At 72.1% G+C, this 55,541-nt stretch carries 58 protein-coding genes, 1 rRNA gene and 1 riboswitch (1 of these 60 running past the window's edge); of the genes, 39 read left to right on the forward strand and 20 right to left on the reverse strand.

From position 1 onward, the window contains the following. The 11 genes from rrf to IG86_RS0114170 all read left to right on the forward strand — a co-directional run bounded on the left by rrf (position 1) and on the right by IG86_RS0114170 (position 10,234). Positions 1-116, forward strand: a 5S ribosomal RNA gene (gene rrf / locus IG86_RS0114120). 127 nt (positions 117-243) lie between these two features. Beyond that, positions 244-834 (forward strand): cardiolipin synthase ClsA, encoded by a 591-nt coding sequence (gene clsA / locus IG86_RS0114125; RefSeq protein ID WP_030658263.1) that lies wholly within the window; start codon positions 244-246, stop codon positions 832-834. 100 nt (positions 835-934) lie between these two features. Further along, positions 935-3,430 carry a mannose-1-phosphate guanyltransferase gene (locus tag IG86_RS0114130; RefSeq protein ID WP_030820421.1) on the forward strand — a complete coding sequence of 832 codons (2,496 nt, stop codon included), beginning with the start codon at positions 935-937 and terminating at the stop codon, positions 3,428-3,430. A 112-nt stretch (positions 3,431-3,542) separates the two neighbouring features. Then, positions 3,543-4,451, forward strand: coding sequence for a DUF881 domain-containing protein (locus IG86_RS0114135; RefSeq protein ID WP_078848630.1), 909 nt, complete (start codon positions 3,543-3,545; stop codon positions 4,449-4,451). Beyond that, a complete protein-coding gene (locus tag IG86_RS0114140) occupies positions 4,448-4,780 on the forward strand; it encodes a small basic family protein (protein WP_007262894.1) in 333 nt (110 codons plus the stop codon). Before IG86_RS0114135 ends, IG86_RS0114140 begins: the two co-directional genes overlap by 4 nt. Positions 4,781-4,785: 5 nt before the next feature. Then, positions 4,786-5,595, forward strand: coding sequence for a DUF881 domain-containing protein (locus IG86_RS0114145; protein WP_037848002.1), 810 nt, complete (start codon positions 4,786-4,788; stop codon positions 5,593-5,595). 88 nt (positions 5,596-5,683) lie between these two features. Then, entirely contained in the window at positions 5,684-6,622 is a 939-nt protein-coding gene (locus IG86_RS41175; protein WP_199814504.1) for an FHA domain-containing protein, read from the forward strand. A 43-nt stretch (positions 6,623-6,665) separates the two neighbouring features. Continuing rightward, on the forward strand, positions 6,666-7,430 hold the full coding sequence (gene ftsR, locus IG86_RS0114155) for a transcriptional regulator FtsR (protein ID WP_030820425.1): 765 nt from the start codon (positions 6,666-6,668) through the stop codon (positions 7,428-7,430). Positions 7,431-7,493: 63 nt separating this feature from the next. Continuing rightward, on the forward strand, positions 7,494-7,967 hold the full coding sequence (locus IG86_RS0114160) for a bifunctional nuclease family protein (protein ID WP_007262890.1): 474 nt from the start codon (positions 7,494-7,496) through the stop codon (positions 7,965-7,967). A 181-nt stretch (positions 7,968-8,148) separates the two neighbouring features. Continuing rightward, entirely contained in the window at positions 8,149-8,787 is a 639-nt protein-coding gene (locus IG86_RS0114165; RefSeq protein ID WP_030820427.1) for a MerR family transcriptional regulator, read from the forward strand. Between the two features lie 43 nt (positions 8,788-8,830). After that, positions 8,831-10,234 (forward strand): DNA polymerase IV, encoded by a 1,404-nt coding sequence (locus IG86_RS0114170; protein WP_030897065.1) that lies wholly within the window; start codon positions 8,831-8,833, stop codon positions 10,232-10,234. A 40-nt stretch (positions 10,235-10,274) separates the two neighbouring features. Here the strand turns inward: IG86_RS0114170 and IG86_RS0114175 are convergent, their stop codons facing one another. Continuing rightward, complete coding sequence (locus IG86_RS0114175; RefSeq protein ID WP_030658278.1) at positions 10,275-10,640, reverse strand: PRC-barrel domain-containing protein; 366 nt, start codon at positions 10,638-10,640, stop codon at positions 10,275-10,277. A 112-nt stretch (positions 10,641-10,752) separates the two neighbouring features. Continuing rightward, a riboswitch (glycine riboswitch) is annotated at positions 10,753-10,851 on the forward strand. 197 nt (positions 10,852-11,048) lie between these two features. Here IG86_RS0114175 and gcvP point away from each other — a divergent pair. Beyond that, on the forward strand, positions 11,049-13,934 hold the full coding sequence (gene gcvP / locus IG86_RS0114180) for an aminomethyl-transferring glycine dehydrogenase (RefSeq protein WP_030820431.1): 2,886 nt from the start codon (positions 11,049-11,051) through the stop codon (positions 13,932-13,934). A 95-nt stretch (positions 13,935-14,029) separates the two neighbouring features. Here the strand turns inward: gcvP and IG86_RS0114185 are convergent, their stop codons facing one another. Both IG86_RS0114185 and IG86_RS0114190 read right to left on the reverse strand, forming a co-directional pair. Beyond that, a complete protein-coding gene (locus IG86_RS0114185; protein ID WP_030009772.1) occupies positions 14,030-14,218 on the reverse strand; it encodes a DUF5999 family protein in 189 nt (62 codons plus the stop codon). A 261-nt stretch (positions 14,219-14,479) separates the two neighbouring features. Continuing rightward, the gene (locus IG86_RS0114190) at positions 14,480-15,100 is read right to left on the reverse strand and encodes a hypothetical protein (protein ID WP_030897067.1); all 621 of its coding nucleotides are present in this window, start codon (positions 15,098-15,100) and stop codon (positions 14,480-14,482) included. Positions 15,101-15,593: 493 nt separating this feature from the next. Between IG86_RS0114190 and IG86_RS0114195 the strand changes: the two genes are divergently transcribed. The 3 genes from IG86_RS0114195 (at position 15,594) to IG86_RS0114205 (ending at position 18,862) form a co-directional block, all read left to right on the forward strand. Further along, positions 15,594-17,126, forward strand: a complete 1,533-nt coding sequence (locus tag IG86_RS0114195; RefSeq protein ID WP_030820434.1) for a glutamate-cysteine ligase family protein — start codon at positions 15,594-15,596, stop codon at positions 17,124-17,126. Positions 17,127-17,220: 94 nt separating this feature from the next. Continuing rightward, a complete protein-coding gene (locus tag IG86_RS0114200; RefSeq protein ID WP_078905900.1) occupies positions 17,221-18,060 on the forward strand; it encodes a CPBP family intramembrane glutamic endopeptidase in 840 nt (279 codons plus the stop codon). 85 nt (positions 18,061-18,145) lie between these two features. Continuing rightward, positions 18,146-18,862 (forward strand): hypothetical protein, encoded by a 717-nt coding sequence (locus tag IG86_RS0114205; protein ID WP_030820438.1) that lies wholly within the window; start codon positions 18,146-18,148, stop codon positions 18,860-18,862. Between the two features lie 89 nt (positions 18,863-18,951). Here the strand turns inward: IG86_RS0114205 and IG86_RS0114210 are convergent, their stop codons facing one another. Beyond that, on the reverse strand, positions 18,952-19,773 hold the full coding sequence (locus IG86_RS0114210) for a PhzF family phenazine biosynthesis protein (RefSeq protein ID WP_030820440.1): 822 nt from the start codon (positions 19,771-19,773) through the stop codon (positions 18,952-18,954). A 183-nt stretch (positions 19,774-19,956) separates the two neighbouring features. On the opposite strand from IG86_RS0114210, the gene IG86_RS0114215 reads away from it, so the two are divergent. Further along, a complete protein-coding gene (locus IG86_RS0114215; protein WP_030820442.1) occupies positions 19,957-20,580 on the forward strand; it encodes a PadR family transcriptional regulator in 624 nt (207 codons plus the stop codon). A gap of 37 nt (positions 20,581-20,617) precedes the next feature. Here IG86_RS0114215 and IG86_RS0114220 read toward each other — a convergent pair whose 3' ends face one another. Then, complete coding sequence (locus tag IG86_RS0114220) at positions 20,618-21,046, reverse strand: type II toxin-antitoxin system Rv0910 family toxin (protein WP_030897071.1); 429 nt, start codon at positions 21,044-21,046, stop codon at positions 20,618-20,620. Positions 21,047-21,228: 182 nt separating this feature from the next. Between IG86_RS0114220 and IG86_RS0114225 the strand changes: the two genes are divergently transcribed. Both IG86_RS0114225 and IG86_RS0114230 read left to right on the forward strand, forming a co-directional pair. Continuing rightward, on the forward strand, positions 21,229-22,185 hold the full coding sequence (locus IG86_RS0114225) for an EamA family transporter (protein WP_045937012.1): 957 nt from the start codon (positions 21,229-21,231) through the stop codon (positions 22,183-22,185). A gap of 159 nt (positions 22,186-22,344) precedes the next feature. Then, positions 22,345-23,340, forward strand: coding sequence for a DMT family transporter (locus IG86_RS0114230; RefSeq protein ID WP_051785173.1), 996 nt, complete (start codon positions 22,345-22,347; stop codon positions 23,338-23,340). Here IG86_RS0114230 and IG86_RS0114235 read toward each other — a convergent pair. Then, a complete protein-coding gene (locus IG86_RS0114235) occupies positions 23,322-24,020 on the reverse strand; it encodes a pyridoxamine 5'-phosphate oxidase family protein (RefSeq protein ID WP_030820451.1) in 699 nt (232 codons plus the stop codon). The genes IG86_RS0114230 and IG86_RS0114235 overlap by 19 nt on opposite strands. Before the next feature lie 37 nt (positions 24,021-24,057). On the opposite strand from IG86_RS0114235, the gene IG86_RS0114240 reads away from it, so the two are divergent. Next, positions 24,058-25,392 (forward strand): aminotransferase class I/II-fold pyridoxal phosphate-dependent enzyme, encoded by a 1,335-nt coding sequence (locus IG86_RS0114240; RefSeq protein WP_030820453.1) that lies wholly within the window; start codon positions 24,058-24,060, stop codon positions 25,390-25,392. Positions 25,393-25,519: 127 nt separating this feature from the next. Here the strand turns inward: IG86_RS0114240 and IG86_RS0114245 are convergent, their stop codons facing one another. Further along, positions 25,520-25,798 carry a hypothetical protein gene (locus IG86_RS0114245; protein ID WP_030897075.1) on the reverse strand — a complete coding sequence of 93 codons (279 nt, stop codon included), beginning with the start codon at positions 25,796-25,798 and terminating at the stop codon, positions 25,520-25,522. Positions 25,799-25,870: 72 nt separating this feature from the next. Continuing rightward, positions 25,871-26,878, reverse strand: a complete 1,008-nt coding sequence (locus IG86_RS0114250; protein WP_030820457.1) for a DMT family transporter — start codon at positions 26,876-26,878, stop codon at positions 25,871-25,873. A gap of 74 nt (positions 26,879-26,952) precedes the next feature. Here IG86_RS0114250 and IG86_RS0114255 point away from each other — a divergent pair, with 74 nt between their 5' ends. After that, positions 26,953-27,861 carry a LysR family transcriptional regulator gene (locus IG86_RS0114255; RefSeq protein ID WP_030897078.1) on the forward strand — a complete coding sequence of 303 codons (909 nt, stop codon included), beginning with the start codon at positions 26,953-26,955 and terminating at the stop codon, positions 27,859-27,861. Between the two features lie 52 nt (positions 27,862-27,913). Here the strand turns inward: IG86_RS0114255 and IG86_RS0114260 are convergent, their stop codons facing one another. Further along, on the reverse strand, positions 27,914-28,372 hold the full coding sequence (locus IG86_RS0114260; RefSeq protein ID WP_030658305.1) for a pyridoxamine 5'-phosphate oxidase family protein: 459 nt from the start codon (positions 28,370-28,372) through the stop codon (positions 27,914-27,916). A 76-nt stretch (positions 28,373-28,448) separates the two neighbouring features. Between IG86_RS0114260 and IG86_RS0114265 the strand changes: the two genes are divergently transcribed. Both IG86_RS0114265 and IG86_RS0114270 read left to right on the forward strand, forming a co-directional pair. Then, the gene (locus IG86_RS0114265) at positions 28,449-29,063 is read left to right on the forward strand and encodes a cysteine hydrolase family protein (RefSeq protein ID WP_045937010.1); all 615 of its coding nucleotides are present in this window, start codon (positions 28,449-28,451) and stop codon (positions 29,061-29,063) included. 308 nt (positions 29,064-29,371) lie between these two features. Then, the gene (locus IG86_RS0114270) at positions 29,372-29,800 is read left to right on the forward strand and encodes a subtilase-type protease inhibitor (protein WP_030820464.1); all 429 of its coding nucleotides are present in this window, start codon (positions 29,372-29,374) and stop codon (positions 29,798-29,800) included. Positions 29,801-29,853: 53 nt separating this feature from the next. Here IG86_RS0114270 and IG86_RS0114275 read toward each other — a convergent pair whose 3' ends face one another. Then, positions 29,854-31,284 carry a DUF2252 domain-containing protein gene (locus IG86_RS0114275; protein WP_030820466.1) on the reverse strand — a complete coding sequence of 477 codons (1,431 nt, stop codon included), beginning with the start codon at positions 31,282-31,284 and terminating at the stop codon, positions 29,854-29,856. Between the two features lie 198 nt (positions 31,285-31,482). Further along, positions 31,483-31,821: a carboxymuconolactone decarboxylase family protein gene (locus tag IG86_RS0114280; RefSeq protein ID WP_030820467.1), complete on the reverse strand. Its 339-nt coding sequence runs from the start codon at positions 31,819-31,821 to the stop codon at positions 31,483-31,485. Between the two features lie 307 nt (positions 31,822-32,128). On the opposite strand from IG86_RS0114280, the gene IG86_RS0114285 reads away from it, so the two are divergent. The 9 genes from IG86_RS0114285 to IG86_RS0114325 all read left to right on the forward strand — a co-directional run bounded on the left by IG86_RS0114285 (position 32,129) and on the right by IG86_RS0114325 (position 40,904). Further along, on the forward strand, positions 32,129-33,100 hold the full coding sequence (locus IG86_RS0114285) for a hypothetical protein (RefSeq protein ID WP_157854823.1): 972 nt from the start codon (positions 32,129-32,131) through the stop codon (positions 33,098-33,100). Between the two features lie 52 nt (positions 33,101-33,152). Then, positions 33,153-34,787 (forward strand): MFS transporter, encoded by a 1,635-nt coding sequence (locus IG86_RS0114290; protein WP_030897083.1) that lies wholly within the window; start codon positions 33,153-33,155, stop codon positions 34,785-34,787. Positions 34,788-34,839: 52 nt separating this feature from the next. Next, positions 34,840-35,688, forward strand: a complete 849-nt coding sequence (locus IG86_RS0114295; RefSeq protein ID WP_030820470.1) for a HipA family kinase — start codon at positions 34,840-34,842, stop codon at positions 35,686-35,688. After that, the gene (locus IG86_RS0114300) at positions 35,685-36,068 is read left to right on the forward strand and encodes a DUF3037 domain-containing protein (RefSeq protein WP_030820471.1); all 384 of its coding nucleotides are present in this window, start codon (positions 35,685-35,687) and stop codon (positions 36,066-36,068) included. Before IG86_RS0114295 ends, IG86_RS0114300 begins: the two co-directional genes overlap by 4 nt. 131 nt (positions 36,069-36,199) lie before the next feature. Next, positions 36,200-36,961: a 3-oxoacyl-ACP reductase FabG gene (gene fabG / locus IG86_RS0114305; RefSeq protein WP_030820472.1), complete on the forward strand. Its 762-nt coding sequence runs from the start codon at positions 36,200-36,202 to the stop codon at positions 36,959-36,961. A gap of 28 nt (positions 36,962-36,989) precedes the next feature. Beyond that, positions 36,990-37,751 carry an SDR family oxidoreductase gene (locus IG86_RS0114310; RefSeq protein WP_030820473.1) on the forward strand — a complete coding sequence of 254 codons (762 nt, stop codon included), beginning with the start codon at positions 36,990-36,992 and terminating at the stop codon, positions 37,749-37,751. Positions 37,752-37,903: 152 nt separating this feature from the next. Continuing rightward, on the forward strand, positions 37,904-39,487 hold the full coding sequence (locus IG86_RS0114315) for an ABC transporter substrate-binding protein (RefSeq protein ID WP_030820474.1): 1,584 nt from the start codon (positions 37,904-37,906) through the stop codon (positions 39,485-39,487). Between the two features lie 111 nt (positions 39,488-39,598). Beyond that, on the forward strand, positions 39,599-40,267 hold the full coding sequence (locus IG86_RS0114320; RefSeq protein WP_030658333.1) for a uracil-DNA glycosylase: 669 nt from the start codon (positions 39,599-39,601) through the stop codon (positions 40,265-40,267). A 94-nt stretch (positions 40,268-40,361) separates the two neighbouring features. Beyond that, positions 40,362-40,904 (forward strand): hypothetical protein, encoded by a 543-nt coding sequence (locus tag IG86_RS0114325; RefSeq protein ID WP_037847985.1) that lies wholly within the window; start codon positions 40,362-40,364, stop codon positions 40,902-40,904. A gap of 8 nt (positions 40,905-40,912) precedes the next feature. Here the strand turns inward: IG86_RS0114325 and IG86_RS0114330 are convergent, their stop codons facing one another. Both IG86_RS0114330 and IG86_RS0114335 read right to left on the reverse strand, forming a co-directional pair. Continuing rightward, complete coding sequence (locus tag IG86_RS0114330; RefSeq protein WP_037942461.1) at positions 40,913-41,452, reverse strand: hypothetical protein; 540 nt, start codon at positions 41,450-41,452, stop codon at positions 40,913-40,915. 121 nt (positions 41,453-41,573) lie between these two features. After that, on the reverse strand, positions 41,574-42,098 hold the full coding sequence (locus IG86_RS0114335) for a DinB family protein (RefSeq protein WP_030820480.1): 525 nt from the start codon (positions 42,096-42,098) through the stop codon (positions 41,574-41,576). 83 nt (positions 42,099-42,181) lie between these two features. Between IG86_RS0114335 and IG86_RS0114340 the strand changes: the two genes are divergently transcribed. After that, positions 42,182-43,087 carry a Gfo/Idh/MocA family protein gene (locus IG86_RS0114340; RefSeq protein WP_030897088.1) on the forward strand — a complete coding sequence of 302 codons (906 nt, stop codon included), beginning with the start codon at positions 42,182-42,184 and terminating at the stop codon, positions 43,085-43,087. On the opposite strand, the gene lnt is transcribed toward IG86_RS0114340, so the two are convergent. The 5 genes from lnt to IG86_RS0114365 form a co-directional block, all read right to left on the reverse strand. Further along, positions 43,032-44,597 (reverse strand): apolipoprotein N-acyltransferase, encoded by a 1,566-nt coding sequence (gene lnt / locus IG86_RS0114345; RefSeq protein WP_030897090.1) that lies wholly within the window; start codon positions 44,595-44,597, stop codon positions 43,032-43,034. The genes IG86_RS0114340 and lnt overlap by 56 nt on opposite strands. A gap of 146 nt (positions 44,598-44,743) precedes the next feature. Further along, a complete protein-coding gene (locus tag IG86_RS0114350; protein WP_030820486.1) occupies positions 44,744-45,211 on the reverse strand; it encodes a nuclear transport factor 2 family protein in 468 nt (155 codons plus the stop codon). Positions 45,212-45,280: 69 nt separating this feature from the next. After that, positions 45,281-45,457 carry a hypothetical protein gene (locus IG86_RS42260; protein WP_106967693.1) on the reverse strand — a complete coding sequence of 59 codons (177 nt, stop codon included), beginning with the start codon at positions 45,455-45,457 and terminating at the stop codon, positions 45,281-45,283. A gap of 114 nt (positions 45,458-45,571) precedes the next feature. Beyond that, positions 45,572-46,450, reverse strand: coding sequence for an undecaprenyl-diphosphate phosphatase (locus IG86_RS0114360; RefSeq protein WP_030820489.1), 879 nt, complete (start codon positions 46,448-46,450; stop codon positions 45,572-45,574). Between the two features lie 48 nt (positions 46,451-46,498). Next, positions 46,499-47,227: a TVP38/TMEM64 family protein gene (locus tag IG86_RS0114365; RefSeq protein WP_030658348.1), complete on the reverse strand. Its 729-nt coding sequence runs from the start codon at positions 47,225-47,227 to the stop codon at positions 46,499-46,501. A 49-nt stretch (positions 47,228-47,276) separates the two neighbouring features. Between IG86_RS0114365 and IG86_RS0114370 the strand changes: the two genes are divergently transcribed. The 4 genes from IG86_RS0114370 to IG86_RS0114385 all read left to right on the forward strand — a co-directional run bounded on the left by IG86_RS0114370 (position 47,277) and on the right by IG86_RS0114385 (position 51,302). Beyond that, positions 47,277-47,993: a DNA alkylation repair protein gene (locus tag IG86_RS0114370; RefSeq protein WP_030820492.1), complete on the forward strand. Its 717-nt coding sequence runs from the start codon at positions 47,277-47,279 to the stop codon at positions 47,991-47,993. A gap of 264 nt (positions 47,994-48,257) precedes the next feature. Next, on the forward strand, positions 48,258-49,439 hold the full coding sequence (tuf, locus tag IG86_RS0114375) for an elongation factor Tu (protein WP_030820494.1): 1,182 nt from the start codon (positions 48,258-48,260) through the stop codon (positions 49,437-49,439). 90 nt (positions 49,440-49,529) lie between these two features. Then, the gene (locus IG86_RS0114380) at positions 49,530-50,387 is read left to right on the forward strand and encodes a patatin-like phospholipase family protein (protein WP_030820496.1); all 858 of its coding nucleotides are present in this window, start codon (positions 49,530-49,532) and stop codon (positions 50,385-50,387) included. A 123-nt stretch (positions 50,388-50,510) separates the two neighbouring features. Then, entirely contained in the window at positions 50,511-51,302 is a 792-nt protein-coding gene (locus IG86_RS0114385; protein WP_173429182.1) for a spermidine synthase, read from the forward strand. Here IG86_RS0114385 and IG86_RS0114390 read toward each other — a convergent pair. Further along, positions 51,289-52,635: an MFS transporter gene (locus IG86_RS0114390; RefSeq protein ID WP_030820498.1), complete on the reverse strand. Its 1,347-nt coding sequence runs from the start codon at positions 52,633-52,635 to the stop codon at positions 51,289-51,291. The two genes, IG86_RS0114385 and IG86_RS0114390, sit on opposite strands and share 14 nt — an antisense overlap. A 77-nt stretch (positions 52,636-52,712) precedes the next feature. Beyond that, on the reverse strand, positions 52,713-53,741 hold the full coding sequence (locus IG86_RS0114395) for a DUF8017 domain-containing protein (protein WP_030820501.1): 1,029 nt from the start codon (positions 53,739-53,741) through the stop codon (positions 52,713-52,715). 96 nt (positions 53,742-53,837) lie between these two features. On the opposite strand from IG86_RS0114395, the gene IG86_RS0114400 reads away from it, so the two are divergent. From IG86_RS0114400 to IG86_RS0114410, 3 genes are all read left to right on the forward strand, one after another. Further along, positions 53,838-54,290 (forward strand): DUF4442 domain-containing protein, encoded by a 453-nt coding sequence (locus IG86_RS0114400; RefSeq protein WP_173429180.1) that lies wholly within the window; start codon positions 53,838-53,840, stop codon positions 54,288-54,290. A 170-nt stretch (positions 54,291-54,460) separates the two neighbouring features. Then, complete coding sequence (locus IG86_RS0114405; protein ID WP_030820505.1) at positions 54,461-54,661, forward strand: type II toxin-antitoxin system VapB family antitoxin; 201 nt, start codon at positions 54,461-54,463, stop codon at positions 54,659-54,661. A 116-nt stretch (positions 54,662-54,777) separates the two neighbouring features. After that, positions 54,778-55,541, forward strand: partial view of a glycoside hydrolase family 3 C-terminal domain-containing protein gene (locus IG86_RS0114410; RefSeq protein WP_030820507.1) — the start only. 1,774 nt of this gene lie beyond the right edge of the window; 764 of the gene's 2,538 nt are visible here — the first part of the coding sequence; its start codon is at positions 54,778-54,780; the stop codon falls past the right edge of the window.

The following is a 55,541-nucleotide window of genomic DNA, read 5'->3' on the forward strand; positions in this document are numbered from 1 at the left end:
TCGGTGGTCATAGCGTTAGGGAAACGCCCGGTTACATTCCGAACCCGGAAGCTAAGCCTTTCAGCGCCGATGGTACTGCAGGGGGGACCCTGTGGGAGATTAGGACGCCGCCGAACAATCATTGTGGGAAAGCCCCGCACCTTCTGGTGCGGGGCTTTTCTGCGTTCCGGACACGTGTGTGGTCTCCTGTAGGGTCAGGGGGCATCGAACGACCATTTCTACCGTCACAGTGGAGGCCCCCGGGTGGAGGTCCAGGAGACTCGGGTTCAGACTGACCGAATTTTCACCATTCCCAACATCCTGAGCATGGCTCGCCTCGCCGGCGTGCCCCTGTTCCTGTGGCTGATCCTCGCGGAGTACGACGGGTGGGCCCTGGCCGTCCTCATGCTCAGCGGGATCAGCGACTACCTCGACGGGAAGCTCGCCCGGCGCTGGAATCAGATCAGCAAGCTCGGCCGGCTGCTGGACCCCGCCGCGGACCGGCTCTACATCCTGTCGACGCTGTTCGGTCTGACCTATCGCGAGATCCTGCCGCTGTGGCTCACCGGCGCGCTCCTGGCGCGCGAGCTGATGTTGCTGGTCATGGTGTGGATCCTGCGCCGCCACGGATATCCGCCGCCGCAGGTCAACTTCCTCGGCAAGGCGGCGACCTTCAACCTGATGTACGCCTTCCCGTTGCTCCTGCTCAGTGACGGAAGCGGCTGGTTGGCCTGGTTGGCGTCAGTTTTCGGATGGGCGTTCGCCGGATGGGGTACAACCCTCTATTGGTGGGCAGGAATCCTTTACGTGGTTCAAGTCCGCCGACTGGTGAAGGCTGACGCCACGGCCGATTGAGCCCGCCCGACGCCGGATGACGCGGAGGAGTCGCGAAGTCACCGAACGAGGCGGGTGAGAGTCGGCACGACTGTCATCTCTCAAGGAGGACTCTTCCGACATGAAGGCCGTCGTGATGGCCGGTGGCGAGGGCACACGCCTTCGTCCCATGACCTCGAGCATGCCCAAGCCGCTCCTGCCGGTGGCGAACCGCCCGATCATGGAGCACGTACTCAGGCTGCTCAAGCGGCACGGGCTCAGCGAGACCGTGGTGACCGTGCAGTTCCTGGCGTCGCTCGTCAAGAACTATTTCGGTGACGGCGAAGAGCTCGGTATGGAGCTCACCTATGCCAACGAGGAAAAGCCACTCGGGACCGCCGGCAGCGTGAAGAATGCCGAGGAGGCCTTGAAGGATGACGCCTTCGTCGTCATTTCCGGCGATGCGCTGACCGACTTCGACCTCACCGACCTGATCCGCTTCCACAAGGAGAAGGGCGCACTCGTCACGGTGTGCCTGACCCGGGTCCCGAACCCGCTGGAATTCGGCATCACCATCGTGGACGAGGAAGGCAAGGTCGAGCGCTTCCTGGAGAAGCCGACCTGGGGCCAGGTGTTCTCGGACACCGTCAACACCGGCATCTACGTCATGGAGCCCGAGGTCTTCGACTACGTCGACGCGGACGTCTCCGTCGACTGGTCCAGCGACGTCTTCCCCCAGCTGATGAAGGATGGCAAGCCGATCTACGGCTACGTCGCCGAGGGCTACTGGGAGGACGTGGGCACGCACGAGAGCTACGTCAAGGCGCAGGCCGACGTGCTCGAGGGCAAGGTCCAGATCGACATGGACGGCTTCGAGATCTCGCCGGGCGTATGGGTCGCCGAAGGAGCCGAGGTCAGTCCGGACGCCGTGCTGCGCGGACCCCTCTACATCGGGGACTACGCCAAGATCGAGGCCGGCGTCGAGATCCGCGAGCACACCGTCATCGGGTCGAACGTCGTCGTCAAGACCGGAGCCTTCCTCCACCGGGCCGTCGTCCACGACAACGTGTACATCGGCCCCCACAGCAACCTGCGCGGCTGCGTCATCGGCAAGAACACCGACATCATGCGCGCGGCGCGGATCGAGGACGGGGCCGTCATCGGCGACGAGTGCCTCGTCGGTGAGGAATCGATTGTCCAGGGGAACGTGCGCGTCTACCCCTTCAAGACGATCGAGGCCGGCGCCTTCGTCAACACTTCCGTCATCTGGGAGTCCCGCGGGCAGGCCCACCTCTTCGGTGCGCGCGGAGTCTCCGGGATCCTGAACGTCGAGATCACCCCAGAGCTCGTCGTCCGGCTGGCCGGTGCCTACGCCACCACCCTGAAGAAGGGTGCGATCGTCACCACGGCCCGCGACCACTCCCGCGGCGCCCGAGCGCTCAAGAGGGCCGTGATCTCGGCACTCCAGGCCAGCGCGATCAACGTACGGGACCTGGAGAACGTACCGCTGCCCGTGGCGCGGCAGCAGACCGCGAGAGGCAGCGCCGGCGGGATCGTCCTGCGGACCTCGCCCGGAGTGCCGGACTCCGTCGACATCATGTTCCTCGACGAACGCGGAGCGGACCTCTCGCTCCAGCAGCAGCGCAAGCTGGACCGCGTGTACGCGCGCCAGGAGTACCGGCGGGCGTTCCCCGGCGAAATCGGCGACCTGCAGTTCCCGGGCAGCGTCTTCGACGCCTACACCGGCTCGCTGCTGCGGCGGGTGGACACCACGGGGATCAGTGACGCCGGGCTCAAGGTCGTCGTCGACGCCACCAACGGCAGCGCCGGGCTCGTCATGCCGAGCCTCCTGGGCCGGCTCGGGGTGGACGCCCTGACGATCAACCCCGGTCTCGACGAGTCCAGGCCGACGGAGACCGCCGAGTCCCGGCGCGCCGGCCTGGTGCGGCTGGGCGAGATCGTGGCGTCGGCCCGGGCTGCCTTCGGCGTACGGTTCGACCCGGTCGGCGAGCGGATCTCCCTCGTCGACGAGCGCGGGCGGATCATCGAGGACGACCGGGCCCTGCTGGTCATGCTCGACCTGGTGGCCGCGGAGAAGCGCAGCGGCAAGGTCGCGCTCCCGGTGACCACCACGCGCGTCGCCGAACAGGTGGCCGCCTACCACGGCACCCAGGTGGAGTGGACGACGACCTCGCCGGACGACCTGACCCGGGTCGGTCGGGCCGAGACCACCATCTTCGGCGGAGACGGCCGGGGCGGATTCATCGTTCCGGAGTTCAGCAGCGTCTTCGACGGCTCGGCGGCGTTCGTGCAGCTGCTCGGCCTGGTGGCGCGTACCCAGCTCACGCTGAGCCAGATCGACGCCCGGATTCCGCGGGCGCACGTGCTCAAGCGGGACGTGCCGACGCCGTGGGCGGTGAAGGGGCTCGTCATGCGGCGGGTCGTGGAAGCGGCCGGAGACCGGCAGGTGGACACCACCGACGGGGTGCGGGTGGTCGAGGCCGACGGCCGGTGGGCGCTGGTCCTGCCGGACCCGGCGGAGGCCGTGACGCACCTGTGGGCCGAGGGCCCCGACGACGCCTCCGCGCAGGCACTGCTCGACGAATGGGCGGCCGTGGTGGACGGCGCCGGGCACTGACTGCCGGGCGTGCGCTGACGTAGGGCGGAAGTCCGGTGGGCCGCGGCGGGGGGAATCCCGCCCCGGCCCACCGGATGGACGCATTGGGTGTGTACGGCGCCGACATGCGACGATGTGCGGCATGTCGCAGCCGCCCCACAACCGGACTCCGGCGTCTTCTGTGCCAGCGCGCCCGGACGCCTCCATGTCGCTGCTGACGCACGTGATGGACCACAGCCTCGACGAGGGCTACGCGGAGGCGACGGCCCGGCGCGAAGCGGACGGTACGGCCGGCCTGCCCCGTACCCTCAAGGCAAAACTGGGGCTCGCCGCCGGTCTCGTGATCACCGCGATGGTCGTCACGCTCGGTGCCGCCGAGGCGCGCGTGGACGCTCCGGTGCTCGCGAAGGAGCGCCAGGAACTGATCGACCGGGTGCAGCGCGCCGACGAGCGCGCCGACGCCCTGGAGCAGAACATCGACCGGCTGCGGACCGATGTCGCCGCACGTCAGCGCGCGGCCCTCAAGCAGCCCGGCGGGAGCCAGGGCGAGCTGGTGTCGCTGCTCTCCGGAGCCACCGAGGTCCGCGGGCCCGGGATCAAGCTGGTCGTGGACGACGCGAAGGGCTCCTCCACCGGCGAGGGCGGCAAACCGCGCGAGAGCAGCGGCTTCTCGGACACCGGCCGGCTCCGCGACCGTGACATGCAGAAGATCGTCAACGGGCTGTGGCAGTCCGGCGCCGAGGCGATCTCGATCAACGGGCAGCGGTTGACGGAGCTGTCGGCGATCAGGGCCGCGGGTGACGCGATACTGGTCGACAACCGGCCGCTGGTGCCGCCGTACGAAGTGCTGGCGGTGGGGGACAAGAAGCGGCTCGGCCCGGCCTTCCAGGATTCGGCGGACGGCCAGTACCTGCACGTGCTGCAGGAGAGCTACGGGATCCGCTACACGCTGTCCCCGGCCGACGACCTCCGGCTGCCGCCCGCAGCGAGCCTGATCGTACGTACAGCCACAGCAGCAGAGCAGCAGAAGGGTGCATCGTGATCGCGGTACTGGGCCTCTTGGCCGGAGTGGTGGTCGGACTTCTGGTCCGGCCCGAGGTACCGGCCGTGGTGGAGCCTTATCTGCCCATCGCCGTGGTGGCGGCGCTGGACGCGGTGTTCGGGGGCCTGCGCGCCATGCTGGACGGCATCTTCGTGGACAAGGTCTTCGTGGTGTCGTTCCTGTCGAACGTCGTCGTGGCCGCGCTGATCGTTTTCCTCGGCGACAAGCTGGGCGTCGGTTCGCAGCTGTCCACCGGTGTGGTCGTCGTCCTCGGCATCCGCATCTTCTCCAACGCCGCGGCCATCCGCCGGCACGTGTTCCGGGCGTGATGGGGATGAGTGCGAACGACACCCCGCCCGAGGAACCGAACGTCCCGGAACAGCCTCTTGAAGAGGGAAAGACACAGGTCGAGCCGGTCACCGAGGAGACCGGCCGGCAGCGGCTCGCCGCCGGTCTGTGGCCGCCGCGGGTGAGCAGGGCCCAACTGATCGTCGCGCTGCTGCTGTTCGTCCTGGGGCTGGGGCTGGCCATCCAGGTCCGTTCCAACAGCGACTCCAGCGCGCTGCGCGGGGCCCGGCAGGAGGACCTCGTCCGCATCCTCGACGAGCTCGACGGCCGGACCAAGCGGCTGGAGGACGAGAAGCAGCGGCTGGAGGACCAGCGGCGGGAGCTGGAGAGCAGCTCCAACCAGGCGGAGGAGGCCCGCAAGCAGACCGTGGAGAAGGAGCGTCAACTGGGCATCCTGGCCGGTACCGTGGCAGCACAGGGACCGGGCATCACGCTCAAGATCACTGATCCCACCGGGCAGGTGCAGTCCGACCAGCTGCTGGACACCCTCCAGGAGCTGCGGGCCGCCGGGGCCGAGGCGATCCAGATCAACGGGGTGCGCATCGTGGCAGGCTCGTACTTCTCGGACGAGAACGGCGGTGTCGGGATCGACGGCAAGAAGATCACACAACCCTATGAGTTCAGGGTGATCGGCAAGCCGCAGGATCTGGAGCCCGCGCTCAACATCCCCGGCGGTGTCGTCCAGACGCTGGAGAAGGAGCAGGCCACGGTCGCCGTCACACGGTCGGCGAAGATCATTGTGGACGCCTTGCGGGCTGCGAAGCAGCCTGACTACGCTCGGTCGTCATCGGGGTGAAGATGAAGCGGAGTGGAGGGTGGAGCGGCGCACGCGGGCTGATGCCTGCGGGGGGTCGCCGCACCGAAGTTGCGGTGCGTGGTGGAAACTGTCTGGTGGTTACGGACGTTGTGAGAATGTCCGGGTCGGCAGGTGTCTGCATTCGGAGTTCGTCCTGCCCCACGGGCGGGTCTGTTTCAGTCAAGGGGAATCGCCCGTGAAGTTGTTTGAGAAGTTGTTCGGCAAGAAGAACCGCGAGGAGAGCGGCGCGGCCAGGCACCGTGCCGGCGGCGCGGAAGGGCAGGGTGACCGGCCGCTGTTCCGCGACGAGGTCGCCGGTGCGGGTGAGGTTCCGGGTGCCCCCGGCGCGTCGTCTGTTGACCCTGCCGGTACCGGCCGCATAGGTTTCGGTGAACCATCAACCTCTAGTGCGGGTGGAGGGTTTGCCCCCGACCCGTATGCCACCAATGCCTCCGCGGGGCAGCCGCGGCGCGAGGAGCCGTCCATGTCGGCCGAGCAGGTTTGCAGCAGGTGCGGACACCGCAGCGATGCGGCCAGCCGGTTCTGCTCCAACTGCGGCGCGCCGCTGCGGGCGGGCCTGACGCCGGAGCGTGCCTCGGAGACCACGTCCACCATCTCGATCTCGGGCCTGGAGGCCTACGAGGCCGAGGTGTCGGGACAGACGCACGTGTCGTCCTCGCTGTCCCCCGAGGCCCAGGCCGCGGTGGAGGCGCTGCCGCCCGGTGCCGCCCTGCTCATCGTGCGGCGCGGCCCCAACTCCGGTAGCCGCTTCCTGCTGGACGGCGAGCTGACCACGGCCGGCCGGCACCCGCAGAGCGACATCTTCCTGGACGACGTCACCGTCTCCCGGCGGCATGTCGAGTTCCGCAGGAGCCAGGACGGCGGCTTCACCGTGGCCGATGTCGGCAGCCTCAACGGCACGTACGTCAACCGTGAGCCGATCGACTCCGTAGCCCTGCACAACGGCGACGAGGTGCAGATCGGCAAGTACCGGCTGGTCTTCTACGCGAGCCTGCGGGGCGTCTGACCCTCCCCCGGACCCGGTCCGGGGGCACCCGAGGGAAGGTCCCATGCTGCGCAATCCGACAGGCGGTGCCGGCAACGGCTCCGCCGGCTCGGCCGGGCGGCTGGTGAGCATCGGCACGGTGCTCACCACGCTGCGTGACGAGTTCCCCGAAGTCACGATCTCGAAGATCCGTTTTCTGGAGGCGGAGGGGCTGGTCGAGCCCCGGCGCACACCTTCCGGATACCGCAAGTTCAGCACGGAGGACGTGGAGCGCCTCGCCCGCATCCTGCGCCTGCAGCGTGACCACTACCTGCCGCTGAAGGTCATCCGGGAGCAGCTCGACGCGCTCGCCCGCGGTGAGCAGATCCGCATCCCTGCGCCCACGGCGAACGGCGAAGCCGCCGATCCGTCCGATCCCGCCGCCGCCGTCTACGGCGAGGTGGGGCAGGAGCGGCCTCCTGTGGCCCGTGTGGGGCGGGCGGAGCTCCTCGCGGCCGTCGGCGTGGACGAGGACCAGCTGGTCGAGTGGGAGTCGTACGGGCTGCTCGCCGAGACGCCGGGCGGCGGCTTCGACGCCGACGCGGTCACGGTGGCCCGGCTCGTGGCCGACCTGGGCCGTTTCGGGCTGGAGCCGCGGCACCTGCGCGCCATGAAGGCGGCCGCCGACCGCGAGGCCGGCCTGGTGGAGCAGGTCGTGGCCCCGCTGCGCCGGCACCGCAACCCGCAGACCAGGGCCCATGCGGAGGCCACGATGAAGGAGCTCGCGGGGCTCTCCGTACGGCTGCACGAGGCCCTGGTGCAGACCGCTCTCGGCGTCCGGTTGCGCTGAGCGCGCCGGTCGGGGTGGAGCCCCGACTACCCAAACCTGCCGAGCAGGTCCTAGGGTTGCTGTGTGAACGAGCTCGACGTTGTGGGTGTCCGGGTGGAAATGCCCTCCAACCAACCGATCGTGCTCCTGCGTGAAGTGGGAGGCGACCGGTACCTCCCCATCTGGATCGGTCCTGGGGAGGCTACGGCCATTGCCTTTGCCCAGCAGGGAATGGCCCCTGCCCGGCCGCTGACGCACGACCTCTTCAAGGACGTGCTGGAGGCGGTCGGTGAGGAGCTCACCGAGGTCCGGATCACGGATCTGCGGGAGGGCGTCTTCTACGCGGAGCTCGTCTTCGCCAGCGGGGTCGAGGTGAGTGCGCGGCCGTCGGACGCCATAGCCCTCGCCCTGCGGACGGGTACGCCGATCTACGGCAGTGACGGCGTGCTGGACGACGCCGGAATCGCCATCCCGGACGAGCAGGAGGACGAGGTGGAGAAGTTCCGCGAGTTCCTCGACCAGATCTCACCCGAGGACTTCGGCACCGGCCCGCAGTGAGGTGCCGGCCGCGTGATCCACGGTCAGGCTCCAGCCCATTCGAGTAGCCTTTCCCCGCGAACGGACACGGGAAACCACTCTCAGGGTGATTATCACTCGGCGTGCCGAGTGTGGCGATCGTTGACGCACCCCTGGTGACTGCCTACCTTCGAGGTGGGCAGGTCAAGGACGGAGGGTCGGCGTGAGGATCACGGGCGACGGTACGACCGGGGGCACCCCCGTACGGAGTGACACCGGGCCGTACCCGCTGCACGGTGCTGCGGTCGGATCCGCGCGCCGTCAGCCGGAGTCGACGCCGGTCCAGCCGGTGGGCGGGGACCCCGCGCCCGAGGAGATCGGCTACCGCGGGCCGACGGCGTGCGCCGCCGCCGGCATCACCTACCGACAGCTCGACTACTGGGCCCGCACCGGGCTGGTGGAGCCCAGTGTGCGGGCCGCGTACGGGTCGGGGACGCAGCGCCTCTACAGCTTCCGCGACGTTGTGGTCCTCAAGATCGTCAAGCGCTTCCTGGACACCGGTGTCGCGCTGCAGAACATCCGCACGGCCGTGCAGCACCTGCACGACCGCGAACTCGCGGACCTCGAGCGGATGACGCTGATGAGCGACGGCGCCACGGTGTACGAGTGCACCTCGCCGGACCAGGTCGTGAGCCTCCTCCAGGGCGGGCAGGGCGTCTTCGGCATCGCCGTGGGCGTGGTGTGGCGCGACGTGCAGAGCGCGCTGGCGCAGCTGCACGGGGAGCGGGTGGACACCGGCGAGACCCTGGTCGGGCACAACCCGACGGACGAACTGGCGGCCCGCCGCAACCGCGCCGTCTGACCGGGGCTCCGGGGTGTCAGTGGCGTAGGGCAGCATCGGTGCTGTGAGAGCCGCTCCGACCATCCTGCACCTGGACATGGACGCCTTCTACGCCTCCGTCGAGCAGGCGTCGAAGCCGAGCCTGCGCGGCAAGGCCGTCATCGTCGGCGGGCTCGGACCGCGCGGGGTCGTCGCCACCGCCTCGTACGAGGCCAGGCGGTTCGGGGTGCACTCGGCGATGCCGATGGGCCAGGCCCGCAGGCTCTGTCCGAACGGCGCCTACCTGATCCCGCGCTTCACGCTCTACCGGCAGGTCAGCGACATCGTGATGGCCATGCTCCGGGAGCTGTCGCCGCTGGTCGAGCCGCTCAGCCTGGACGAGGCCTTCGTGGACCTGGAGGCGGGAGGCGTCGCCTTCGACTCGGACTCCGCCCGGGCCACGGGCGAGCGGCTGCGGGCCGACATCAGGGCCGCCACGGGGCTCAGCGGGTCCGTCGGGCTGGCGGGGTCGAAGATGCTGGCCAAGGTGGCCTCCGAGGAGGCCAAGCCGGCCGGGCTGCTGCTGATCGAGCCCGGGACCGAGCGGGAACTGCTCGCACCGATGTCCGTACGGACCCTGCCAGGGGTGGGACCGGCCACGGGGGAACACCTGCGCCGCGCCGGGATCACCACGGTGGGGGAGCTGGCGGAGGCCGGCGAGGACGAGCTGGTCCGGATGGTGGGGCGCGCGCACGGCGCGGGGCTGTACCGGATGGCACTGGGGCTGGACGACCGGCCGGTGGTCGCCGAGCGGGACGCGAAGTCGGTGTCGGTCGAGGACACCTTCGACGTGGACCTCCACGACCGGGTGCGGATCCGGGGCGAGGTGCAGCGGCTGGCGGACCGGTGCGTGCGGCGGCTGCGGGGCTCGGGGCACTCCGGGCGCACGATCGTGCTCAAGGTGCGGCGCTACGACTTCTCCACGCTGACGCGGTCCGAGACGCTGCGCGGGCCCACGGACGATCCGGCCGTCGTGCGCGAGGCCGCCGCGCGGCTGCTGGAGGCGGTGGACACCACGGGCGGGGTGCGACTGCTGGGGGTGGGGGTGACGGGGCTGGCGGACTACACGCAGGAGGACCTCTTCGCGCAGTCGTCCGCAGCGGAGGCGGAGGCGGAGGCGGCAGAGCACGAGGACGACGGTGCGGGCGGTGCGGCGGAGCCGGAGGCGACCGTCGGGGGCGCGGGGCCTTCGGAGGGGCCGGAGCGGTCCGCCGAGCCGCAGGAGGCTCCGGAGCGCCGCTGGACGGCCGGGAGCGACGTACGGCACGTCCTGTACGGGCCGGGGTGGGTGCAGGGCAGCGGGGTCGGGCGGGTGACCGTGCGGTTCGAGCAGCCCGGATCGGAGCCCGGCCGGGTGCGGACCTTCCGGGTGGACGACCCGGATCTGGCGCCGTCCGACCCGTTGCCGCTGGTGGGGGACCTTTCGTAGGAGGGGGCGCTACACCGGGGCGCAGCCCTCGTCGTGGAGCTCAGCCCTCGTCGCCCGCCAGGCGGCCGAAGTCGCGGTGGAAGTCGGACGGAAGGGTCGTGTCCAGGCCGTAGTGGTGGTAAAGCTGGAGTTCCTGCTCGGGAGACAGGTGGCGGCCGACGCCGAAATCCGGTGCGTCCTTGATGAGGGAGCGTTCGAAGGGCACCCGCAGGGTCTCGCCGACCATCTCGCTCGGCTCCAGCGGGACGAAGGCGTCCCGGCTGAACAGGCCGGTGCGGACGGCAGCCCATTCCGGGACACCTGTGGCATCGTCGAGGTAGACCTCGTCGATGGTGCCGATCTTGGCACCGTTGCGGTCGAACGCCTTGCGGCCGATCAGGCTGCGCGGATCGATGTCGGTCTGCACGGTCCCTCCAAATGGTCGCAACTGCTCCGTAATGACTACAGAAGTGCATTTCCCCACAGGAGGCCACTCGGGGAGCCCCTTGAACCCCGCTGGTAGTCTGGATGACGGCTGTCGACCCTGTGCGGGAGAGTCCTCCGAATGAGCAAGGCGGAGGCGCCGAAGGAGCAAATCCTCCCCGGAATCTCTCAGGCATACGTACCGCACGGACGAGGCCACTCTGGAAAGCAGGGGCGGTACCGGGCGCGCAGTGCCGGTCCTTCCCCTCACCGACGGTGAAAGCCGGATGCCCGCGGGAGACCCCTGTGGCGTCCGGTGAAACTCTCAGGTTGAGATGACAGAGGGGGAGGCCGTCCGGGTGCCCGCGCCGTGGTGCCCCTCGCAGGTCATATGACCAGGAGGCCTCCGTACATGACCGCCAACCGCATTCCGCTCTCCCAGCTGGAGCGAGGCATCCCCTTCGAACAGCGCCACATCGGCCCGGATGCCGAGGCGCAGGCGAAGATGCTCGCCCACGTGGGCTACGGCTCCCTGGACGAACTGACCGCCGCCGCGGTCCCGGATGTGATCAAGACCGCCGACGCGCTCGACCTGCCCGAGGCGCGGACCGAGGCCGAGGTGCTCGCCGAGCTCCGCTCGCTCGCCGACCGCAACCAGGTCCTCACCTCCATGATCGGTCTCGGCTACTACGGGACCTTCACCCCGCCGGTGATCCTCCGCAACGTCATGGAGAACCCGGCCTGGTACACGGCGTACACGCCCTACCAGCCGGAGATCTCGCAGGGCCGCCTCGAGGCCCTCCTGAACTTCCAGACCGTCGTCGCCGACCTCACCGGCCTGCCGACCTCGGGCGCCTCGCTGCTCGACGAGGGCACCGCGGCCGCCGAGGCCATGACCCTGGCCCGCCGCGTGGGCAAGGTCAAGGGCAACGTCTTCCTCGTCGACGCCGACGCCCTGCCGCAGACCGTCGCCGTCATCGAGACCCGGGCCGAGCCGATCGGCATCGAGGTCGTCGTCGCGGACCTCTCCGACGGCATCCCCGCCGAGATCGCCGAGCGCGGCGTCTACGGCGTCCTGATCCAGTACCCGGGTGCCTCCGGCGCCGTCCGGGACATCAAGCCGGTCATCGACCAGGCGCACGAGCTCGGTGCCATCGTCACCGTCTCGGCCGACCTGCTCGCCCTGACCCTGCTGAAGTCCCCGGGCGCCCTGGGCGCGGACATCGCGGTGGGCACCACCCAGCGCTTCGGCGTCCCGATGGGCTTCGGCGGACCGCACGCCGGCTACATGGCCGTCCAGGACAAGCACGCCCGCTCGCTGCCCGGCCGCCTCGTCGGCGTCTCGGTGGACGCGGACGGCAACAAGGCCTACCGCCTGGCGCTGCAGACCCGTGAGCAGCACATCCGCCGCGAGAAGGCGACCAGCAACATCTGCACCGCGCAGGTCCTGCTCGCCGTCATGGCCGGCATGTACGCCGTCTACCACGGCCCGGACGGCCTGCGCACGATCGCCGGCCGCACCCACCGCTACGCGACGCTGCTCGCGGCCGGTCTGCGGGCCGGCGGGGTGGAGACCGTGCACGGCTCCTACTTCGACACGATCACGGTGCGCGTCCCGGGCCGCGCTGCCGAGGTCGTCGCCGCCGCCCGCGAGGGCGGGGTCAACCTCCACCGGGTCGACGCCGACCTCGTCTCCATCAGCTGCGACGAGACCACCCTGCGCGCCGACATCGAGGCCGTCTGGGCCGCCTTCGGCGTCACCGCGGACATTGAGGCGCTCGACGAGAGCGCGGCGGACACCCTCCCCGAGGGCCTGCTGCGCTCGGACGCGTACCTGACGCACCCGGTCTTCCACCAGCACCGCTCCGAGACCGCGATGCTGCGCTACCTGCGCAAGCTCTCGGACAAGGACTACGCGCTCGACCGCGGCATGATCCCGCTGGGCTCCTGCACCATGAAGCTCAACGCGACCACCGAGATGGAGCCGGTGACCTGGCCCGAGTTCGGCCAGCTGCACCCCTTCGCCCCGGTGGAGCAGGCCGAGGGCTACCTCACGCTCATCAACGAGCTGGAGGAACGACTCTGCGAGGTCACCGGCTACGACAAGGTCTCCATCCAGCCGAACGCCGGCTCGCAGGGTGAGCTCGCCGGCCTGCTGGCCGTGCGCGCCTACCACCGTGCGAACGGCGACGAGCAGCGCACCATCTGCCTCATCCCGTCCTCCGCGCACGGCACCAACGCCGCCAGCGCCGTCATGGCCGGCATGAAGGTCGTCGTCGTCAAGACCGCCGACGACGGCGAGGTGGATGCGGACGACCTGCGCGCCAAGATCGAGCAGCACCGCGACGAGCTCGCCGTGCTGATGATCACCTACCCGTCCACGCACGGTGTGTTCGAGGAGCACGTCGCCGACATCTGCGCCCAGGTCCACGAGGCCGGCGGCCAGGTCTACGTCGACGGCGCCAACCTCAACGCCCTGGTGGGCCTGGCCAAGCCGGGTCACTTCGGCGGTGACGTCTCGCACCTGAACCTGCACAAGACCTTCTGCATCCCGCACGGCGGCGGCGGTCCGGGCGTCGGCCCGGTCGGTGTCCGGGCGCACCTGGCCCCCTTCCTGCCGAACCACCCGCTGCAGCCGACCGCCGGCCCGGAGACGGGCGTCGGCCCGATCTCCGCCGCGCCGTGGGGCTCCGCCGGCATCCTGCCGATCTCCTGGTCGTACGTGCGCCTCATGGGCGGCGAGGGCCTCAAGCGCGCCACCCAGGTGGCGGTGCTCGGCGCCAACTACATCGCCAAGCGCCTGGAGCCGCACTACCCGGTGCTCTACACCGGCCCGGGCAACCTGGTCGCGCACGAGTGCATCATCGACCTGCGCCCGCTGTCGAAGGCCACGGGCGTCAGTGTGGACGACATCGCCAAGCGCCTGATCGACTACGGCTTCCACGCGCCGACGATGTCCTTCCCGGTCGCCGGAACCCTCATGATCGAGCCGACGGAGTCCGAGGACCTCACCGAGATCGACCGCTTCTGCGACGCGATGATCGCCATCCGCGCCGAGATCGAGCGGGTCGCGGGCGGCGAGTGGCCGGCCGACGACAACCCGCTCGCCAACGCCCCGCACACCGCGGCGGCGCTGGGCGGCGAGTGGAACCACCCGTACACCCGCGACGAGGCCGTCTTCCCGGGCGGGGTCACGGCCGCCGAGAAGTACTGGCCGCCGGTGCGCCGCATCGACGGTGCGTTCGGCGACCGCAACCTGGTGTGCTCCTGCCCGCCGCTCGACGAGTACGACAACTGAGGCACCCCGCCTTTGACGTCCGTCGTATGACATGACGAAGGGGCCGGCCCGGGAGACTCTCCCGGGCCGGCCCCTTCGTCATGGGACCTCGTCGTCTAGGCAGCCGCGAGCGGGCGGTGCGGGGCGATGATCTGCCCGTCCGGCAGCAGCTCACCGGTGTCCTCGAAGAGCAGGACGCCGTTGCACAGCAGGCTCCAGCCCTGCTCCGGGTGATTGGCCACCGGGCGCGCGGCCTCCCGGTCGGCGGATTCGGCAGACGGGCAGGCTGGCTGGTGCTGGCACATGGATGCGTTCTTTCGCTGCGGTGTGGTCTGTGTGCTACGGCTCGATACCTGGTTCATGGCCGTCCCCCTGGGTCATCCCCGCAGCCGCGGGGCGCTTGCCATCAGTGTTCCCCCACGACAGCTGCTTCGCAGGGATTTCCCGGCAGCTGTCCTCATGGATTGATGACGCATCACTCGTGCGGGCGGTTCAGGCCAACTCCCCTGTCATTTCGGATGGTTCGCGGGTGGCCCGGGCGGGCTAGGCCGAATGGGTCAATCGGGTCAGGCGGCGGGCGCGGCCAGTGACGGCGGGACCGGTGCCGTCGCGGGAGTGAGCCGATGGGTCAGCACGGGCAGGAGTTCGGAGACCGGATGCGGCCGGTACGCGGCGATCCCGGGCGGGGCCGGGGCCAGCGGCACCAGCAGGTCCTCGCCGGCGGGCAGCCCGGCGGAGGCGTCCGCACCCACCGCCCCGTGCAGCCACAGCGTCAGCATGTAGAGCTCCGGTACGGAGAGCAGCCGGGGCTGGTAGCCGGTGGCGAGCAGTTCGGCCTGGCGCAGCGCCCGCTCGGTGGCGGCGACGTAGGGACCCTCGAAGAAGTGGGAGAAGGCCCAGCCGTCGGGCGTCAGCCGGGTGTCCGCCGCCGCGACGTGGCGGTCCCCGCTGCGGATCAGGAACCGCCATCCGACGAGCCGCGTACGGGGCGGCCGGCCGGCGGACGCCAGGTCCGAGAGGTTCAGCCGGTCCAGGACGTGGACCGGGAGGGGCAGCTCGGCGGTCAGCGGCCCCTGGATCGCGCGCAGGGACGGGGTGTGCGCCTCGTGGACGGCGGTGGGGGAACCGAGTGCCGCGAGGACGCTGCGCAGGGCGGGTGCGGGAGCCGGGGGGACATGCAGCGGCATGGTGGGTCGCCTCTCACTTGGGAGACCTGGATCGGGGGCAGGTGCGGGACGGCGCTGTCGCATTCTGGGGCCAGAGGGGGGCCGAGGGGCAATGGCCGCGCGCCAACTCTCTGCCTCGTTTGCGGAGTTTATACGACATGTGTTCACGCAGTGTTTCGGCTAGCTGTCCCGCCTATTGCCGACAAGGCGCTTACCGGTCCCGCTGACATGGCATTCATGCCGGATGCGCGCGAACGTGCCGCGCTGACCTCGGAGGTTACCGGAAGGGGGCTCGGCTGGAAAGCACCTGTTTTCCGGGACGGGCAAATGCCACGCGGAATTTGCATGGAACGACTTGCCGGATGAATGTGCCGAAGCGCCCATCGGCCAACCCGGCGCGCGCTCCTCGCCACGCACGCCCCCGCCGCGTTATGGATCACGCTGCCGGGGCATCATCGACCGTAACGCGCGCCTGGGTGCCCCGAGCCAGGCCCACTCGAGGAGGGACGCTTCGATGGGGGAGAAGGTCGTGGCGGGCGGATTCGACCTGTCCGATCGGCAGCGGTATCGAAGGAAACTCCACGAGTGTCTGGAGGGACTGGAGCGACTTCTGGCGGAGAAGAGGTTCGATCGCCCGAAGAACATGATGGGGCTGGAGATCGAGTTGAATCTCGCGGGAACCGACGGGATGCCGCGAATGGTGAATGCCCAGGTGCTGGAGCGGATTGCCAGCCCCGATTTCCAGACCGAACTGGGAATGTTCAATCTGGAGGTGAACGTCCTGCCGCACCGGCTCGGCGGCCGGGTATTCGACCAGCTCGCCGAGGAACTCAGCGCGGGCCTCGGCTACGCCCACCGGCAGGCCGCGGGGATCGACGCCGGAGTGGTGATGATCGGCATCCTGCCGACGCTCTCCCGCGCGGACCTCGTCGCCGGCAACCTCTCGGCGGTGGACCGCTACTCCCTGCTGAACGAGCAGATCCTGATGATGCGCGGGGAGGACTTCACGCTCGACATCGACGGCGTCGAGCGGCTGATCTGGACCTCCGGGTCGATCGTGCCCGAGGCCGCCTGCACCTCCGTACAGCTGCACCTGCAGGTGACGCCCGCCCGGTTCTCCGCCGTGTGGAACGCGGCGCAGGCCGTGACCGCGGCGCAGATAGCCGTCGGCGCCAACTCGCCCTTCCTGTTCGGGCGCGAGCTGTGGCGGGAGTCGCGGCCGCCGCTGTTCACGCAGGCCACCGACACCCGGCCGCCGGAGCTGCAGGCCCAGGGCGTGCGGCCGCGCACCTGGTTCGGGGAGCGTTGGGTGGACTCGGCGTACGAGCTCTTCGCCGAGAACGTCCGCTACTTCCCCTCCCTGCTGCCGATCTGCGACGAGGAGGAGCCCCTGCGGGTGCTGGCCGAGGGCGGGGTGCCGAGCCTGCAGGAGCTGGTCCTGCACAACGGCACCGTCTACCGCTGGAACCGGCCCGTGTACGGGGTGGCGGACGGAGTGCCGCACCTGCGGGTGGAGAACCGGGTGCTGCCGGCCGGGCCGACGGTCACCGACGTCGTCGCGAACGCCGCCTTCTACTACGGGCTCGTCCGCACCCTCGCGGACGAGCCGCGCCCGGTGTGGACCCGGCTGCCCTTCGCCGAGGCGGAGGCGAACTTCGACGCGGCCTGTCGGTACGGGATCGACGCGCGGCTGCGGTGGCCGCGCCGGGGCCGGGCCGGCGGCCTGGTCAGCGTGCCGGCGGTACGGCTGGTCCTGGACGAGCTGCTGCCCATGGCGGCGGCGGGCCTGGACGCCTGGGGCATCGAGCCTGCGGACCGGGACCACTACCTCGGCATCATCGAGGAGCGCTGCCGGCGACGGGTGAACGGCGCGACCTGGCAGGTGGACACCTACCACCGGGCGCTCGCCGCGGGGCTGGAGCGGGACGAGGCCCTGGCCGCGACCACCCGGCGCTACAGCGAGCTCATGCACAAGGGCGACCCCGTGCACACCTGGCCCGTGGGGCTGACGGAGGAGGTGAGCGCGGCGGTGCCCGTCGTGCGCTGAGTGCCCCGCCGCGCCCGGCGCCCTCCCGTGACCGCCCGACCGCGCTCCCCGTGACCTCGCCTCGGTGATCCGCCCGCCCGGCCGACGAGGCAGTATGGGGTGGTCGCAACGGGATGGCAGGACGGAGTCGGGCGTGCGGGCTGAGCCGGAGCCGGTGTTCGTGGAGCTGGGCGAGGACGGGCGGCGGGACCTCCTGCGCACCGAGACCCTGCTCGTCCTGGCGCTGTCGCTGGGGGCGAGCGGGGTCTCGGCCCTGATCAGCTTCATCGGCTCGCTGACCAAGCCGGGCGGTCTGAAGGACCAGGCCGCCACCCTCAACGGCTCCTACGCCCCCGGCCGGCCCTGGCTGGACCTGGCCTGGCAGCTGTTCGGCATCGCGAGCGCGCTGGTCCCCGTACTGCTGGTGGCGCACCTGCTGACCCGGGAGGGCGCGCCGGGGCTGCGGGTGCTGGGCTTCGACCGGACCCGGCCGCTGTGGGACCTGGGCCGCGGCGCCCTCGTCGCGGCGGGGATCGGGAGCGCCGGCCTGGCCTTCTACCTGGGGGCGCGGGCCGCCGGCTTCAACCTCACGGTGGTGCCGGAGGCCCTGCCCGACGTGTGGTGGAAGTTCCCCGTGCTGATCCTCTCCGCGTTCCAGAACGCGGTCGTGGAAGAGGTCATCGTGCTGGCCTACCTGCTGCGCCGGCTCGGCCAGCTGGGCTGGTCGCCGATGGCGGCGCTGGCCGCCAGCTCGCTGCTGCGCGGCTCCTACCACCTGTACCAGGGCATCGGCGGCTTCATCGGCAACGTGGTGATGGGCGTCGTCTTCGTGCTGGCCTACCGCCGCTGGGGACGGGTCGGGCCGCTCGTCGCCGCGCACGCGCTGCTCGACATCGTGGCCTTCGGCGGGTACGCCCTGCTCGCGGGCAAGGTGGGCTGGCTGCCCACGCCCTGACGCGGCGGTGCACCCGATCGGCCCCGCACGGCGGGGCCGCGGGCCGCGGCGGTGCGACGCTGGGGGGAGTGAGGAGGCGCGCGCTGTGGCCGTCATGGACTCCCTGGTGCCGTTCGCCCCGTTCCTGGTGCCCGTGGTCAGCGGCCTGGTGGGCGGGGCCAGCCTCCTCATCCGGGACCGCCGCGAGGCGCGCAGCGCCGACCACCACTACCGCAGGCGGCTGGAGAAGGCCCAGCAGGAGATCCAGTTCATCACCGGCTGGATCCAGGCCAAGGAGCTGGCCCCGACCGACGGCCCGGCCCCCGAGCCGGAACCGGGACGCTGGCTGGACGACCTCTACGCGTCGGTGCGCCGAGCCAAGGCGGACACGGGCGGCCGGCACCGGACGGGACCCGTCTCGTTGCGGCGCCTGCTGCTGCTCGGCGAGCTGTCCGGCCCGGCGAGGAGCATGCGGGTCGCGTACTGGGTCGCCCTGGTCCTGTTCAACGCGACGCTCGCGTGGTCGGTGAACGCCCTCGTCTCCGGGGTACCGGGCTTCATGCACGACGAGGGCGTCCCCGAGTCCGAGGAGATCGGCTCCTACCTGGGCGTGGCGCTGACCTTCTTCGTGATCTCGGCCGTCCTGTGGCTGTGGACGGTCCACCTGGGCAAGGCGGAGCCGGAGCAGGTCTACCGCAAGCGCATCGACTCGGACGCCTGGCGGGAGAACGAGCGGAAGCGACGCGGCGCGGCCGAAGCCGAGGCGCGGTCGAAGGCGGCCCGCCGGCAGCGCGGCGGGCGGCGGGGCCGGCCCGCGGGCTGACCCGCCCCGGCCCCCGTGCCCGCCCCCGCCCGCCGCCGCGCCGGTGCCCGCGCCCCGGTCCTTACGCCGCGCCACACCTGCCGTGCGGTTCACGGGGAGGTGAGGAGCTCCCCGTCGACGACGGTGACGGCGTGCCCGGTCAGCAGGGTGCGGTCGCCCGCCAGGGTCACCCGTACCAGCCCCTGCCGGGCGCCGCCCTGGAGGCCGGTCAGTTCGGTGCGGCCCAGGCGCTGCGCCCAGAACGGCGCGAGCGCGGTGTGGGCGCTGCCGGTGACCGGGTCCTCGTCGATCCCGAAGGCGGGGAAGAAGCCGCGGGAGACGAAGTCGTACCCGCGGGAGGGGTCCTCGGCCGCGGCGGTGACGATCACCCCCCGCTTGGCGAAGGCGCGCAGGGCGCCGTGGTCCGGCTCCAGCTCGCGGACGGTCTTCTCGTCGGCGAGTTCGATGACGAGGTCGCCGATGTGCGCGGCGGTGTCGTGGACGGAGAGGATCGGCGCTCCGCCGAGCGCGTGGTCCACGGCGGGCGGCGCCGGGACCGGGGTCAGCGAGGACGTCGGGAAGTCCATCGTGATCGTGCCGTCCGCGGCGGTCTCAGCCGTGAGGACGCCGCAGCGGGCGGAGAAGCGGATCAGCCCCTCGGCGAGGCCGGCGGTGGCCAGCACGTGCGCCGTGGCGAGCGTGGCGTGACCGCACATGTCGACCTCGGCGGCCGGGGTGAACCAGCGCAGCGCCCAGTCGGCGTCCCCGCCGGGCGGCAGGGGGTGGGCGAAGGCGGTCTCGGAGAGGTTCACCTCGGACGCCACCTGCTGGAGCCAGGCGTCCGGGGGGAATCCGCCCTCGAGGAGCAGGACTCCGGCGGGGTTGCCGTGGAAGGGGCGGTCGGTGAAGGCGTCGACGATTCGGATGCGCATGGACCGACGGTAGGACCGTTTCTTGATCGTCGACAAAGGCCAATCCGGGGTGACTGGCCTTGTTCGAGACTGTTCGGTGAAATAGTTTCCGATATATCGTTGACGCATCGCGATCGCTCATCGATAGTGGATGCATCGGAGCACCGATGAAACGGACACGAGAGTGACGAGAGGAGCGCAGGCATGCGTTCACACGGACAGCACGGACAGCACGGCCACGGGCACGACCACGGACGGGGCCACGGCCACTGCGGGCCGGACCGTCGGGAGGGATTCCAGGGATTCCGCGCGGCCTTCGGCCCGTTCGGACCGCCCTTCGGCGCGGGGCCCTTCGGGGGTCGAGGCGGCCGCGGCGGACCGCGGGGGCGGGCCCGGCGGGGTGACGTACGCGCCTCGATCCTGGCGCTGCTCGCCGACCGGCCCATGCACGGCTACGAGATGATCCAGGAGATCGGCGAGCGCAGCGGCGGGGCTTGGAAGCCCAGCCCGGGCTCGGTCTACCCGACCCTGAGCCTGCTGGAGGACGAGGGGCTCATCAGCAGCGAGAGCGAGGGCGGCAAGAAGCTGTTCACGCTCACCGAGGCGGGCCGCGCCGAGGCGGAAGCCGGACCGGACGCCCCCTGGGCCGACGCCGGGCGGGGCTTCGACTTCGAGGCGATGCACGAGGTCCGGCAGGCCGGCGCGGGCCTGATGGAGGCCTTCGGACAGGTCTTCAGGACCGGCTCGCCGGAGCAGCGGGATAAGGCGCTCGCAGTGCTCAACGACGCCCGCAAGAAGCTCTACCTGATCCTGGCCGACGAGCACTGAGCCCGGACGGCCCCCGTACGGGTGGGCGCGGGTGTGGTCAGGCGACCAGGCCGGCGAGCTTGCGCAGCGATTCGTTCAGCGCGGCGGTGGCCGAGTCCTTCAGCTTGCCCGCCATCAGGGAGACGGCCGCCCCGGTGAACTCGCCGTCGATGCGGACGGTGGTGGCGCCGCCGTCGGGGGTCAGCGTGTAGCGGGTCAGGACGGCGACGCCCATCGGGCCCTTGCCGGTGATGGCGAAGAGGCGTTCGTCCTCCAGCTCGGAGACGGTCCACACGACCTCGGCCGGGAAGCCCATCATCTTCATGTTCTCGGCGAAGGTCGATCCGACGGCCAGGGTCCGGGGGCCGCCCTGCGGGAAGTTCGTGTGGGTCATGCTCCACTGCCCGTACGCGTCCCAGTCCGTCAGCTGGGACCAGAGCTTCGCGGCGGGCGCCTCGATGCGTGATTCCGCGGTGACTTCGGCCATGCGACCACCCCTTCTCGTCGGATACGTGCGCGGAAGGTAGCCCCGGCGGCCGGAACATTCAATACTGACGACCTGTCAGATCTGGTGGGGGTCCGGGGGTGCTCCGAGGGACGTGATCTCAGGTGTGTCTCAACAGGTGTCACCGCAGTGACGCTCCTGACCGGTCCTGTCATGATGGCCGGATGCAAGCGTCAGGGAAAAACGCCGGACTGGGCCTCGCCCTCGTCTCGGCGTTCGCGTTCGGTGGTTCCGGAGTGGCTGCGAAGCCGCTGATCGAGGCGGGTCTGGACCCCCTCCACATGGTCTGGCTCAGGGTGGCCGGCGCAGCGCTGGTGCTGTCCCCGCTGGCCTGGCGCCATCGCGACCTCCTCCTGCGCAGGCCCGCGCTGCTCGCCGGCTTCGGTCTGGTGGCCGTCGCCGGTGTGCAGGCCTTCTACTTCGCCTCCCTGTCCCGGATCCCGGTCGGCGTGGCCCTGCTGCTGGAGTACTTGGGCCCGGCGCTGCTGCTCGGTTACATCCGCTTCGTGCAGCGCAAGCCCGTGACGCGGGGGGCCGCCGCGGGCGCGGCCGTGGCCGTCGTCGGCCTGGCCTGCGTGGTCGAGATCTGGGCCGGGCTGAGCCTGGACCTGCTCGGCGTGCTCTTCGGTCTCGCGGCGGCCTGCTGCCAGGCCTTCTACTTCGTCTTCGCCGACCAGGGCGCCGACGGCGAGGACGCCCCCGACCCGCTCGGGGTGATCGCCTACGGGATGCTCATCGGCGCCCTGGTGATGACGGTGATCGCCCGGCCGTGGGAGATCGACTGGCAGGTGCTGGGCGGCGATGCCTCGGTGGGCGGCACCATGGTGGCCGCGCCGGTGCTGCTCGGCTGGGTCGTGCTTGTCGCGACCGTCTTCGCGTACGTCACCGGTGTGGTCTCCGTGCGCAGGCTCTCGCCCCAGGTCGCGGGCGTGGTGGCCTTCCTGGAGGCCGTCGTGGCCACCGTGCTGGCCTGGATCCTGCTCGGCGAGCACCTCTCGACCTGGCAGATCGTCGGAGGGGCGCTGGTGCTGGGCGGTGCGTTCATCGCGCAGTCCTCCCGGCCGGCCCCGCAGCCCGCGGCCGAACCGGCTCCGGTGGACCGCGAACCGACGAGGGCCTAGGGTGACCGGCATGCATTCGACCGTGCTTCCGCCTCCCGCGTCCTAGCGGGCGGCGCCCCACGATGACGGCCAGGCCCGGGGAGTCCCCGGGCGGGCCGGTGCTGCCCGCGAAGCGATGACCGGATCCACTCATCCTTCACGCACGCACGGAGAACACACGTGTCGAACCATTCGCCCGCTGCCGGGCGCAGTCTGCTGTACCTCGTCGTCGCCGGAGCCGCCTGGGGCACCGCCGGGGCGGCCGCCTCCCTCCTCTTCCTGGCCAGTGACCTCGGCCCCCTCGCCCTGTCGTTCTGGCGGTGCGCGGGCGGGCTCGTGGTGCTGCTCGGGGTGCTCGCCGTCCGGCGCAGCCGCCCCGGGCGGGCTCGGGCTTCCGCGGTCTCGCAGTCCGCGGGCTCCCTCATCGTGACCGGACTGCTGTTCACCGTCTTCCAGGCCGCCTACTTCGCCGCCGTGCGCGAGACCGGGCTGGCCGTGGGCACCGTCGTCACCCTCGGCGCCGGACCCGTGCTCATCGCGCTCGGCGCGCGCTCCTGGATGGGCGAACGCCTCGGCCGCGGCGGCGTGGTCGCCGTCGTGGGTGCGCTCGGCGGGCTCGCCGTCCTGGTCCTGGGCAGCGGGGGCGCCGAGGTGCGCCCGATCGGCGTCGGCTGGGCGCTGCTGTCGGCGGCCGGGTACGCGGGGATGACCCTGCGGGCCCGCCGGCTCGGGCGGCTCGGCGCGGGCGGGGACCCGCTGGTGACCACCGCCTGGTCCGTCGCGGTGGGCGCGGTCTGCCTGCTGCCCCTCGCCGCGGCGGAAGGGCTGCTGCCGCACACCGCCGAACTGGGGCGGGTGCTCTGGCTGCTGCTGTACGTCGCCACCGTGCCGACGGCGCTGGCGTACGCGCTCTACTTCACCGGCGCCGCGGCCGTCCGTGCCGCGACCGTGTCGGTGATCATGCTGATCGAGCCGGTGAGCGCGGCGGCGATCGCCGTCCTCGTGCTCGGGGAGCGGCTGACCGGCGCCGTGGTGCTGGGCACCGTACTGCTCCTGGCGGCGGTCGGTGCGCTGATCACCGCCGAGTCCCGCCGTCCGGCGGGCCGGCCCGCGGGGCCGGCCGAGCCCACCGGACCCGCCGCCGGGCGGCCGGTTCCTCAGAGCGCGGTGAGGTAGTCCGGGACGGCGATGCCGGGGTCCAGGTCCGCGGCGGGCACGGGGGTCCCGTACACCCTGCCGACCGGGACCACGCCCGCCCAGTGCGGCAGGCCCAGGTCCTCGGCGTCGTCGTTCGACGGTCCGGTACGGAGCTTCGCGGACACTTCGTCCAGGTCCACCCGGATCACCGCGGTGGCGGCGAGCTCCTTGGCGTTGGCCGGGCGTACGTCACCGGAGCGGCCCGGGGCGACGGCGTCGATCATGGCGTCCAGCGCCGTCCGGCACTCGTCCTCGTCGGTCACCTGGCGGGCGGTGCCGTGGACGACCACCGAGCGGTAGTTGAGCGAGTGGTGGAAGGCCGAGCGCGCCAGCACCAGGCCGTCGACGTGGGTGACGGTGACGCACACGGGCAGGCCCGGGTCGGTGCGGCCGGCCGCGAGCAGCGGGCGGGATCCGGTGGAGCCGTGCATGTAGAGCGCTTCCCCGACCCGGGCGAACAGCGTCGGCAGGACCACCGGCGCGCCGTCGCGGACGAAGCCGAGGTGGCAGATGTAGGCCTCGTCGAGTATCGCGTGCACCGTGTCGCGGTCGTAGCGCGCCCGCTCGCGGGAGCGGGTGGGGACCGTGCGGTCGGTGGGCTCGTAAGCACCGGTCGTCCCGGTGCTCTGCGTCGTCTCCGTGGCAGGCGTGGCGGTCATGGTGCAGACTCCATTGCACTAGTGCATAATATGGTTTGTGCTAGGAGAGTATCGGATTACAGGGCGCCGCACATCTGAAATCGCGGCCAGTGTCGAAGCGGGCGTGGCATCGGGGGAGCTGCCGCCCGGATCGCTGCTGCCGCCGATGCGGGAGCTGGCGGGTGTGCTGGGCGTCAACCCCAACACCGTGGCGGCCGCCTACAGGACACTGCGCGAGCGCGGGGTCATCGAAACGGACGGGCGGCGCGGGAGCCGGGTGCGCTCGCGCCCGTCGAGCACCCCGCGGGACGCGCTGCGGATGGCGGTGCCGGCCGGCGTACGGGACATCGCGCAGGGCAATCCGGACGTGTCGCTGCTCCCGCCGCTCGGCGGGGCGCTGGCGGCCGCCGCCGGCCGCCACGAGCGGGAGCCCACCCTCTACGGGGCGGACCCGGTCGCGCCCGACCTGGCGCGGATCGCCCGCGCCGACTTCGACGCCGACGGGGTACCGCCCGGGCCGGTCGCGGTGACCTCGGGTGCGCTGGACGCGATCGAACGGGTCCTGACCGCCCACCTGAGGCCCGGGGACGCGGTGGCGGTCGAGGACCCGGGCTGGGGCGGCGCGCTCGACCTGATCCCCGCACTCGGGCTGCGGACACTGCCGGTGGCGGTGGACGACGACGGCCCCCGGGCCGACGCCGTCGCCCGGGCCCTCGACGCCGGGGCGCGCGCACTGGTGGTCACCTCGCGGGCGCAGAACCCGACCGGCGCGGCGGTGAGCGCGCAGCGGGCGGCCGAGCTGCGCGAACTGCTCGCGCGGCACCCCGGGGTGCTGCTCGTCGAGGACGACCACGGAAACGGGATCGTCGACCTGCCGTTGCACCCGCTGGGCGGGGTGACCCGGCACTGGGTGCTGATCCGGTCCACGGCCAAGGCGTACGGGCCGGACCTGCGGCTCGCCGTGATGACGGGCGACGAGGTGACCCTGGACCGGGTCCGCGGACGCCAGCGGCTGGGCCCGGGGTGGGTGAGCCGGCTGCTCCAGTACGCGGTGGCGGAGCTGTGGACCTCGCACGCCGTGGACCGGGCGGCGGTCGCGCGGGCCTACGCGGAGCGGCGGGACGCGCTCGTGGAGGCCCTGCGGGAGCGGGGGGTACGGGCGCACGGGCGGAGCGGGCTGAACGTGTGGGTGCCGGTGGCCGACGAGACGGTGGTGGTCACGAGGCTGCTCGCCGCGGGGTGGGGGGTGGCCGCCGGGGCCGTCTTCCGGGTCGAGGCGGGACCGGGGGTGCGGCTGACGGTGTCCCAGCTGGAGGTCGCGGAGGTACCGGTGCTGGCCGACGCCGTGGCCGCGGCGGTCCGGCCGGGCGTGGCGGGCGGACGCGGCGACTGACCGCGGGTCCCGTCCGCCGGCGCGCCGGGTGCGCCCCGGGGAGCCGCGCGGCGCCGGCCCGGTGGTCCTGCCGACGGGACCACCGGGCCGGCGCGGCGGTCCCCTCCGTCGGCGCGGGGCGGACCGGTCAGGCGGCGAGTTCCAGCAGGCCCTTCACGGTGAGGGCGATTCCGCAGAGGGCCACCGCCGCGCCCAGGCACCGGAACACCGTGCGGGACAGCGGCGACGGGCGCGTCATGAGGATCGGTGCCGGCTCCAGGCTGCCGCGGTCGAGCCTGTCCCGCAGCGCGTTGGCGTCGGCCCGCCGTTCCAGCGCCACCGCCGAGCCGCGGACGTCGAACGCCACCAGGGCGCCCCCCGTCGTCGAGATGAGGCCGCAGGCCAGGAGGAAGACGCCGATGCCCATGTAGTGCTCCCCGGGGAAGTGTGATCGTCAGAAGGTCCGTCCGGGACACTAGGGGACGGTCCCCGGCCTTCCTCAAGCAGGCTTGCGGGCCGCGGCGCGGGTCTGGGTGAGGGCGGCGCCCGCCAGGACGATCGCGGCGCCGACCGGGGTGTTCCAGTGCAGCTGCTCGCCGAGGACCAGCACGCCCGCCGTGGTGGCGATGACGGGGATGAAGTAGGTGACCATCTGGGCGGTGGTCGGGCCGACCTCCGTCACCAGGCCGTACTGCATCTGCAGGGCCATGCCGGTGCCGAGGGCGCCCAACGCGACCACCGACAGGGTCGGCCAGAGCGGGAACGAGGTCGGGGCCGAGGTGAACAGGGCGCTGACCAGCGCGAGCTGGAGGGTGGAGACCATGAGCTGGCCGCCGGTCAGGGCCACCGGGGAGCCGGGGGTGCCGGCCAGCGTACGGCGGACGTAGATCCAGCCGACCGGGTAGCAGAGCGAGGCCAGCAGGGCGAACGCGGTGCCCTTGGCGTCGACGCCGGAGAAGCCGTTCCAGGCGCCGAGCACGGTCAGCACGCCGAGGAAGCCCAGGCCCAGGCCGGCGAAACGGCGGCGCGTCGGGCGGTCCTCGGACAGGGCGACGAGCGACAGCGCCATGCCCCACAGGGGGGACGTGGCGTTGCAGATGCCGGCCAGGCTGGAGGGGATGCTCAGCTCCGCGTACGCGAAGAGGGAGAACGGCGCGGTGTTGAGCAGGAGCGCCGCCACGGTGAGGTGCCCCCAGGTGCGCAGGCCCCGGGGGAGCGGCTCACGGCGGACCAGGAGCACGGCGAGGAGGGCGAGCGCACCGAACAGGACCCGGCCCAGGGCCACCTGGAAGGGTGCGAACGCCTCGGTGCCCACCTTGATCAGCAGGAAGCTGAAGCCCCAGATCACGGAGAGGATCGCGAACCGCACCCGCCAGTCGAGGAGGCCGCGCCGACGACTGGTCGTGGTCGTGGTCGTGGCCGCGGTCGGCGTGGTCGTGGCCGTCGCCGACGCCGTCGCCGGGGAAGAGGCCGCAAGGGTCGGCCGGGGGGTTGCGGGTGCGCTCATACCCCTTACTGTGCTCGTATCAACTTCGTAGGACAAGCGAGAGTTTCTCGGCGTGACGGCGTAGCATTGCTTACATGTTGAACCTGGAGCGCCTGCGCACCCTCGACGCCCTCGCCCGCCACGGCTCGGTCAGCGGGGCGGCCGACGGACTCCACGTCACCACCTCCGCCGTGTCCCAGCAGATGGCCAAGCTGGAACGCGAGGTCGGCCAGCCGCTGCTCGCCCGCAACGGCCGCGGCGTCCGACTCACCGACGCCGGGCGGCTGCTCGCCGACCACGCGGCCCGGATCATCTCCCAGGTCGAGCAGGCCCAGGCCGATGTCGAGGCCCAGCGCGGGTGCGCCGTCGGCGAGCTGCGCATCGGCGCCTTCCCGACCGCGATGCGCGGGCTGCTGCCCCGGGCCCTGTCCGCGCTGCGCACCGGCCATCCGGACCTGCGGGTCCGGGTGCGCGAGCAGGAACCGGAGGAGAGCATGGCGGCCGTCGTGCGCGGCGACCTGGACATGGCGCTGGCGATCGACTGGCACAACAAGCGGATGCCGGTGCCCGCGGAGCTCACCCGCACGCACCTGCTGGACGACTCCGTCGACATCGCGGTCCCGGCCGGGCACCGGCTGGCGGACCGCGACACGATCTCCCTCGCCGAGTTCGGGGACGACGAGTGGATCTCCTGGAACGAGGGCCAGTTCTGTCACGAGTGGCTGGTCTTCACCCTGCGCGGTACGGGCGTCGAGCCGCGCATCGCGCACATCGCCGAGGAGCACCACACCCAGCTCGCCTTCGTGGAGGCCGGGCTCGGGGTCTGCGTCGCGCCGAAGCTGGGACGCGGGCCGGTACCGCCGGGCGTGCGGCTGCTGCCCGTCTGTGACGCCGTGCGCCGCCACGTGTACGCCGTTTGGCGCGCGGACGCCGACCGGCGGCCCTCCATCCGGGCCGCGGTCGACGCCCTCCGCGCGACGGCCGCCGAGCTCCAGCACGCGTAGACCGGCAGATCCCGCGCCCTGCGGATCCTGCGACCGTCAGATCTTGCGACCGTCAGATCTTGCGGAAGTCCCAGGAGACGACCGTGTCCGGGGTGAGGCGGATCCAGGCGTGCCGTCCGTCGTGCGGCATCTCCTCGATCCCGAAGTTCTTGACCGGGAAGATCCGCTCGGGCTCCGCCAGTTCGGGGCACGGCTCGCCCGTGCGCGGGGCCTCTCCCACGAACACCGCGCTGCCGGACAGCTCCACGCCGCGCAGCTCGTCGTAGGACTCGCCCGCGTCCACGACCACCGAGATCCGCGGGTCCTTGCGCAGGTCCGCCCAACGGCGGCTGCGGGTGATCGAGTACAGCCACAGCGACGTGCCGTCCCACGCGAACCACAGGGCGCCCACGTGCGGGCGCCCGTCCGGCGAGACCGTCGCCACCCGGCAGGTCCGCTGTTCGCGCAGGAACGCGTCCACTTCCGCCCCGCTCATCATGATGCGGCGCCCCCGCCGCTGAGTCTCGTCCATCGGTCCCGCACCCCTTCACATCTGACTGTGTGTCAGGAATCATGAAGGCTCTTCCGACGCCACGCCAGGGGGAGTCATGCCGGATCTCGATCCCGCCACCACCGCGCTGCTCACCGTCGAGTGCCAGAACGGCGTCGTGGGCGAGGAGTCCGCGCTGCCCGAACTCGCCAAGGAGGCGCGGGACTCCGGGATGCTGGAACGGGTGGCCGCGCTGGTCGACGCGGCGCGCGGGGCCGGCGTACAGGTGCTGCACGCGGTCGCCGAGCGGCGGCCGGACGGGCTCGGGGCCAACAGCAACGCACGGCTCTTCCGGGCCGCCGGGAAACTGCCCGTGCGGCAGCTGACCGGGAGTCGCGCGGTGGAGGTGGCCGCGCCCATCACCGTGGCCGACCGGGACCTCGTCGTGCGCCGACTGCACGGGCTGTCGCCCATGGCCGGCACCGACCTCGACGCACTGCTGCGCAACCTCGGGATCCGGACCCTCGTCGTCACCGGGGTCTCCTCCAACATCGCGATCCCGAACACGGTCTTCGACGCCGTGAACCTGGGCTACCAGGTCGTCGTCCCGGCCGACGCCATCGCCGGGGTGCCCGCCTCCTGCACCGGCGAGGTGATCCGAAACTCGCTCGCGCTGGTGGCGGCCGTCACCACGACCGAGGCGCTGCTCGACGAGTGGGGCCGCGCGAGCTGACCGCAGCGCACACATCCGGACAAGCTGGGTAGCCGTCCGGTGAACCGGCGGCGCCCAGGGGCGGTGCGGCGTCCGCAACGTCGCACGTCGCCGCGTCGGCCGTGCGGTGATCGCTCGCAGTGACGGACCGGTCGCACCCTGTCTGAGCTGCCCGAACGACCATTCGGGCACCGGTATGCGAACAGGGTGTCCGTAAATCGGTCGTCGATGTGCAATGCCCCTTCGGCTCAGCAAGGATTCGATGCAACAGGGCGCGATTCGCAAAGTATTCATCGCGTTCAACCATCGAATCGAAAGTGAGTCTTCTCGTGCGTCACCGTCGCTCAGCCGCCGTCTCCGCCGCCGCACTCCTCTGTCTGGCCGGTGCCACCGGCATCGCGCAGGCTCAGCCCGACAGCCTCTACGCCCCCTCGGCCATGGTCTTCAGCGTCGCCCAGGGGGACGACGTGGCCGCGCCCACCGTCGTCCGCGCCACCACGGTCAGCTGCGCGCCCGGCGCACGGGGGACGCACCCCGACCCCAAGGCCGCGTGCGCGGCCCTGAAGTCCACCGGCGGCGCGTTCGACCGGCTGCTGTCCGAGCCGAACCCGGACCGGGCGTGCCCGATGCACTACGCCCCCGTCACCGTGTCCGCGGTCGGCGTGTGGGAGGGCCGCCGCGTGGCCTGGGACCACACGTTCGCCAACTCCTGCACCATGGCGGCGACCCTGAACGGCAACGCCGTCTTCGCGTTCTGACCGGGCGCTACCCCGGACGGCGCCACGGGAGGGGGCGCCGTCCGGACGCGCGCTCAGGCCGCCGGAAGTTCCCGGACGGGCAGGCGGCCCGCCCGCACCGCGTCGACGAGGGCCTGGTGATCGCGTTCGTTCTGGTCGGCGTACGCCTCGGCGAACTCCGCGAGCGCCCGGTCGAAGACATCGCCGCGGCCGAGGTACGCGGCGATCGCCACCCGGTCACCGGACCGCGCGTGCGCGCGGGCCAGCGTCATCCCGCAGGCGTTGCCGAAGGTCTCCAGCTGCGCGGGTGGCATGGTCTCCGGCATCGCGATGCCCTTCCAGTCCCGCAACTGGCGGACGTAGAAGTCCCGTTTCCTGCCGTCGATGCCGTCCACCCGCTCCCAGCCGAGGAAGATGTCGCTCGCCGCCTGCATCAACCGCTGTCCCGAGACCACGCGTTCGCCCTGGTTCCGGTACAGGCTGGCGCCGACGTGGTCGGCGAGCACGGAGGTGTCGGCCTCCTTGGCCTGGAGGAAGAGCGGGTCGCGGCCGTCCCTGCCGAGCAGGAGCAGGATCCAGCACCGGGTGCCGACGCTGCCGACGCCGACCACCTTGCGGGCGACGTCCACCAGGCGGTAGTCCTCCAGCAGGGCGCGCCGGTTGCTCTCCAGCGTGTGGCCGTAGTGGCCGACCAGGGAGCTCAGCCGGTCCACGAGCTCGTCGCGCTCGTCATCCGGCAGCAGGTCGCCGAGCGGCACCAGCAGCGGGGGGTCCGCCGCGATCCGCGGGCTGCCGTCGACCACCTCGGTGAGCTTGTCGAAGACCTGCAGGCTGTCGCGCGAGCGGGCCTTCGCCATCGCCGTGGCCAGCTTCTTGCGCCCGCGCTTGTCGAGCTGTTCGGTGACGAGGGCCTCCAGGCCCTCCGCGTCGATCTTCGCGTACCAGACGTCGAGATTGCCCATCCCGGCGAAGCCGATCATGGCCTCGCGGTACGAACGCACCGCGGAGTTCACGATGCGGGCGCGCTCCGCTTCGTCGAAGCCGTTCGCCCGGGCGGCGATGACGAGACTCGCGGACAGCCGTTTGACGTCCCACTCCCAGGGTCCGGGCAGCGTCTCGTCGAAGTCGTTGATGTCGAACATGAGCCGGCGCTCCGGCGAGGCCAGCAGGCGGAAGTTCAGCAGGTGCGCGTCACCGCAGAGCTGTACCGCGATCCCCGAGTCGGGGCTGCCGGCGAGGTCGGACGCCATGATCGCGGCGGCTCCGCGGTAGAAGCGGAACGGAGATTCCGTCATCCGCGCGTAGCGGATCGGGACCAGGTCGGGTACCCGCGTCGCGGACTGCGCCTCCAGGATCGCCAACGGGTCCGGCCGCTCGGGGGAGGGCTGGTACACGGCGTGCCCCGACCGGGGGCAACGGCCGCGGGCCTCCTTGCCGATGGCCGCGCGCTCCTCGGGCGTGGCCCCGGGCACCGCGCGCATCGCTGTGATCGCACTCCGGGACATGAGGCCCTCCTGACTGACTGCCGCACTGACTGACTGCCGCACTGACTGACTGGCTGACTGCCTCGCCGACCGCCTGGTCCGACCGGTCCGCTGCGCGCCCGACCGCCCGACCGCCCGCGGTCGTGCGCACGCCGCCCGCACCACGGGAACGGCTGCCGGGCCGGGTCCCGGGGTGCCTGGGGGCGGCGGCCCCGCCTGTCAGCCCATGGCGTCCATCTCGGCCTGGGCCTCGGCCTCGGCGACGGCGATGGCCACGCCGAGCGCCCGGGTGATGTTGCCGGCGGCCGTCATGACGCGGGCGGTGCCGACGATGGGGGCGATGGCGACCAGGACGTCCTGCAACTGCTCGGCCGTCAGACCGGCCTTGAGCGCGGGGTCGATGTGCGCGACGTAGGAGATCGGGGGAGCGTCCGAGGCGGCGAGGGCCGCGATCCGGATCAGGAGCAACATGTTCGGGTCCATCCCGCAACGCTCGAGCGAATCGCCCGTCATGGCGGCGAGGGTGTCCAGAACCGGGGTTTCAGATGCAGTGGACATGTCGCATGTCCTCCTGGGGTGTTGTCGCGCCTGGCGCGGGGACTGGGGCCAAGGGAGCGGCCGCCCCGAGTCCCGGCACGCCGCCTCGCCCTCAACTCTAGGTCTGCCGACCGCCGGGCGCGCGAGGGCGCGCAGCGGTCACCGTACGCGGCGGGCGCGTTGCGCAGGGACACCGGCCGAAGGGGTGCGCCGGCGGCCTCCGGGCCTGCCGCCCGGGCCCGCGGCGGGCCCGGGCGCCCACGGGGATGCGGGGGCGGGGCGTGCTGCGCAGCATGGAAACAGCCCGTCCGACCTAGGGGGCCCTTCCGTGAAGAGACCGAGCCCCGCACCGGTGGCCCTGCTGGCGGCCGCACTCACCGCCGTCACCGCTCTCGTCGCCCTGCCGGGCGGCCGGGCGGCCGCGTTCACGGGGGACAACCACGAGGACATCACCCGGCGCGCGCTGCCCTGGGAGCCCGCCACCCTGACCGCCATGGCCGACGCCCGCGACGGGGCGGTCAACGCCGACGACAAGCGCCCGTACTTCGACCTCGGACCCCTGCACTGCGACAACGCCGACTACCTGGCGCCGCGCCACGCCCGCGACTACCCCCGCACCCGGGACGAGGCCAGCACCGAGCTCGTCGCCTGCGTCGGTACGTCCGTGGCGCGTTTCCGCAAGGCCGTACGGGCGGCCGACGGCCTCGTCGACGCCCACGGCCGCGTGCGCGCGGACCAGACCGACCTGTCCACGCCCTGCACCTGGGACGAGCGGCCCGGACCGGCCAAGTGCGCCGTCCTCGAACAGCTCGGCCGCGGCTGGCACCCGCTGGAGGACTTCTACTCGCACTCCAACTGGGCCGACCGGGCGGCTCCCGGCGCGCTCGGGATCGCCAACCCGCCGGGGCTGGACCGCAGCGAGGTCGCCCCGTTCTTCGACATCCGCCGCTACAGCGCGATGGAGGACGCCGACTGGACCCGGGAGGTCCGCGCCCTCGTCCCCGAGGACCTGGCGACCGGCTGCTACCCGGACTTCGACTCCACCGGAGTCAAACCCGCGAGCTGCCACGGCCGTGTCGCCCACAACCGCGACCTGAACAAGGACACACCCGCGTCCGCCCGCGCGAAGACGGACGACAACTTCCGCCGGGCCACCGCGGGGGCGACGGCGGAGATCGCCCGCCAGTGGAAGTCGTTCGAGGACGAACTCCGCTCCGCCTACCCCGAGGGCGGGCGCGGCGCACAGATGGTCTGCGCCCTCGTCCACGACGACCCGGTGACCGACTGTCCGTCCGGCTGACTTCCGGGCGGGTCGTCCGGCCTGTCCGGCCGGCGGCTGGAAACATGCATGCATGGCATCCAGGGCAGGGACGGCGACCGGGAACCCGGCCAAGGCGCGACTCGTTCTGATGACACTCGCGGCGGGCCAGTTCCTGATGGCGCTCGACAGCTCCGTCATGAACGTCTCCATCGCCACGGTCGCCGACGACATCGGTACGACCGTCACCGGGATCCAGGGCGCCATCACCGCCTACACCCTAGTGATGGCCATGCTCATGATCCCCGGCGGCAAGGTCGGGGTGCTGATCGGCCGCAAGCGCGCCTTCCTCATCGGCTGCGTCATCTACGGCTGCGGCTCCCTCGTCACCTCGCTGGCACCCAACCTCACGGTGCTGCTGATCGGCTGGTCCTTCCTGGAGGGAGTGGGGGCGGCGCTCATCCTGCCCGCGATCGTCGCACTCGTCGCCGGCAACTTCCCCGTCGAACGCCGCCCCGCCGCCTACGGTCTCGTCGCGGCCGCCGGCGCCATCGCCATCGCACTCGGGCCCCTCATCGGCGGCATCGCCACGACCTACTTCTCCTGGCGGTGGGTCTTCGCCGGCGAGGTGCTGGTCGTGGCCGGCATCCTCCTGCTCGCCCGCCCCATCGCGGACGCCGTGAGCGAGGAACGCCCGCGCATCGACCTCGTCGGCGCCGTCCTGTCGGCGCTCGGGCTCGGGATCTTCGTCTACGGCGTGCTCCGCTCCGACGAGTGGGGCTGGTTCAGGCCGAAGACGGGCGGCCCCGCCTGGTTCGGGGTCTCCCTGACCGTCTGGCTGATGCTGCTCGGGATCTTCCTCGTCTGGCTCTTCCTCCGCTGGGAGCACCGTCTCGTCAGGCAGCGCCGAGAACCCCTCGTCGACCCGGCCATGCTGGAGAACAAGCAGCTCACCGGCGGGCTGACCATGTTCTTCTTCCAGTACCTCGTGATGATGGGCGTCTTCTTCGTCGTCCCGCTCTACCTGTCGGTGGCCCTCGGACTGTCGGCACTGGCCACCGGCGCCCGGCTGCTGCCCCTGTCGGTCACCCTGCTGGCCGCCGCCGTCCTGATCCCGCGGTACCTCCCCGAGGTGTCGCCGCGCCGTGTGGTCCGGCTCGGGACCCTGGCCCTGCTGGTGGGCGCGGTGATCCTCATGGCGGCGCTCGACGCCGACGCCGGGGCGGAGGTGGTCACCGTCCCCCTGCTGCTGATCGGGCTCGGGATGGGCGCGCTGGCGTCCCAGCTCGGAGCGGTCACCGTGTCGGCGGTGCCGCAGGCGCAGTCCGCGGAGGTCGGCGGCGTCCAGAACGCCGTCACCAACCTCGGCTCCTCCATCGGCACCGCACTCGCCGGATCGATCATGATCGCGGCGCTCACGTCCTCCTTCCTGACGAGCGTCCAGGCGAACCCGGACGTTCCGAGCACCGTCAAGAGCCAGGCGACCGTGCAGCTCGCGAGCGGCGCGCCCTTCCTGTCGGACGCCCAGCTGGAGAGCTCGCTCGCCGAAGCGGGCGTCAGCCCGGAGGTGACCGAGGCCGCACTGGGGGCGAACGCGGAGGCGAGGCTGGACGGGTTGCGGGCGGCCCTGTCCGTCCTGTCCTTCGCCGCGCTCATCGCGCTGTTCTTCACCCAGCGCATCCCGGTGGCCCAGGCCTCCTCGACGCAGGCGGGCGCGCCGCCCGCGTGACGGCGCGAAAATCCTTCGATCGTGCACGTTGCTTGCCCTATAGCCTGGGAAAATGCTCACAGAAGTGATCGCGACCCGCTATGTGACGCCCCTGCGTGAGGGCGGCTCGCTCCCGGGAATCGTCGAGGCCGACGACCTCGGTACCTACGTCATGAAGTTCACCGGAGCCGGCCAGGGCCGCAAGACCCTGGTCGCCGAGGTCATCTGCGGCCGCCTGGCCCAGCGGCTGGGGCTGAGGGTCCCCACGCTGGTGCAGATGCAGCTCGACCCCGTGATCGGGCTCGCCGAGCCCGACCAGGAGGTCCAGGAGCTGCTCAAGGCCAGCGGCGGCCTCAACCTCGGCATGGACTACCTGCCGGGCTCCATCGGCTTCGACCCGCTCGCGTACCGGGTGGACCCGGCCGAGGCGGGGCGCGTGATCTGGTTCGACGCCCTGATCAACAACGTCGACCGGTCGTGGCGCAACCCGAACATGCTGGTCTGGCACGGGGACCTGTGGCTCATCGACCACGGCGCCACCATGATCTGGCACCACAACTGGCCCACCGCGCGGGCCGCCGCCGCCAAGCCGTACAACGCCTCCGACCACGTACTCGCCCCCGTGGGCCCGGACATCGAGGGCGCGGCCGCCCTGCTCGCGCCCCTGGTCACCGAGGAACTGCTCACCGAGGTCACCGCGGAGGTCCCGGACGAGTGGCTGGTCGACGAGCCGGGATTCGACACCACCGACGCGCTGCGCCGGGCCTACGTGGAGGCGTTGCTGCCGCGCGCGGCCACGATCCACGAGAGGATCTCGCTGGAGGCCGAGGTGAAGGCACCGGCCGGCCCTCCCGGCTGGCTCACCGACCACCTGCCGGAATGGCCCCACAAGACCCACAAGAAGAAGAGCGGCGACGAGTGACCGAGCGGGACGTGTTCGAGTACGCGCTGGTGCGCGTGGTGCCCCGGATGGAACGCGGCGAGTGTTTCAACGCAGGCGTGATCGTCTACTGCCGGGCGCATTCCTACGTCGCCGCGCGCACCCACCTCGACGAGGCCAAGCTCCTCGCGCTGGACCCGGCGGCCGACGTGGCCGGCGTACGGGCCGCGCTGCGCGGGGTCGAGGGCGTGTGCAGCGGCGGCGAAGCGGCGGGGCAGGCGGCGGGTGACGACGCGGGGCGCCGGTTCCGCTGGCTGATCGCCCCGCGCAGCACGGTGGTGCAGCCGGGGCCGGTGCACACCGGCCTGACGGCCGACCCCGCGGCGGAGGTGGAGCGGCTGCTGGACCTGCTGGTGCGCTGACCGCCGGCCGCCGGGCGCGGGCCGGTCGGCGTTGACACGGGGTGCCAGGGCTCCTAGCGTCTCCTCAGCTGAAGCTACTAAGCGGTTGCTCACCTCTGGGCGGCCGCCTCTCTAGGGCGAGGAGAACCAGCATGTCCACCACCGAGCAGCGCGTCGCGATCGTGACCGGGGCGGCCCGGGGCATCGGCGCGGCCACCGCCGTACGCCTGGCCGCCGAGGGCCGCGCCGTCGCCGTACTCGACCTCGACGAGGCGGCCTGCAAGGACACCGTGGAGGCCATCACGGCGGCCGGCGGCCGGGCCCTGGCGGTCGGTTGCGACGTCTCGGACGGCGCCCAGGTGGAGGCGGCCGTCGAGCGCGTCGCCGCCGAACTCGGCGCCCCCACCATCCTGGTCAACAACGCCGGTGTGCTGCGCGACAATCTGCTCTTCAAGATGAGCGAGACCGACTGGGACACGGTCATGAACGTGCACCTGCGCGGCGCCTTCCTGATGTCGAAGGCCTGTCAGAAGTACATGGTGGAGGCCAAGTTCGGCCGCATCGTGAACCTCTCCAGCAGCTCGGCGCTCGGCAACCGCGGTCAGGTCAACTACTCGGCGGCCAAGGCCGGTCTGCAGGGCTTCACCAAGACCCTGGCCATCGAGCTCGGCAAGTTCGGCGTCACCGCCAACGCCGTCGCCCCCGGCTTCATCGTCACCGAGATGACCGCCCAGACGGCCGCCCGCGTCGGCATGGGCTTCGAGGACTTCCAGGCCGCCGCGGCCACCCAGATCCCCGTCCAGCGCGTCGGCCGTCCGGACGACATCGCCAACGCCATCGCGTTCTTCACCGGCGAGGCCGCCGGCTTCGTCTCCGGCCAGGTCATGTACGTGGCCGGCGGCCCCCTCAACTGACGCGACGACGAGAGGCAGGGCGTACGTCATGACGTACAGCGGTACCGACAGCGGCAAGGTCGCGCTGATCACCGGGGCGAGCCGGGGCATCGGCTACGGCATCGCCGAGGCACTGGTCGCCCGGGGCGACCGGCTCTGCATCACCGGGCGCAACGAGGAGGCCCTCAAGGAGGCTGTGGAGCGCCTCGGGGCGGACCGGGTGATCGGGGTGGCCGGGAAGGCGCACGACGAGGCCCACCAGGCCCTCGCCGTCGAGCGCACGATGGAGGCCTTCGGCCGCGTCGACTTCCTGGTGAACAACGCCGGCACCAACCCGGTCTTCGGTCCGATCGCGGACCTGGACCTCGGGGTCGCGCGGAAGGTCTTCGAGACCAATGTGATCTCGGCGCTCGGCTTCGCCCAGCGCACCTGGCACGCCTGGCAGAAGGAGAACGGCGGCGCGATCGTGAACATCGCCTCGATCGCCGGCGTCTCCGCCTCGCCCTTCATCGGCGCGTACGGGATGAGCAAGGCCGCCATGGTCAACCTCACCCTCCAGCTCGCCCACGAGATGGCGCCCGGGGTCCGCGTCAACGCGATCGCCCCGGCGGTGGTCAAGACGAAGTTCGCCCAGGCGCTCTACGAGGGCCGGGAGCAGGAGGCCGCGACGGCCTATCCGCTCGGCCGGCTCGGGCTCCCGGAGGACATCGGCGGGGCCGCGGCGTTTCTTACATCTGCACAAGCGGAATGGATCACTGGGCAAACTCTGGTCGTCGACGGTGGGATGTTCCTCAATGCCGGGGTGCACTGACCGATAATCGGACATATTTGCCTCCGAAAGGGAGGTAAATGCGTATCGAATGTGCACGGAACCGGTCAAGTGCCTCACGAAACCAACCCATTGGATTCGTGGGGCACTGCGGTAGGGTCTGCCGCACCCCTGGCTGATCGAGGAGCGTGCACGTGTTCAACCGGACCAGATGCCTGCAGATCACTGCGGCCCTTGCGTCCATATCCCTGCTCGCCGGATGCGGCCTGCTGTCGGATGACGACGGCGACGAAGCGAAGCGGATCGTCGTCGGGACCACGAGCGCGCCGAGCACCCTCGACCCCGCCGCGGCGTGGGACGGCTCCTGGGAGCTGTACCGGAACGTCTACCAGACCCTCCTGGCCTTCCCCACGGGCTCCACCAAGCCCCAGCCGGACGCCGCCCAGAACTGCGAGTTCACGGACGGCGCGAGCCAGGCGTACCGGTGCACCCTGCGCAAGGGCCTGAAGTTCTCCAACGGCGAGCCCCTCGACGCCAAGGCCGTCAAGCACTCCCTCGACCGGATCCGGACGATCGGCTCCAAGGTCGGCCCGAAGGACCTCTTCGGCAGCCTCGACAAGATCGAGACCCCGGACGCCCTGACGGTGGTCTTCCACCTGAAGACCTCGGACGCCACCTTCCCGTACGTCCTCGGCTCCCCGGCCGCCTCGCTGGTCGCGCCCAAGGACTACCCCGCGGACAAGGTGCGCGAGGACGGCAAGATCACCGGCTCCGGCCCCTACGTGCTGGACTCGTACAAGGAGGGCGGCGAGGCCGTCCTCTCCGAGAACAAGGGCTACACCGGTTTCGCGAACCGCCAGAACAAGGCCGTCACGATCCGCTACTTCGCGGACTCCGAGAAGATGGTCGCGGCCCTGAAGGCCAAGGAGCTGGACGCCACCTACCGAGGCCTGTCGGCCCCGCAGATCACCGACCTGCAGAGCCCCGCCGCGCACGCGCTGGGCGTCCAGGTCGTCGAGAACGTCGGCGCCGAGATCCGCTACCTGGTCTTCAACCCGAAGGACCCGGCGGTCAACAAGCTCGCGGTCCGCCAGGCCATCGCCCAGGTCATCGACCGCGGCACGCTCGTCTCCAAGGTCTACCAGGGCACCGCCGAGCCGCTGTACTCGATGGTCCCCAAGGGCGTCGTCGGCCACAAGACGCCGTTCTACGACAAGTACGGCGCCGCGGACGTCGGCAAGGCCAAGAAGATCCTCAAGGAGGCCGGCATCAACCAGCAGGTCGACCTGACCTTCTGGTACACCACCGACCGGTACGGCTCCTCCACCGCCGAGGAGTTCACCGAGATCAAGCGCCAGCTGGACGAGAGCGGCCTGTTCAACATCACCCTGCGCAGCCAGCCCTGGAAGGCCTTCCAGGAGGGCTACAAGAGCCAGGAGTACCCGGTCTTCGGCCGAGGCTGGTTCCCCGACTTCCCGGACCCCGACAACTTCATCGCGCCGTTCGTCGGCAAGGAGAACGCTGTCGGCACCCCGTACGAGCAGAACGAGATCCTGACCGACCTGCTCCCCAAGTCCCGCCGCGACGGAGACCGCTCCAGCGGGGTCCAGCAGTTCGAGAAGGCCCAGCAGATCTTCGCCGAGGACGTCCGGCTGCTGCCCCTGTGGCAGGGCAAGCTGTACGTCGCCGCACGCGAGGACATCGCAGGCGCCGAGCGGGCCCTCGACCCGCAGACCGCCATGCAGATGTGGGAGCTGTACCGCAAGACCAGCTGGTAGCCGCGGCCCCGCCCGGGCGATCGTCCCGGGCGGCCGACGCGTTGTCAGTGGGCCCCGGTAGGTTCTGAGCAGTTGCACGAACTTGTACCGGAGGTTGTCGCCGTGACCCAGATGCTGCCCGAGTCCTGGCTCCCCGTCCTCGGCGGGGAGCTGGACCAGCCCTACTTCAGGGAACTCACCGAGTTCGTCGAGAAGGAGCGGGCAAACGGGCCGGTCTACCCGCCCCGCGAGCAGGTCTTCGCCGCCCTGGACGCCACGCCCTTCGACCAGGTCAAGGTCCTCGTCCTCGGCCAGGACCCCTACCACGGCGCCGGCCAGGGCCACGGCCTGTGCTTCTCCGTGCAGCCCGGGGTCAAGACCCCGCCCTCGCTGCGCAACATCTACAAGGAGATGAAGGAGGAGCTCGGCCTGGAGGTCCCGGACAACGGGTATCTGATGCCGTGGGCCCAGCAGGGCGTCCTGCTGCTCAACGCGGTGCTCACCGTCCGCGAGGCCGAGCCGAACTCGCACAAGGGCAAGGGCTGGGAGAAGTTCACCGACGCAGTGATCCGCGCGGTGTCCGAGCGTCCCGACCCGGCCGTGTTCGTCCTGTGGGGCGCCTACGCCCAGAAGAAGATCCCGCTCATCGACGAGGAGCGGCACGTGATCGTCAAGGGCGCGCACCCCTCGCCGCTGTCGGCCAAGAAGTTCTTCGGATCCCGGCCCTTCACGCAGATCAACGAGGCCATCGCCGCCCAGGGGCATGAGCCGATCGACTGGCGGATCCCGGACCTCGGCTGACGTCCCACCGCGCCTCGGCGCCTTCACCGGTACCTCCGGCTAGCTTCGTGACGACCGGACCGGAACAGGTCCGGCGGAGCAAGCCGGAGGCGCCGTGACCGAGCAGCAGGAGGCGTCGGAGGACGCCGTCATGACGAGGATCGGCCAGGCGGTCATCCTGCTGCACGCCGGCGACCGCGAGGAGGCCCGCAACCGGCTCGGCGAGATCTGGCAGGACATCGGCGAGGATGGGGACTCCCTGCACCGGTGCACCCTCGCCCACTACATGGCCGACGCCCAGGACGACCCCGCCGACGAGCTGGCCTGGGACCTGCGGGCCCTGACCGCCGCCGACGCCCTGCGCGAAGGGCCCGGGACCGGGGACGACGGGCCCGGCAACGGGCGGCCGGCGCTGCGGGAGCCGCGCCCCGCGATGCGCGTCTTCTACCCCTCCCTGCACCTCAGCCTGGCCGCCGACTACCTGAAGCTCCAGCGGCCGGAGGCCGCCCGGGTCCACCTGGCGCGGGCCCGGGCGGCCTCCGGGGCACTGGCCGACGACGGCTACGGCAACGGCGTACGGGCCGCCATCGCGCGGCTGGAGCGCCGCCTCGCCACGGAACCGGGCGCCCGGCCGCGGCCCTTTCCGGAACAGTCGTAGGACGCGCCTCAGCCGCCGTGGACGCCCGCGCAGATCCGGGCTTCGGGGCTGTCGGGGTGCCAGCGGCCGTGGCGCCGGCCCAGCGCGCAGACGTCGGCCGGCCGCACCGGCAGCTTCCGCACCAGCTCACGCTCCGCCTCGGCATCGGGCCGGTCGTGCCGCCGGGGGCCGTCAGGACGCCCCGGGGCGGGATCGGCGGCCCGCCGGGGCTCCGGGATGTCGGGGACCGGCGGAGCGTCCGGTACGGGCCCGCCCGGGGCGCTCCGGGCGGTGCTGTCGGCGGCCCGTCGGGCCGGGGCCGCGGCCGCCGGCCGCGCGGCCTGCTCCGGGGCCGCCTCCACGGCCTCCAGCGCCTCCAGGGCGGGTGCCCGGACGGCCACGGGGGAGGTCCCGGGCCCGCCGCGCGGATCGTGCCGGGGCGGGACCCCGGCGGCGGGGGCCGCCGCGGGCTGCACGGGTCCGGGGCTCACATTGACACAGCCGGAGACCGCCGAAACGGCGCAGGCGACTCCGAGCAGCAGCTTTGTCGTGGTTCGCGTTGGATGCACCCGCGCAACTCTGCTGTGTGAGGACCCCGTTGTGAAAACCGGGAGCCCATATTCACCCCGCACGGGTGAAGGGCGGCGGGGTGACCGGCGGATCGCGGGACGCCCCCCGGGCCCCCTCGGCTCATTCGCCGGTGGCGCCGTCTATCTGCTCGCGCAGCAGGTCCGCGTGGCCGTTGTGGCGCGCGTACTCCTCGATCATGTGCGTGTAGACCCAGCGCAGGCTGAACACCTCGCCGCGGTGGTGGCTCTCCGCCTTCGACACCAGGTCCAGCGATCGGCCCGCGGCGGCCCGCCGGGCCCGTTCGACCTCCGTCCGCCACGCCTGCTCGGCCTCGGCCCAGGTGGCCGCCCCGGTGAAGTGGAAGTCGCCGTCCCGGTCCTCGTCCGTGACGAACAGGTCGGGCACGTCCTCGCCCAGCATGATCTGCCGGAACCAGTACCGCTCCACCTCCGCCATGTGCCGTACGAGGCCCAGGAGACTCAACTCGGAAGGGGCGAGCGGGGTCCTGCGCAGCTCTTCGTCCTGCAGTCCCTCGCACTTCCACAGGAGCGTGGCACGGTGGTAGTCGAGCCAGCCGTCCAGCATCTCCCGCTCGTCGGCGGTGGTGGAGGGTTCGTCGCGGTGTGATCCTGAACTGGTGGTCATGAGGATCATCCTCGGCGAACCGGGCCCCGGTCACCAGGGATTAAGCTGCCAAGATCCCACAAGGACCGAACTTGGAGGCCCCGGTGAAGGTCGGCTGCATCGGACTCGGCGACATCGCGCAGAAGGCGTACCTGCCCGTCCTCACCGCCCGCGCGGACGTCGAACTGCACCTGCAGACGCGCACCCCCGCCACCCTGCAGCGGGTCGGCGACGCCCACCACGTCCCGGCGGCGCGGCGGCACACCGATCTCGACGCCCTGCTCGCCCAGGACCTGGACGCGGCCTTCGTGCACGCCCCGACCGGAGCCCACCCCGAGATCCTCACGCACCTGCTGGAAGCCGGCGTACCCACCTACGTGGACAAGCCGCTCGCCTACGAGTTCGCCGCGTCACGGCGGCTGGTGGAACTGGCCGAGAAGCGCGAGGTCTCCCTCGCCGTCGGCTTCAACCGCCGCTACGCGCCCGGTTACGCGCAGTGCGCCGACCATCCGCGCGACCTGATCGTCATGCAGAAGAACCGGGTCGGCCTGCCCGAGGACCCGCGCACTCTGGTGCTCGACGACTTCATCCACGTCGTCGACACCCTGCGCTTCCTGCTGCCCGGCGAGGCCGACCGCACGGACGTCCGCGCCGTGGTGCGCGACGGGCTCATGCACCAGGTGGTGCTGCACCTCTCCGGCCCCGGATTCAGCGCGCTCGGCATCATGAACCGCCTCTCCGGCTCCAACGAGGAGGTCCTGGAGGTCTCCGGCACGGACACCAAGCGGCAGGTGGTCAACCTCGCCGAGGTCATCGACCACAAGGGCCAGCCCACCGTGCGCCGCCGCGGGGACTGGGTGTCCGTCGCCCGCCAGCGCGGGATCGAACAGGTCGTGGACCACTTCCTGGAGGCGGTCGCGGCGGGCCGGACCCTCAGCGCGCGCGACGCGCTGCTCACCCACGAGCTGTGCGAGACGGTGGTGAACTCGGCTCTGGAGCAGGCCTTCTGAGCGACCGCGCACCCACCACCGCGCAGTAGGCGGCCAGTGCGGCGAGGGCCGCGGCCACCGGCCAGGCACCGAAGCGGACGAAGAGGGTCGAGCCCCGGGCGAGCGGCACCTCGTACACCTGCGCGGTCCGCGCCGACGTGGGCAGGGCCGGGCCGATCCGCTCGCCCGACGGGCCGTGCACCACGCTGACCCCGGTGAGGGTGGCGTGCACCATCGGGCGGCCGTTCTCGGCCGCCCGCAGGGCCGCCAGGGACGCGTGCTGGGCCGGGGCCCAGCTGTCCTGGAAGGTGGAGGTCGCCGACTGGGCGACGAGCAGGGAGGCCCCGTCGAGGGTGAGGCGCCTGCTCATGTCGGGGAAGGCCGACTCGAAGCAGACCAGCGGCCCCACCCGGACACCGGTGCGCCCGTCGGGCCGCCCGGGCAGGTCCATGACCACGGGGGAGTCGCCGCGCACGCGGTCCTCGCCGGCCGCCCGGCCGACCGAGGTGGCCCATCCCAGGAGCGAGCGGGCCGGTACGTACTCACCGAACGGCACCAGCCGCATCTTGTCGTACCGGTCACCCGTGGGGCCGGCGGGACCGACCAGGACGGCGCTCTTGTAGATGCCCGGCCGGTCCGCCCGCCGCGCGTCCACGTTCACCAGCAGCGGCGCCCCGACCTCGGCCGACAGGGCGGCCAGCCGCCGGGCCAGGTCCGGACGGGCCGACAGGTCCTCGCCGACACTGCTCTCGCCCCACACCACCAGGTCCACGTCCCGCCCGGCCAGCGGACGCGTCAGCCGCTCCCCGGCGGCGAACCGCCGCTCCGCGCTGTCCGGGCCGTCCGGCACCTGCCCCGGCTGTACGACGGCCACCCGCAGCCCGCCCGACTCCGCGGGCCGGGCCGCCCACACCCACACCCCGCCCGTCAGCAGCGCACAGCCCGTGAGCCCGGCCACCGCCGGGACCCGTGCCCCGGGCACCGCGAACAGCAGCACCAGGGCGCAGTTGACCGCCACCAGCAGCAGACTGACCAGCCACACCCCGCCCACCGAAGCCAGCCGCAGCGCGGTCGGCACCTGCCACTGGCTGGCCCCCAGCAGCCCCCACGGCCCGCCCAGCCCCTGCCAGGACCGGACGACCTCCGACAGCAGCCATCCCGCCGGTACGACGACCAGCGCGCAGGCGGCCCGGCCCGCCGAGGGGTGCCCGCCGAGCAGCTGCCGCACCAGCAGGGCCCAGGGGATCCACAGCAGGCCCACCAGGGCGGCCACCGGGAGCAGGAACACGTGGAGGCTCGGCAGCAGCCAGTGGTGCACGGCCAGGATGTAGCCGGCGCCGCCGATCCAGCCCTCCAGGGCCGCCCGCCGGCCGGTCGGGGCCGACCTCAGCAGCAGCATCCAGGGCACCAGGGCGACGTAGGCGAACCACCAGAGGGCCGGGGCGGGGAAGGCGAGCGCGGGCAGGGCGCCGGCCGCGAGCGCCGCGGGCGCCCGCCACCGGCGCGACCACCCGCTGTGCATCGGGACCATGGCGCCTCCGCTTCCAGTGTGGGCAGTGCCGGGCGGACCTGCCCCTCCGGCCGGGCGGACTTGCCCCTCGGGCCGGGCGGACCCGCCCCCTCCGCGCCCGGCCGGCAGAGCGGCCCCCGCGGGCCGCGGGGCGGGGCGGAGCGGGTTCAGACGGCCGTGTGCCGCCACTTCTCGTGCACGGTCACATGGGTGAGCCGCCAGCCGTCCCGGGTGCGGGCCAGGGCGAAGGTGTAGCGTCCGGCGGCGACGAAGTTGGGGGAGGTGACCGTGCCGTCGGCCTCCGGCCCCTCCAGCCGCATCGGATTGAGGAAGTCGGCACGGACCTCGGCGCTGTCGCCGGGCGAGCCGCCGGCGTCCTCCAGCCGGATCAGCCGGTTGACGATCAGGTGCTGGCGCACGGGGAAGAGCCGCATGGTCTCCGCGAGCCAGTCCGCGACCCGCGCCACCGGCCCCTCGATCCCGCCCGCCGAGCTGTAGTCGGCCCGCCCGCCGGCGACGAACAGGGCCCGGTAGGCCGCCCAGTCGCCGTCGTCCACGGCCACCGCGTAGCCCGTGACCACGTCGTCGATCGCCAGCCGGTCCATCACCGTCGCGAGATCCACACGCTGAGTCATCGGGTCAGTGTGGGGCTGCGCGGGCGCGAGGCCAAGGGTCGTGCGCCGACCGGATCTCCGCGCGGCCCGTCAGTGACCGGAACGCGCCTCCCGCTGCCGGACCACGACGAGGAACGCGTCGCTCGCCAGATCCATGACCACCTCGGCCGGCACGCCCTCGCGCATCCGCTGCGCCGCATACTCCTCGGCGGGCCAGCTCCCCCGCGGACTTCCGGCCGGAAAACGCTCCAGCACCACTCGACCCATGGGACACCCCCTGCTTCTTGCCTTTCGGTCTCTTCGTGAACAACGACGCGGAGGCCGACCGGGAACGTTCCCGGTCGGCCTCCGATTCACGCGAAGTGGTGGTGCGGGGCCCCGCTACGAGCCGGACTCGCCGGCGTGGGGGCTCAGCACGTCCGTGCCGATCAGCACGAACAGCAGGATGCCGAGCGCGATGCGGTAGATCACGAAGGGCATGAAGCTCTTGGTGGTGATGAACTTCATGAACCACGCGATCACGGCGTAGCCGACGAAGAAGGCGATGACCGTCGCGAAGACCGTCGGACCCCAGGAGATGTGGCCCGGCTCCTCGATCACGTCCTTGATCTCGAAGGCGCCCGAGGCCAGCACGGCCGGGATGGCCAGGAGGAAGGAGTACCGGGCCGCCGCCTCGCGGGTGAAGCCCAGCAGCAGACCGCCGGAAATCGTCGCGCCGGAGCGCGAGACACCCGGGATCAGGGCCATCGCCTGGCAGAAGCCGAAGATCAGACCGTCCTTGACGCCCAGCTGCTGGAGCGTCTTGCGCTCGCGGATCGCCCGGTGCCGGCCGCCCTCCTCGTCGCGGGCGGCCAGCCGGTCGGCGACGCCCAGCACGATGCCCATCACGATGAGGGTGGTGGCCGTCAGCCGCAGGTCGCGGGCCGGTCCGACGATCGCGTCCTTGAACACGAGGCCGAGGATGCCGATCGGGAGTGAGCCGACGATCACCAGCCAGCCCATCTTGGCGTCCTGTTCGGAGCGCAGGGCCTTCGTGTACAGGGAACGGAACCAGGTGGAGACGATCCGCGCGATGTCCTTGCGGAAGTAGATCAGAACGGCGGCCTCGGTGCCGATCTGGGTGATGGCCGTGAAGGCCGCTCCTGGGTCGTGCCAGCCGGCGAATGCCGCGGTCAGCCGCAGGTGGGCGCTGGAGGAGATCGGGAGGAACTCCGTAAGCCCCTGGACGAGACCGAGGATTAGGGATTCGAACCAGCTCATGTCGGGGTGCGCTCGTCCTTGTGATCGTCGGGCAGTTCGCCCCCGATGCTAGGGCCCGTGCGAAGCGCCACTGACCACAGGGGGGTGCTGGGACGTCAGTTCATACGCCGGACCGCCGGTTCGAGGGGGTGCCAGACGGTGCCTTTTGCGCCAGCCGACGACTCCCGCGCCCACCACGGAGACCACGATGAAGCCGAAGGAGATGAGGAAGGCGGGGGATCCGGGGGAGGAGGCGCTGGCACCCGCGATCACGTAGGCCGTGGTGTTCGGGACCACGCCGAGCGCCGTCGCGAGCAGGAAGGGCGTCCAGCCGCAGCGGGACACCGCCGCGCAGTAGTTGGCCACCACGAAGGGCACCCCGGGGAAGAGCCGCACCGCCAGCATCGAGCGGAAGCCGTGCCGGCTGAGCTGCCCGTCGGCCGCTTCCAGCCAGCGCCCGCGCAGGAACGGACGCAAAGCCTCCTGGCCCATGACCCGGCCGAGCCCGAAGGCGATGCCGGCGCCCAGCACGGTGCCCCCGACCGCCGCTACGAGGCCGAACTGCGTGCCGAAGACGGCTCCCGCGGCCAGGTTCAGCAGGGGACGCGGCACGAACGCCGCCGAGCACACGCCGTACACGGCTGCGAACGACAGGACGGCCGCGCCCACCGGGAGGCCGGGGGGCCAACCCTCCGAGAGGATCCGCTGGGGTTCGTAGACCAGCACGCACACGCCGGCCGCGGCGAGCAGCACGACGAGCAGCGCCAGCCGGGTCCACGGCGCGAGGAGGAGGGACATCCCGGGAGACTAGCCCAGCTGTGCGACATCGCGCCGTAATCTGGGCCTCATGCTGTCGAACGGCGGACGGCCCCCCAGGGTTCCCCGCAGCGCCCTCGCGGACACCCTCCTGGAGCGACTGACGGGTACGTACGCGGCCGCGGCCGACCCCGGGCGGGCCGAGGCGATGGCCGCGTACATGAAGCACGTCGCCCCCTTCCTCGGCATCCCCACGCCGCTGCGCCGGGAACTGTCGAAGACAGTGACGAAGAACACCCGGAGGCCTTCGGAGGCGGACGTCGCGGCGCTCGCGCTGCGCTGCTGGCGGCTTCCCGAGCGGGAGTACCACTACTTCGCGGTGGACTACCTGCGCCGCCACGTCGACCGCTGCTCATCCGGACTCCTGCCGGTCGTCCGGCACCTGATCACCACCGTCCCCTGGTGGGACACCGTCGACCTGCTCGCCGCGCACACCGTCGGCCCGCTGGTGGCCGCCGACCCCGCCCTCGCCCCCGTGATGGACGAATGGATCGGCAGCGAGGACCTGTGGCTCGCCCGCGCCGCCCTCCTCCACCAACTCCGCTACAAGGACGCCACCGACACCGACCGGCTCTTCGCCCACTGCCGGCGCCGGGCCGGGCACCCGGACTTCTTCCTCCGCAAGGCCATCGGCTGGGCCCTGCGCGAATACGCCAAGACGGACCCCGACGCGGTGCGCGCCTTCGTCGACGCCGAACGCGCCACCCTCTCCCCGCTGTCCGTGCGCGAAGCACTCAAGAACCTCTGAGCGCCCGCCGGTTCGCCCGGTAATTCATTCGACGGACGCGGGACGGTCCGGCAGGATCGAGGACATGTCCCGGTACGCCTTCCCCGCAGCGCCGTCCGCAGTCGCGGACGCGCCGAAGGCTGCCGAATTCGCGGGCGCACCCGCCTTCGCCGCATTCGACGGCGCACGAAGCTGACCCTTCCCGGATCGTCCGGCGGACCCCGCAGGGGGAGGGTCGGCTCGGTTCAGGGGTCCCGTCCACGCTTCGAGCAACGGGAAGAGATCATGGCCAAGACGGCCTTCGTGCGGACCAAGCCGCACCTCAACATCGGCACCATGGGTCACGTCGACCACGGCAAGACCACCCTCACCGCCGCCATCACCAAGGTCCTCGCCGAGCGCGGCGGCGCCTCCTTCGTGCCCTTCGACCGCATCGACCGGGCCCCCGAGGAGGCCCGCCGGGGCATCACCATCAACCTCACGCACGTCGAGTACGAGACGGACACCCGCCACTACGCCCACGTCGACATGCCCGGTCACGCGGACTACATCAAGAACATGGTCACGGGGGCCGCGCAGCTCGACGGCGCGATCCTCGTCGTCTCCGCGCTCGACGGGGTCATGCCACAGACCGCCGAGCACGTGCTCCTCGCCCGCCAGGTCGGCGTCGACCACATCGTGGTCGCGCTCAACAAGGCCGACGCCGGGGACCCCGAGCTGACCGACCTGGTCGAGCTGGAGGTCCGCGAACTGCTCACCGCGCACGGCTACGGCGGTGACGGCGCGCCCGTCGTACGGGTCTCCGGGCTCGGGGCGCTGGAGGGCGACCCCAGGTGGACCGGCGCGATCGAGGCCCTGCTGGACGCGGTGGACACCTACGTGCCGACACCGGTGCGGTACACCGGGGCGCCGTTCCTGCTGCCCGTGGAGAACGTGCTCACCATCACCGGGCGCGGGACGGTCGTCACCGGCGCCGTCGAGCGCGGCAGCGTACGCCTCGGCGACCGCATCGCCGTCCTGGGCGGCGACGGCGAGCCGCTGGAGACGGTCGTCACCGGCCTGGAGACCTTCGGCAAGCCGATGGAGTCCGCCGAGGCCGGCGACAACGTCGCGCTGCTGCTGCGCGGCGTGCCGCGCGACGGCGTGCGCCGCGGGCACGTGGTGGCCGCCCCCGGCAGCGTGACGCCCAAGCGCCGCTTCAGCGCGCAGGTGTACGTGCTCTCCGGGCGCGAGGGCGGCCGTACGACGCCGGTCGCCAGCGGTTACCGGCCGCAGTTCTACATCCGCACCGCCGACGTGGTGGGGGACGTGGACCTGGGGCTCGCGGGCGTCGCCCGGCCCGGTGAGACGGTCACGATGACCGTCGAGCTCGGACGGGACGTCCCGCTGGAGGCGGGCCTCGGCTTCGCGATCCGTGAGGGCGGCCGGACCGTCGGCGCCGGGACGGTGACGGCCGTCCTGGGCTGACCCTCCCGATCGGGACCCCCCTGTGGTGACGGCAGGACGGCTGCGCCAGACTGCCGTCACCACAGGCGTGAGCGAAGGGGGCGGGCGGACATGGGCGGCGACACGGCACTGGTGCTCGGCGGCGGCGGACTGACCGGTGTCGGCTGGGAGTGCGGGATCCTCTACGGGCTCGCCCGCGCAGGCGTGGACCTCACCACCGCGGACCTGGTCGTCGGCACCTCGGCCGGCTCGGTGGTCGGCGCCCAGCTCACCTCGGGACGGTTCAGCGCGCAGGAGCTGTACGAGCGCCAGCTCGGCGATGCCGCCGGGGAGACCGCCGCGAAGCTGGGCGCGGGCGTCATCGCCCGCTACGCGCTGGCGATGGCGCGCTCGCGCCGCGACGCGGCCGCCTACCGCCGCCGGGTGGGAGCGATGGCCCTGGCCGCGGACACCGGCCCCGAGGCGGAACGCCGCAAGGTGCTGGCGGCCCGGCTGGTCTCCCACGAGTGGCCCGAGCGGCGGCTCGTGGTCACCGCGGTCGACGCGCTCAGCGGCGATCTCAAGACCTTCGACCGCGAGAGCGGCAGCGGGCTGGTCGACGCGGTCGCGGCGAGCTGTGCGGTGCCCGGGGTGTGGCCCCCGGTGACGGTCGGCGGACGCCGCTTCATCGACGGGGGCATCCGCTCCGCCACCAACGCCGACCTCGCCGCCGGCTACGCGCGCGTGGTGATCATCGCCCCGATCGCGCTCGGCTCCGGGCTCGTCCCCGCACCGGCCGCGCAGGCGGCCCGGCTGCGCGAGGCGGGGGCACGGGTGCTGCTCATCACCCCGTCGGCCACGGCCCGCAAGGCCTTCGGGCGCAACGTCCTGGACCCGGCCCGGCGCGACCCGGCCGCCCGCGCCGGCCTGGCGCAGGCCCCGGAGCACACCGCCGAGGCGGCTGCCGTCTGGTCGGGCGGGACGGACTGAGGCCCGCCGGCCGGACGACCTGAGGCCCCCGCTCCGGTATCGCGGGGGCTGCCGGACAATGGAGCGGTGAGCGACGAACGGATCCCGGTGACACGGGACGTGGGCCAGGGCACCGCCAAGCTGATGCCGGACGTCGACGGGGAACGGGCCTGGCTGCTGACCGTCGACGGCGCCCCGCAGTCCTATGTGGACCTGGACGATCCGCAGCACCTGGAATTCGAGTACGTACGCCGCCTCGCGCACGTCCTGGACTGCGCTGCGGAGCCGGGGCTCCCGCTGGACCTCCTGCACCTGGGCGGCGGCGCGCTCACCCTGCCCCGCTACGCCGCGGCCACCCGGCCCGGATCCCGGCAGGCGGTGGTCGAGTTCGACGCCGGCCTGGTGGAGCTGGTCACCGAGCACCTGCCGCTGCCGGAGGGGTCCGGGATCACCGTGCACACCGCCGACGCCCGAGCCTGGCTGGAGGCCGCGCCCGCGGGGAGCGCGGACGTGGTGGTGGCCGACGTGTTCGGCGGCTCGCGGGTGCCGGCGCAGCTGACCTCGCTGGAGTACGCGCGGGAGGCCGCACGGGTGCTGCGGCCCGGCGGGCTGTACGCGGCGAACCTGGCGGACGGGGCGCCCTTCGACTTCCTGCGGAGCCAACTGGCCAACTTCGCCGCCGCCTTCGCCGGGCTCGCGCTCGTCGCCGAGCCCTCGGTGCTCAGGGGACGGCGCTTCGGGAACGCAGTGCTGCTGGCCTCCGACACCCCGCTGGACGTGGGGGCACTGGCCAGGCGCTGCGCGTCCGACGCATTTCCCGCCCGGGTCGAGTACGGCGACGGCCTGGCCCGCTTCGTCAGGGGCGCGGCTCCCGTCTCCGACGCGGACGCCGCTCCCTCGCCGGCTCCGCCGGAGGGCGCGTTCAGCCTGGGGTGAGACTGGACGGGGAGGGCGCGGCGGGCGAGGAGGCAGGGGCGGTGTCGGAGGTGACGGGACCCCCGCTCTTGTGGAGGGACGGCCTGCGCGTCATGCGGCGCACGTCCGGGACCAGCAGGACCAGAGCGGTGACCAGGACGACCAGGGTCGCGCAGCCCCACAGGGCCTCGGTGCGGCCGAAGGCCGATTCGACGGGCCCGGCCAGGGCCGTGGCCAGCGGGAGCATCGAGACCGAGCCGAACCAGTCGTAGGCGGAGACCCGGGAGAACTTCTCCTCGGGGATCTCCTGGTGCATCGTCGTCATCCAGTTCACGCCGAAGACCTCGATCGCGGCCCCGCTGACGAACATCACCGTGCACAGCCCCCACACCGGCAGCGGTACGGCCAGACCCGCCGACGGCAGCGCCAGCGGGAACACGCACAGCGTGCCGACCAGCAGCAGCCGGCGCGGCTTCCACACCATCATCAGGACGGCCCCGGCGATGGTGCCGACTCCGAACAGCGCCAGGGCCAGGCCCCAGGGTGCGGGTCCGCCCAGCCGGTCCCGGGCGACCAGCGGACCGTAGACCGCCTCCGCGGCGCCGACGACGGCGACGACGACGGAGAACTGGAGCACGATGCTCCACAGCCAGGGCCGGGTGTGGAACTCCACCCAGCCTTCCCGCAGGTCGGCCAGCAGGCCGCCGCCGGGTGCCCGGTCCGGCGTACGGCTGACGTCGAGGAAGGCGCGCAGCGCCCCGGCGATCGCGAACGCCGCCGCGTCCACGGCCAGTACCCAGCCCGGGCCCATCGCGGCGATCATCGCCCCGCCGAGGGCCGCTCCGCCGATGCCGGCGCCGTTCATGGCCATGCGGAAGAGGGCGAAGGCGCGGTTGGCGTGTTCGCCGGAGACCGTGGAGAGGAGCATGCCCTCGGCCGCGGGGTTGAAGAAGGCCGTACCGGTGCCGCACAGGGCCGTCAGCAGCATCATCTGCCACAGCTGCGGGTCGCCGGTGAGGACGAGCAGCGCGAAGACGGCCTGCGAGAGGCAGTTCAGGGCGTTGGCGGCGACCATCACGTGGTGGCGCGGCAGCCGGTCGGCGACGGCGCCGCCGACGAGCAGGAAGAAGACGAGCGGCAGGGTGCGGGCGGCCGCGACCAGGCCCACGTCGCCGCCGGATCCGCCGGCTTCCAGGACGGCGAAGGCGGAGGCGATGAGCGCGCCGTGACTGCCGAGGTTGGTGACCACCGCGGCACCCGTGAGCAGGGTGTAGTTGCGGCCGGCCCACTCCGGCCGGCTGCGGCTGCGGCGGGGCTCGGGCGTACGGTGCGGTGCGTCGGGGGGAGAACTCACCCCCGGACTATCCCCGCCCCGGGCCGAGAATCCAAACGGATTCCCTGCGCCGGGGCGGGGAGGGGTTCAGCCGGAGATCATCCGGTGGAGAGCCGGATGGAGCTGAGGATCTTGTCGGAGATCTCGGTCGGGACCTCTTCCTTCACACCGGCCGCGGTGACCAGAGCGAAGGTGGCGAAGTCACCGGCGGCGTTCTTGAAGGCGAAGCCGACCGCCTTGCCGTCGGTGGAGCACTTGTGCTCCTTCTTCACGTTCGGCGCGGTGGCGACCACCATGTGGCCCTTGATCCCGGAGGAGGTCGTGAACTCCTTGGGGTCGGTCACCTTGACCGTACCCTTGGGCTCCTTCTGCGCGAAGCCCGCCCACACCCAGGTGCCGGTGTTGTCGGTCGCCGCCTGGGCGGTGTCCTTGGCGCCCTGGGCACCCTTGACGCCGGCGTCCGCGATCGAGAACTTCTCGAGGTGGCCGTCGGCGTCCTTGTCGACCGTGCACCACTCCTGCTTGAGGGTGGCGGTGCCGGACATCGTGATGACCGGCTTGCCGTCGTTCTTGACCTCGTCGTCGTAGAAGAGGGAGACGCCGGGGTCGTTGACGTTCCACTCCGGGGGGACGTCGTAGGCGACGTTGTACTTCGTGTTGGTGACGACCTTCCAGCCCGGGATGACGGGCTGCATGGCGCCGCCGGCCCGGGGGTTCGCGCTGCTGCCGGCCGGCGCGGGCGCCTCGACGGGCGCGGAGGAGCTCGTCGCGGGCTTGTCGTTGGCCTCGGTGTTCTTGTCGTCCCGGGTCAGGACGTACGCGCCGGTCGCGGCGGCCGCCACGACGACCGCGGCGGCCGCGACGATGGCCACGGTCTTGGTCGAGTACGGGCTTGAGCCGGAGGCCTGGGGCGGCTGGGGCTGGCTCCAGGGCTGGCCCGGAACCGTCGGGGGCTGCTGGTACCCCGGCTGCTGCGGGTAGCCGGGCTGCTGCGGGTATCCGTAACCGGGCTGCTGCTGGTACGGGTTCGGCTGCGCCGGCTGTCCCGGCGGCTGCGCGTACGGGTTCTGATGCGCGTCCTGGGGGTTCTGCTCGCCCCCGGGCGGCTGCTGCTGTCCTGGCCACATGGCCGGTAACGATAGTGGGAGCGGTCGCCGGGAGCCACGGCCGCCCCCCGCCGAGCTCTGGCCAATCCTCTCTACTCGCGGGTAACATCGCGTTCCATGAGCGCAGATCAGATGAACGTGGGCGAACTGCTCGCCGCGACCGTGCCGATGGCCCGGACCCTGAACCTCGAGTTCCTGGAGACCACCCCCGAGCGCGCGGTCGTCCGGCTCCCGGACCAGCCCGACTACCACAACCACGTCGGCGGCCCGCACGCCGGCGCCATGTTCACCCTCGCCGAGTCCGCGAGCGGCGCCATCGTCCTGGCCGCCTTCGGCGACCAGCTCTCCCGGGCCGTGCCCCTCGCCGTGAAGGCCGAGATCGGCTACAAGAAGCTCGCCAAGGGCGTCGTCACCGCCACCGCCACCCTCGGCCGCCCGGCCGCGGAGGTCGTGGCCGAACTCGACGCGGGCGGCCGCCCCGAGTTCCCCGTCACCATCGCCATCCAGCGCGAGGACGAGGCCGTGACGGGCGAGATGACCGTCGTCTGGACGCTGCGCCCGAACGCGTAACGCCTGCCGGGTACGTGCCCGTCGCCACCAGGGGGTGTCCTGCCCGGTGGCGGCGGGCACGTCCTGCTTTCCGGCGCTCCGCCCGCGGCGACCCCGTGCGCGGGCCGTGCCGTCGGGCGGGCGTCCCCCCGGGCGTCTAGAGTCCTGCCACGACGATGGAGGGGGTACCCGTGGCCAAGGTCAACATCAGCCTCGACGCCGAGCTCGTGGTGGAGGTGATGGTGCTCGCCGGGGTCGGCTCGCCGCAGGACGCGGTGGAGGCCGTCGTACGGGACTACATCGCGCGCGGACACCGCACCGAGGCGCGCATCCAGAGTCAGGACGAGCCCCGGCGCGCGGCCGACGGCCTCCCGCCCCTGCCGGAGGGCTGAACCTGGGCGCCCGCGGTGGCGCGTCTCGGCCGGGCCCGCGGCCACGCGGAGCACAGTGGCCCTGGGAGCGGTCCGGCGCGGGCCGCTCCCGCCGACCCACGCCGCAGGGAGCGCCCATGAGCGAGGACGTGTCCAGACGTTCGGCGATGCGGCTGATCGCATCGGCGGGCGGGGTGGGCGCGGTCCTCGGAGCCGGCGGCTGCGCCCCGGCCGTGCCACCGCCCGGCGCCGTGCCGCGGGGCTCCGCGAGCGGCGCACCGGGCGCACCCGCCGCCGGGAGCGGCACCGGCACCGGTACGGGTGGCGCCGCCCGGATCGACGCCCTGCTGGAGCGGCTCACCCTGGAGGAGAAGACCGCCCTGCTGCACGGGGCGCCCGACCCCGCCCCCCGCGGCCAGGCCGGCTACGTGCCCGGCGTACCGCGCCTGGGCATCCCGGCGCTGCGGCTCGCCGACGGGCCCGCCGGGGTACGGGTATCCCGGCCCGCCACCGCACTGCCCGCGCCGGTGCTGCTCGCCTCCGCCTTCGACCCGGCGCTGGCCCGCGAGTACGGACGCGTCATCGGCCGCGAGGGCCGGGCCCTCGGCCAGGACGTCGTGCTGGCCCCCATGGCCAACCTCATCCGCACCCCCTACGCCGGCCGGAACTTCGAGACCCTCTCCGAGGACCCGCGGCTGACCGCCGACCTGGTCGGCGAGCTGGTCCGCGGGATCCAGGACGAGGGACTCATCGCCACCGTCAAGCACTTCGCCCTCAACAACCAGGAACAGGGCCGCGACACCGTCGACGTGTCCGTCGGCGAGCAGGCGCTGCGCGAGACCGAGCTACGGGGCTTCGAGGCCGCCGTGGCCGCCGGCGCGGGCGCCGTGATGGGGTCCTA

It is taken from the genome of Streptomyces virginiae (assembly GCF_000720455.1).
Classification (GTDB): domain Bacteria; phylum Actinomycetota; class Actinomycetes; order Streptomycetales; family Streptomycetaceae; genus Streptomyces; species Streptomyces virginiae.

Coding starts and splice junctions, on each gene's coding strand:
- IG86_RS0114365 (WP_030658348.1), bottom strand. CDS start 47,227: ATGTCCCTCCTCCTCGCGCCGTGGACCCGGCTGGCGCTGCTCGTCGTG.
- IG86_RS0114225 (WP_045937012.1), top strand. CDS start 21,229: ATGCAAGCGTCAGGGAAAAACGCCGGACTGGGCCTCGCCCTCGTCTCG.
- IG86_RS0114215 (WP_030820442.1), top strand. CDS start 19,957: ATGCGTTCACACGGACAGCACGGACAGCACGGCCACGGGCACGACCAC.
- IG86_RS0114395 (WP_030820501.1), bottom strand. CDS start 53,741: ATGTGGCCAGGACAGCAGCAGCCGCCCGGGGGCGAGCAGAACCCCCAG.
- IG86_RS0114235 (WP_030820451.1), bottom strand. CDS start 24,020: ATGACCGCCACGCCTGCCACGGAGACGACGCAGAGCACCGGGACGACC.
- IG86_RS0114220 (WP_030897071.1), bottom strand. CDS start 21,046: ATGGCCGAAGTCACCGCGGAATCACGCATCGAGGCGCCCGCCGCGAAG.
- IG86_RS0114275 (WP_030820466.1), bottom strand. CDS start 31,284: ATGTCCCGGAGTGCGATCACAGCGATGCGCGCGGTGCCCGGGGCCACG.
- IG86_RS0114320 (WP_030658333.1), top strand. CDS start 39,599: ATGCTGCCCGAGTCCTGGCTCCCCGTCCTCGGCGGGGAGCTGGACCAG.
- IG86_RS0114210 (WP_030820440.1), bottom strand. CDS start 19,773: ATGCGCATCCGAATCGTCGACGCCTTCACCGACCGCCCCTTCCACGGC.
- IG86_RS0114190 (WP_030897067.1), bottom strand. CDS start 15,100: ATGCCGCTGCATGTCCCCCCGGCTCCCGCACCCGCCCTGCGCAGCGTC.
- IG86_RS0114370 (WP_030820492.1), top strand. CDS start 47,277: ATGCTGTCGAACGGCGGACGGCCCCCCAGGGTTCCCCGCAGCGCCCTC.
- tuf (WP_030820494.1), top strand. CDS start 48,258: ATGGCCAAGACGGCCTTCGTGCGGACCAAGCCGCACCTCAACATCGGC.
- fabG (WP_030820472.1), top strand. CDS start 36,200: ATGTCCACCACCGAGCAGCGCGTCGCGATCGTGACCGGGGCGGCCCGG.
- IG86_RS0114385 (WP_173429182.1), top strand. CDS start 50,511: ATGCCGGACGTCGACGGGGAACGGGCCTGGCTGCTGACCGTCGACGGC.
- gcvP (WP_030820431.1), top strand. CDS start 11,049: ATGACCGCCAACCGCATTCCGCTCTCCCAGCTGGAGCGAGGCATCCCC.
- IG86_RS0114295 (WP_030820470.1), top strand. CDS start 34,840: ATGCTCACAGAAGTGATCGCGACCCGCTATGTGACGCCCCTGCGTGAG.
- IG86_RS0114310 (WP_030820473.1), top strand. CDS start 36,990: ATGACGTACAGCGGTACCGACAGCGGCAAGGTCGCGCTGATCACCGGG.
- IG86_RS0114360 (WP_030820489.1), bottom strand. CDS start 46,450: ATGAGCTGGTTCGAATCCCTAATCCTCGGTCTCGTCCAGGGGCTTACG.
- IG86_RS0114350 (WP_030820486.1), bottom strand. CDS start 45,211: ATGACTCAGCGTGTGGATCTCGCGACGGTGATGGACCGGCTGGCGATC.
- ftsR (WP_030820425.1), top strand. CDS start 6,666: ATGCTGCGCAATCCGACAGGCGGTGCCGGCAACGGCTCCGCCGGCTCG.
- IG86_RS0114265 (WP_045937010.1), top strand. CDS start 28,449: ATGCCGGATCTCGATCCCGCCACCACCGCGCTGCTCACCGTCGAGTGC.
- IG86_RS0114260 (WP_030658305.1), bottom strand. CDS start 28,372: ATGGACGAGACTCAGCGGCGGGGGCGCCGCATCATGATGAGCGGGGCG.
- lnt (WP_030897090.1), bottom strand. CDS start 44,597: ATGGTCCCGATGCACAGCGGGTGGTCGCGCCGGTGGCGGGCGCCCGCG.
- IG86_RS0114380 (WP_030820496.1), top strand. CDS start 49,530: ATGGGCGGCGACACGGCACTGGTGCTCGGCGGCGGCGGACTGACCGGT.
- IG86_RS0114400 (WP_173429180.1), top strand. CDS start 53,838: ATGAGCGCAGATCAGATGAACGTGGGCGAACTGCTCGCCGCGACCGTG.
- IG86_RS0114145 (WP_037848002.1), top strand. CDS start 4,786: ATGAGTGCGAACGACACCCCGCCCGAGGAACCGAACGTCCCGGAACAG.
- IG86_RS0114135 (WP_078848630.1), top strand. CDS start 3,543: ATGTGCGGCATGTCGCAGCCGCCCCACAACCGGACTCCGGCGTCTTCT.
- IG86_RS0114255 (WP_030897078.1), top strand. CDS start 26,953: ATGTTGAACCTGGAGCGCCTGCGCACCCTCGACGCCCTCGCCCGCCAC.
- IG86_RS0114200 (WP_078905900.1), top strand. CDS start 17,221: ATGGGGTGGTCGCAACGGGATGGCAGGACGGAGTCGGGCGTGCGGGCT.
- IG86_RS0114335 (WP_030820480.1), bottom strand. CDS start 42,098: ATGACCACCAGTTCAGGATCACACCGCGACGAACCCTCCACCACCGCC.
- IG86_RS0114290 (WP_030897083.1), top strand. CDS start 33,153: ATGGCATCCAGGGCAGGGACGGCGACCGGGAACCCGGCCAAGGCGCGA.
- IG86_RS0114250 (WP_030820457.1), bottom strand. CDS start 26,878: ATGAGCGCACCCGCAACCCCCCGGCCGACCCTTGCGGCCTCTTCCCCG.
- IG86_RS42260 (WP_106967693.1), bottom strand. CDS start 45,457: ATGGGTCGAGTGGTGCTGGAGCGTTTTCCGGCCGGAAGTCCGCGGGGG.
- IG86_RS0114185 (WP_030009772.1), bottom strand. CDS start 14,218: ATGTGCCAGCACCAGCCAGCCTGCCCGTCTGCCGAATCCGCCGACCGG.
- IG86_RS0114280 (WP_030820467.1), bottom strand. CDS start 31,821: ATGTCCACTGCATCTGAAACCCCGGTTCTGGACACCCTCGCCGCCATG.
- IG86_RS0114130 (WP_030820421.1), top strand. CDS start 935: ATGAAGGCCGTCGTGATGGCCGGTGGCGAGGGCACACGCCTTCGTCCC.
- IG86_RS0114245 (WP_030897075.1), bottom strand. CDS start 25,798: ATGGGCATCGGCGTCTTCCTCCTGGCCTGCGGCCTCATCTCGACGACG.
- IG86_RS0114195 (WP_030820434.1), top strand. CDS start 15,594: ATGGGGGAGAAGGTCGTGGCGGGCGGATTCGACCTGTCCGATCGGCAG.